The organism is Arachidicoccus sp. BS20, from assembly GCF_001659705.1.
Taxonomy (GTDB): Bacteria; Bacteroidota; Bacteroidia; order Chitinophagales; family Chitinophagaceae; genus Arachidicoccus.
Genome location: NZ_CP015971.1, coordinates 2,246,567 through 2,304,237, shown reverse-complemented (window position 1 = coordinate 2,304,237; position 57,671 = coordinate 2,246,567). Strand labels below are relative to the sequence as shown.

The 57,671-nt window shown below is 40.1% G+C and carries 36 protein-coding genes (1 of these 36 cut by a window edge); 22 read left to right on the top strand and 14 right to left on the bottom strand.

What is annotated here, in order from left to right; genetic code table 11:
- The first annotated feature begins 15 nt into the window (after positions 1-15).
- The 7 genes from A9P82_RS10285 (at position 16) to A9P82_RS10255 (ending at position 12,111) form a co-directional block, all read left to right on the top strand.
- Positions 16-3,066: a SusC/RagA family TonB-linked outer membrane protein gene (locus A9P82_RS10285; RefSeq protein ID WP_066207543.1), complete on the top strand. Its 3,051-nt coding sequence runs from the start codon at positions 16-18 to the stop codon at positions 3,064-3,066.
- A 27-nt stretch (positions 3,067-3,093) separates the two neighbouring features.
- Positions 3,094-4,740 carry an RICIN domain-containing protein gene (locus A9P82_RS10280; protein ID WP_082915315.1) on the top strand — a complete coding sequence of 549 codons (1,647 nt, stop codon included), beginning with the start codon at positions 3,094-3,096 and terminating at the stop codon, positions 4,738-4,740.
- 32 nt (positions 4,741-4,772) lie between these two features.
- Complete coding sequence (locus A9P82_RS10275; protein ID WP_066207539.1) at positions 4,773-5,948, top strand: DUF5005 domain-containing protein; 1,176 nt, start codon at positions 4,773-4,775, stop codon at positions 5,946-5,948.
- 23 nt (positions 5,949-5,971) lie between these two features.
- Positions 5,972-8,128, top strand: a complete 2,157-nt coding sequence (locus A9P82_RS10270; RefSeq protein ID WP_082915314.1) for a GH92 family glycosyl hydrolase — start codon at positions 5,972-5,974, stop codon at positions 8,126-8,128.
- A 21-nt stretch (positions 8,129-8,149) separates the two neighbouring features.
- A complete protein-coding gene (locus A9P82_RS10265) occupies positions 8,150-9,274 on the top strand; it encodes a glycoside hydrolase family 130 protein (protein ID WP_066207536.1) in 1,125 nt (374 codons plus the stop codon).
- A gap of 446 nt (positions 9,275-9,720) precedes the next feature.
- Positions 9,721-11,001, top strand: coding sequence for an L-fucose:H+ symporter permease (gene fucP, locus A9P82_RS10260; protein ID WP_066207534.1), 1,281 nt, complete (start codon positions 9,721-9,723; stop codon positions 10,999-11,001).
- A 105-nt stretch (positions 11,002-11,106) separates the two neighbouring features.
- Positions 11,107-12,111, top strand: coding sequence for a LacI family DNA-binding transcriptional regulator (locus A9P82_RS10255; RefSeq protein ID WP_066207532.1), 1,005 nt, complete (start codon positions 11,107-11,109; stop codon positions 12,109-12,111).
- An 89-nt stretch (positions 12,112-12,200) separates the two neighbouring features.
- Here the strand turns inward: A9P82_RS10255 and A9P82_RS10250 are convergent, their stop codons facing one another.
- Entirely contained in the window at positions 12,201-12,731 is a 531-nt protein-coding gene (locus A9P82_RS10250) for a Crp/Fnr family transcriptional regulator (RefSeq protein ID WP_197492146.1), read from the bottom strand.
- A 126-nt stretch (positions 12,732-12,857) separates the two neighbouring features.
- On the opposite strand from A9P82_RS10250, the gene A9P82_RS10245 reads away from it, so the two are divergent.
- The 5 genes from A9P82_RS10245 (at position 12,858) to A9P82_RS15870 (ending at position 19,926) form a co-directional block, all read left to right on the top strand.
- On the top strand, positions 12,858-14,429 hold the full coding sequence (locus A9P82_RS10245) for a glycoside hydrolase family 28 protein (RefSeq protein WP_066207531.1): 1,572 nt from the start codon (positions 12,858-12,860) through the stop codon (positions 14,427-14,429).
- Positions 14,430-14,514: 85 nt separating this feature from the next.
- Positions 14,515-16,641, top strand: a complete 2,127-nt coding sequence (locus A9P82_RS10240) for a hypothetical protein (protein ID WP_066207530.1) — start codon at positions 14,515-14,517, stop codon at positions 16,639-16,641.
- Positions 16,642-16,682: 41 nt separating this feature from the next.
- Positions 16,683-18,986, top strand: coding sequence for an alpha-L-rhamnosidase-related protein (locus A9P82_RS10235; RefSeq protein ID WP_066207528.1), 2,304 nt, complete (start codon positions 16,683-16,685; stop codon positions 18,984-18,986).
- Between the two features lie 272 nt (positions 18,987-19,258).
- Positions 19,259-19,648 (top strand): helix-turn-helix domain-containing protein, encoded by a 390-nt coding sequence (locus A9P82_RS10230; protein ID WP_082915313.1) that lies wholly within the window; start codon positions 19,259-19,261, stop codon positions 19,646-19,648.
- 77 nt (positions 19,649-19,725) lie between these two features.
- Entirely contained in the window at positions 19,726-19,926 is a 201-nt protein-coding gene (locus A9P82_RS15870) for a transposase (protein ID WP_082915411.1), read from the top strand.
- Positions 19,927-20,264: 338 nt separating this feature from the next.
- Here A9P82_RS15870 and A9P82_RS10225 read toward each other — a convergent pair whose 3' ends face one another.
- Complete coding sequence (locus A9P82_RS10225) at positions 20,265-21,008, bottom strand: response regulator transcription factor (RefSeq protein ID WP_066207523.1); 744 nt, start codon at positions 21,006-21,008, stop codon at positions 20,265-20,267.
- Positions 21,009-21,022: 14 nt separating this feature from the next.
- Positions 21,023-22,330, bottom strand: coding sequence for a sensor histidine kinase (locus A9P82_RS10220; RefSeq protein WP_197492145.1), 1,308 nt, complete (start codon positions 22,328-22,330; stop codon positions 21,023-21,025).
- A gap of 337 nt (positions 22,331-22,667) precedes the next feature.
- Here A9P82_RS10220 and A9P82_RS10215 point away from each other — a divergent pair, with 337 nt between their 5' ends.
- The 8 genes from A9P82_RS10215 (at position 22,668) to A9P82_RS10180 (ending at position 37,269) form a co-directional block, all read left to right on the top strand.
- On the top strand, positions 22,668-25,769 hold the full coding sequence (locus tag A9P82_RS10215; RefSeq protein ID WP_066207519.1) for a SusC/RagA family TonB-linked outer membrane protein: 3,102 nt from the start codon (positions 22,668-22,670) through the stop codon (positions 25,767-25,769).
- Between the two features lie 42 nt (positions 25,770-25,811).
- The gene (locus A9P82_RS10210; RefSeq protein ID WP_066207517.1) at positions 25,812-27,662 is read left to right on the top strand and encodes a RagB/SusD family nutrient uptake outer membrane protein; all 1,851 of its coding nucleotides are present in this window, start codon (positions 25,812-25,814) and stop codon (positions 27,660-27,662) included.
- 27 nt (positions 27,663-27,689) lie between these two features.
- Positions 27,690-28,676 carry a BT_3987 domain-containing protein gene (locus tag A9P82_RS10205; RefSeq protein WP_066207516.1) on the top strand — a complete coding sequence of 329 codons (987 nt, stop codon included), beginning with the start codon at positions 27,690-27,692 and terminating at the stop codon, positions 28,674-28,676.
- A gap of 111 nt (positions 28,677-28,787) precedes the next feature.
- A complete protein-coding gene (locus A9P82_RS10200; protein ID WP_197492144.1) occupies positions 28,788-29,999 on the top strand; it encodes a basic secretory protein-like protein in 1,212 nt (403 codons plus the stop codon).
- Between the two features lie 140 nt (positions 30,000-30,139).
- Positions 30,140-31,945: a glycoside hydrolase family 2 protein gene (locus tag A9P82_RS10195; protein WP_197492143.1), complete on the top strand. Its 1,806-nt coding sequence runs from the start codon at positions 30,140-30,142 to the stop codon at positions 31,943-31,945.
- Positions 31,946-32,214: 269 nt separating this feature from the next.
- Complete coding sequence (locus A9P82_RS10190; protein WP_066207512.1) at positions 32,215-34,446, top strand: GH92 family glycosyl hydrolase; 2,232 nt, start codon at positions 32,215-32,217, stop codon at positions 34,444-34,446.
- Between the two features lie 290 nt (positions 34,447-34,736).
- On the top strand, positions 34,737-35,813 hold the full coding sequence (locus A9P82_RS10185; protein WP_066207511.1) for an AAA family ATPase: 1,077 nt from the start codon (positions 34,737-34,739) through the stop codon (positions 35,811-35,813).
- 10 nt (positions 35,814-35,823) lie between these two features.
- A complete protein-coding gene (locus tag A9P82_RS10180) occupies positions 35,824-37,269 on the top strand; it encodes an RtcB family protein (RefSeq protein WP_066207508.1) in 1,446 nt (481 codons plus the stop codon).
- Between the two features lie 200 nt (positions 37,270-37,469).
- Here A9P82_RS10180 and A9P82_RS10175 read toward each other — a convergent pair whose 3' ends face one another.
- The 11 genes from A9P82_RS10175 to A9P82_RS10125 form a co-directional block, all read right to left on the bottom strand.
- Positions 37,470-37,850, bottom strand: coding sequence for a DUF3037 domain-containing protein (locus A9P82_RS10175; protein ID WP_066207507.1), 381 nt, complete (start codon positions 37,848-37,850; stop codon positions 37,470-37,472).
- A 1-nt stretch (position 37,851) separates the two neighbouring features.
- A complete protein-coding gene (locus A9P82_RS10170) occupies positions 37,852-38,637 on the bottom strand; it encodes a HipA family kinase (RefSeq protein WP_066207505.1) in 786 nt (261 codons plus the stop codon).
- Between the two features lie 231 nt (positions 38,638-38,868).
- Positions 38,869-39,684, bottom strand: a complete 816-nt coding sequence (locus A9P82_RS10165) for a sialate O-acetylesterase (RefSeq protein ID WP_082915311.1) — start codon at positions 39,682-39,684, stop codon at positions 38,869-38,871.
- A gap of 2 nt (positions 39,685-39,686) precedes the next feature.
- Positions 39,687-42,374 carry a glycoside hydrolase family 2 gene (locus A9P82_RS10160; RefSeq protein WP_066207504.1) on the bottom strand — a complete coding sequence of 896 codons (2,688 nt, stop codon included), beginning with the start codon at positions 42,372-42,374 and terminating at the stop codon, positions 39,687-39,689.
- A 36-nt stretch (positions 42,375-42,410) separates the two neighbouring features.
- On the bottom strand, positions 42,411-43,889 hold the full coding sequence (locus tag A9P82_RS10155) for a hypothetical protein (RefSeq protein ID WP_066207503.1): 1,479 nt from the start codon (positions 43,887-43,889) through the stop codon (positions 42,411-42,413).
- 38 nt (positions 43,890-43,927) lie between these two features.
- Positions 43,928-45,868, bottom strand: coding sequence for a sialate O-acetylesterase (locus A9P82_RS10150; protein WP_066207501.1), 1,941 nt, complete (start codon positions 45,866-45,868; stop codon positions 43,928-43,930).
- Positions 45,869-45,891: 23 nt separating this feature from the next.
- A complete protein-coding gene (locus A9P82_RS10145) occupies positions 45,892-47,496 on the bottom strand; it encodes a RagB/SusD family nutrient uptake outer membrane protein (protein WP_066209829.1) in 1,605 nt (534 codons plus the stop codon).
- 22 nt (positions 47,497-47,518) lie between these two features.
- A complete protein-coding gene (locus A9P82_RS10140) occupies positions 47,519-50,701 on the bottom strand; it encodes a TonB-dependent receptor (protein WP_231891137.1) in 3,183 nt (1,060 codons plus the stop codon).
- Between the two features lie 254 nt (positions 50,702-50,955).
- A complete protein-coding gene (locus A9P82_RS10135) occupies positions 50,956-52,134 on the bottom strand; it encodes a FecR family protein (protein ID WP_082915309.1) in 1,179 nt (392 codons plus the stop codon).
- 59 nt (positions 52,135-52,193) lie between these two features.
- Positions 52,194-52,805, bottom strand: a complete 612-nt coding sequence (locus A9P82_RS10130) for an RNA polymerase sigma factor (RefSeq protein ID WP_066207498.1) — start codon at positions 52,803-52,805, stop codon at positions 52,194-52,196.
- 254 nt (positions 52,806-53,059) lie between these two features.
- Positions 53,060-53,620, bottom strand: coding sequence for an RNA polymerase sigma-70 factor (locus A9P82_RS10125; protein ID WP_066207496.1), 561 nt, complete (start codon positions 53,618-53,620; stop codon positions 53,060-53,062).
- Positions 53,621-53,804: 184 nt separating this feature from the next.
- Between A9P82_RS10125 and A9P82_RS10120 the strand changes: the two genes are divergently transcribed.
- Both A9P82_RS10120 and A9P82_RS10115 read left to right on the top strand, forming a co-directional pair.
- Positions 53,805-54,947 (top strand): FecR family protein, encoded by a 1,143-nt coding sequence (locus A9P82_RS10120; protein ID WP_066207495.1) that lies wholly within the window; start codon positions 53,805-53,807, stop codon positions 54,945-54,947.
- A gap of 262 nt (positions 54,948-55,209) precedes the next feature.
- Positions 55,210-57,671 carry the 5' portion of a SusC/RagA family TonB-linked outer membrane protein gene (locus A9P82_RS10115; protein ID WP_197492141.1) on the top strand. The gene runs 949 nt beyond the window's last position, so the window shows 2,462 of its 3,411 coding nt (coding positions 1-2,462); it begins with the start codon at positions 55,210-55,212; its stop codon lies beyond the right edge, outside the window.

Genomic DNA, 57,671 nt, shown 5'->3' with positions numbered 1-57,671 from the left:
TTATCTTTTTTCTCAATGAAGAAACTAATATTTTTTACTCTTTTTTTAGGTAGTTGTTTTGCCGGTTTGGCGCAGCAGACTGTCAGAGGATTTGTGCGGGATTCCGCCGGACCTTTGAGGGATGTAACTGTCATTGAAAAAGCTAATCCGAAGAATGGAGTCAATACCGACAAGAACGGGTTCTTTACAATTACGGTAAACAGCGATACTTTAAGTGTGAGTTTTGTCGGCTACGAGACGAAACAAGTAATAACCAAAGGAACATCGTTGCTGAATATCGTTTTGGATAAAACCAACAGTTCTTTAAACGACGTGATTGTTGTAGGTTTTGGTACAACCAAAAGAGTTACCAATACGGGTTCGGTAGCTTCCATTAATGCAGAAGAAATCAGGAGAATTCCAACATCCAGCGTACAAAATACGTTAGCAGGCAGGTTGCCCGGTTTCTTTGCCCAGCAACGTTCGGGACAGCCGGGAAAAGATGCGTCCGATTATTTTATCAGAGGTGTAAGTTCTTTAAATTCTGCCGGTAACCAACCGTTAATTATTGTGGACGGTATTGAATATACCTATGAACAGCTGGCGCAAATAAATGTAAATGAAATTGAGAGCATATCCATTCTGAAAGATGCATCTACAACTGCGATTTACGGTATTAAAGGTGCGAACGGCGTATTGATTGTAACTACGCGCAGAGGTAAATTGGGGCATCCGAGTTTTAATCTCATTCAGGAAACAGGCGTGCAGACGCCGGTAAGAACGCCTAAGTTTTTAAATGCTTATAATACTGCGAAACTGGTTAACGAAGCATACACAAACGATGGTCTTGTAGCGCCATTTAATCAAAGCGATTTTGATGCTTTTCAAAACGGAGATGACCCCTACGGACATCCGGATATTGATTGGTACAAGGCTATTATGAAACCTTATTCCACACAGTCAAATTCTAACCTGGATATTTCGGGCGGAACGGCTTCTGTTAAGTATTTCGTATCCGGAGGTGTCTTTAGCCAGAACGGTCAGGTCCGGGATTTTTCAACGAATGAAGACGGTGTGAATACCAATTATTTTTACAGAAGATATACGGTAAGGTCAAATCTCGATATACAGGTAACACACAATTTCAGCTTAAGGCTTGACCTTACGGCGCGTTTCGGCGATATCAACCAGCCGTATAATCAGAATGTAACAAGCGACATTTATGATTTTACCAAGTATCATCCTTATTCAGCGCCGTTTTTAAATCCCAATGGAAGCTACGCTTATGCGTATGATACGCAAGACCAGTTACCGACTATTAATGCATTGCTTGCAACAGGCGGTTACAGCAGACAAAGAAGAACCGATTATAATTCGCTCGTACAATTTAATGAAAAATTGGATTTCCTTGTTAAGGGGCTTTCTTTAACAGGAAGAGTTGCCTATGCGGGTATAGAACAGAATACCCTGAACCTTGCACGACCTTATGCTTTCCCACCGTCTTATCATTTCGACCCGAGGGACAGCTCGTACACGCTCAACACCGGCGTAAGCTCCGGCGGATATACACTAATCGGATACAGAACTATCGCCAATACCGATTTGAAAGACCAGCGCGTAAATATGCAGTTGTATCTGAATTATAAAGCAACGTTCGGAAACCATCATATCAATTCATTATTGCTTTGGAACCAGGAAAATTATGAGAATTATGTAATAGCAGCAGCGCCGCAAAAGTTCAGAGGGTTTTCCTATAAAATAGGATATGACTATGACCAGAAATATCTTGTGGATTTTAATGTCGGCTATAATGGTTCGGACAGGTTTGAAGCAAAGAAAAGATATGGCTTTTTTCCTGCAATCGGTTTGGGTTGGAATTTAAAGAAAGAAAATTTTATGAAAAATGTTCTTTCTGGGTTCAGCTTGTTTAAATTAAGAGCTTCTTATGGCGTTGTAGGTTCGGATGTTGCTCCGGGCGACCAGTATTTATATCAGCAGGTATATGTTACAGGCGGGGGTTACAGCTTTGGTCAATCGCCGCAAGGCAGAGGAACTATTTATGAAGGTGCTTTAGGCAATAATGATGTTACGTGGGAAAAGAAAAGAAGTTTAGATATAGGTCTTGATTTCAATGCATTTAATGATAAGATTTCCGTAACGGCAGATTATTTCAGAGACTACAGGTACGACCAATTGGTAACAAGAGGCGATATTCCTGAGATACTCGGAATAGGCGTATCGCCCACAAACGTAGCGAGAACAGTCAATCGCGGTTTCGATGGAACTATCACTTATAAAGATAAAATAGGCGCGATGAATTATAGCGTTGGAGTTGTATGGTCTTATGCGAAAAATAAAATTTTATATGAAGCCGAAGCTTCGCCAAGATATCCCTGGTTGGCTGCAACCGGAAAGCCGATAAACCAGCCGTTCGGCTATGTATTTGAAGGCTTCTATTCCCAAGCTGATGTCGATGATGCTTCTGTGCCGAAACCATCGACGGCAATAGCCATTCAGCCTGGCGATTTGAAATATAAAGATTTGAATGGCGACGGTGTAATTGATGAGAATGACAGGCAGGCAATCGGTCATCCTAATTTACCGACTACAACATTGGGGCTTCCGATTAATTTAAGCTACAAAGGATTTTATATCAATTTCCTTTTTCAGGGTGCGTTTGATTACAGTTTAGCGCTTACGGGCACTGCGATAGAACCGTTCCAAAGCCAGTTTCAGCCAATCCACGAAAAAAGATGGACGCCTGAGACTGCGGCTACTGCTGAATTTCCAAGATTGACGACCAATCCTACAACGGTAAATAGCCCTGCCGTGTATATGTCTGACTTTTGGTTGGTAAACGCATATTACATAAGGTTAAAAACAATCGAGTTAGGCTATCAGTTACCCAATAAAGTATTGCCTTTTAAAATTAATAATGCAAGAATATATTTCAGCTCTTACAACATTGCAACATGGAGTAATGTTTCAAAAAAATATCAGCAAGACCCGGAAGTGCAATCCAATACAGCAGGCGATGCGTATCTTAACCAGCGTGTGGTAACTTTAGGGCTGCAAATCGGATTCTGATTCATTGTTCTTTATTAAGTAAAAAATATGACAAGAATAGCTTTTTTCTTATGCTGTATATCGGTTTTGTGGTTTGGTAATACGGAAAGAGTACAAGCCGCCGTTGCTGTAAAGAATCAGTTACCGGAAGAAGTTACAGACGTAGATACAGCTTATGCGGTTTACTTAATTCAAAACGGCATGCATAAAAATTTTATGCAGGTTGCAGGAAATATTCTTTATAACGAAAAATATAGTGATGGCAGTAAAATAGTTCTGAATAAAACTGAATATTATAAAGATAAAATTGCAGGATGGCAGCAATGGTATGTGATTTACAATAAAACGGAAGATGGTAAAAAATATTATTACATCCGAAATGTTTTTAGTGGTAAGTTGCTGAAAGCACCTGATAACGGAACACAATTGCAACAATATTTCAAGTCAGATTCGTTGGCAGATGAAGAACTCTGGCAAATTAAACGTGTTGGCGCTACCGGTAAATTTTATATCATCAATAAAAAAACAAACCTTGCACTGAGTAGTTCCGATGCTTCGGCTGATAATATTCCTGTGGTTCTCAAAACGATAAAAAATAACGAAAACCAATTATGGTCATTTATGCCCCAATCTGCAGTTACTTATCGTGATGACGAAGTCGTAAAATTTTTCAACCGCAATAATAAAGCGCTCGGTTCAGTCGCATTTGACGAAGGAATGTCTATTCCTTTAAGCTACGGAGCGAACAAGGGAAAAGTGTTGTGGGTAACGCAGGATGCATGGGACGGCGAATCATTGCAGCTTAATAATAAATTTAAGTGTACCGATTATTTTCATTACAGAAACTCCGTGATGATACAACCTTCGGTGGATGATTGGAATCCCAATCACACGTTAAACATAATTCGTGAAGGCAGTCTGCAACATCGCCCCAAACAGATATGCGACGTGATGCCCCATTCGGAATTTGCATGGCCTTCAGCCGGCGTTGAAATAAGAAATCATGTATATCTGCAATGTGGGGAAGGAGACGGGCTGATATTTAAAAGACAGTCTTTGTATGATTTGACCGAGAGCGAAGGTCATTTATGGAAAGTGAAACGAACTGTTCCCGAAGGTTTGAAAAACGACTCTTTGATTAATTATGCAGCAGGAATGGTCAAACAAAATGACGGGTATGTCTATGTCTTCGGCACTATGGGAAAAGATTTTGGATATAAACTGAATGTGTACGTAGCGCGGTTCCCTGTTGGAAAGCCGCAATTATGGACATTTTGGAACGGGTCTTCGTGGACTTCGACACCTGTACCGGAAGATTCGGCAAGAGTAGCTGCCGGGCTGGGAACTGCTTCAATAGCGTATGTGCATCACAAATATGTAATGATAACAATGGATCAGGGGTTTAACTGCGAAGAAGAAAGAAATATTTATGCTGCCGTTTCCGACAGCCCGACAGGACCTTTCGGTGCACGCAAAAAGGTTTATTCTATTTGTGAATATATGTATGGCAGCTATGCAAGATATTATACTGTTGCGGTTCATCCTGAATTTGATAATGGTCACAATGAATTGTTGGTTACCTATTGTTTGAATTTTTCCGGCTGCGGCGTAAAGGATTGTAAAGATGGTTATTTAGACCCGTATTTTTATCGTGTAAAAGGAATACGGATTCCTTACTCTCAAATCGGTTTGTAAAACAATTTTGTAAATTTTAATTGTAAATTCTTATGAAAAGAATAAGTCTGTATATTCTCATATTATCAGCTGCGTCTTGCAGCCTCAAAAATGAATATGGCATTGCACCATATCACAGACCCGTTGATACGGCTTCAAACAACGATTCAACTGTTGATATTCGTAACGATACTACCATATTAAAGCAGATACAAAATACAGGTCAATGGGATGCTTCTGTGCAGGCTTATGAAGATTTGCAATACGATGCATATCTGACACGTTATTCCGGCTGGAACGGCGGCGACGGTAATTATTCCCATGTTATTAATGATACTACTACGCTGTGGACTTTTCAGGACAGCTTTATCGGTACCATAGATAATACGCGTAATCGCGACCCGGCTTTGAACAAGTTTGTAAGAAATGCAGCCGCTTTGCAGTATAACAAATCCCTTCAAAGTTTTGTTCAGTTAAATCAGGGAACGCTCAATAACAGTAAGACTTGGCTCATGTACGACAATCTGGAATCCAACGATACCAAAGAGCTTTACTGGGCGGGAGACGGACACGTCGTGAACGGAAAGTTTCAGCTTTTACTGGGGCATTTGGTATATAATAATTCCGGCGGCTTAGACCATCCGGGTACGGATTTGGCTGTTTTCAGCATTCCCGATATGGCTTTGGAGCAGGTAATAAAAAATAAAGTAAACGGCGATATAAGCTATGATGCAGGTATTTTTGATGACGACGACGGCTATACCTACATTTACGGAAACACTCAGAATTTTTTAGCTTACGATTTACACATTGCTCGTGCGCCTGATCATGACTTAACTGCCAATTGGCAATTTCTTACGGCTAACGGCTGGGCAGATAATCCCGATAATTATACGGTGTTGGAAGATGCGCAAACGCTGCCCAATATCATCAAGAAAAACAATAAATATTATATGATTAGTCAGGGAGCTGTGTACGGACATCAGATTTATCTTTGGGAGTCCAACAGTCCGACAGGTCCGTTTACAAACAGAAGAACCATCTATTACATTCCCGATTTTAGTTGGGGCGTTACCTACAATACTACGCTTCATCAATCACTGTCCACGCAAGGCGAATTAGTGATTGCGTATAATACCAATCCCAACGATTTCGCGGCAAACTTTAATGCGCCCGGCAGCGCCGACCTCTACAGACCGCATTTTGTAAGATTATATAATTGGGAATAATAAAATAAGAAACATAAGAAAGCATGGTAAGTATTTTGAAGAAGAGGAAATTTTTTCTGATATTTTATATATACGGTCTTATAAGTTTTAAAGCAGGCGCGCAAAACACAGATTATGCGAAAAAGGTCAATACGCTTATCGGAACGGAAGCCGGCGGAAATACTTATCCCGGTGCTACTTATCCGTTTGGGATGGTGCAGTTTACGAGACCTTATTTTTCAACATTGCAGGGTTTTGGCATTAATCAGTTGAGCGGCGCGGGCTGCGACCACATGGGTAATTTTCCGGTTCTTCCTTTAAACGGAAGGCTGAATGTTTCGCCCGATGATATTGTTCATCTCAGAACAACTATTTCAAAAGAATCGGGAACAGCGGGTTATTATAAAGCAACCGTCAATGATAACATATTGGCGGAACTGACTGTTACCAAGCGCACGGGCATGGCAAAATTTTCCTATCCTGCAAACAGCGAAAATGGAACGGTCATTATCGGCGGTGGCGTTGCATCTACGCCCACAACAGCTTCTGCCGTTGTTATTACAAGCCCGCATTCATGCGAGGGTTATTCGTACGGCGGTTCTTTCTGCGGTATATCAACGCCGTATAAAGTTTATTTCGCTGCGGAGTTTGATGCAGATGCCATCAACTTCGGTACATGGAAAGATAAAAAAATAACGGATAGCGCTTCTTTTGTCGAAGGCGCACATTCGGGACTTTATTTTGTGTTTAACCTAAACAAGACACACGTTATCAAATACAAAATAGGCGTGTCTTATGTTTCCGTAAGTAATGCAAAGGAAAATCTTCGCAAGGAAAACGCAGGATGGAATTTTGAATCAGTAAAGAACAACGCACAAAGCGAATGGAACAAATATTTATCCGAGATAGAAGTGAAAGATAAAGACAGCATTCACGTACAACAATTTTATACGCACTTATATCACGCATTAATTCATCCGAATATTTGTAACGATGTAAATGGCGAGTACATGGGCGCGGATGATAAAATTCATACAACAGTTCCTGCACATTCACAATATACTTCTTTCAGTAATTGGGACACTTACAGAACACAAATACAATTGCTCAGTATGCTCGAACCGGATATTGCTTCGGATGTAGTTTCTTCTTTAAAAGATTTTGCAGAACAATCGGGCGGCGGCTTCCCGCGTTGGGTGTTGGCAAATGTTGAAACAGGCATTATGCAAGGCGACCCAACTTCCGTTCTCGTTGCAAACGCTTATGCCTTCGGTGCAAGAAACTATGATACAAAATCTTTACTCAATATTATGCGTCATGGCGCGGAAGACAGTACCGCGCATTCGCAAAAAGAATTGACGAGACCGGGACTGAAACAATATCTGGAAAAAGGATTTTATAATGCATCCATTCAATTGGAATATAACAGTGCCGATTTTGCTGTTTCGCGTTTCGCATCCGATGCATGCGACGACCCTTATGTGAGCGCATGGTACGAAAGTCGCGCACAGGGTTGGAAGCATTTGTATAATCCTGAAAGAAAATGGTTGCAATCGCGCAATGCCGACGGCAGTTGGAAACGCTATGATGAAGACTGGCGCGAAGCCACGTATAAAAATTATTTCTGGATGGTTCCTTTTAATTTAAAGGCATTAATCGATACTATTGGCGGACAGAAAGTTGCCGAACAAAGATTGGATGAATTGTTTACAAGACTGGATGCTAATTACGGACAGGATTGGTTTGCCGCAGGTAATGAACCGGATTTTCAAATACCTTGGATATACAATTGGGCAGGCGCGCCGTACAAAACACAACAAGTCGTCAACAGAATAATTAAGGAAGAATATTTCGACAAGCCCGACGGATTACCCGGCAACGACGATTTAGGAACAATGGGCGCTTTTTATGTGTTTAGTTGTTTGGGTATTTATCCTGAAATTCCGGGCGTGGGCGGTTTTTCTATTAACAGTCCGTTCTTTTCGTCGGCGGTTATTCATTTAAAGAGCGGCGATGTAAAAATTACCGGCGGCAACGAAGACAAACCGTTTATCAGAAAAATGAAAATAGACGGCAAAGAATATAATAGCACATGGCTTCCTCTGAATTTGATAAAAAACGGCTGTGACATTAACTTTGAACTTGGCGGCAAGCCCGATAAAGCTTGGGGAACTTCCGTACCTCCGCCGTCTTTTAACTAATATTGCAAAAAAATACGAACCATGCAGAAGAGCGTTCTCAGTCTTATTTCATTGTGCTTGTTTTTTCAATGCGCGTTTGCACAGCAATCATTGCCGTCTTGGTGTCTCGGACCCTTTGTGCGTCCTGATAATGTTAATCCGGTTATTACGCCTGATTCTGCTGAATTTTTCGACCCGATGTCAGAAAGTGTTATCAATTGGGAAGTGAGCGACGTGTTTAATCCCGCAGCAGTAGTTAAAGACGGAAAGATAAACATTTTGTATCGCGCAGAAGATAACAGTGCAGTCGGCATCGGCAGTCGCACATCAAGAATCGGTTTAGCCGAAACAACCGACGGCATACATTTGAAACGCCATAAAAAGCCTGTATTATTCCCCGCTGATGATAATGAAAAAGAGCACGAATGGCGCGGCGGTTGCGAAGACCCGCGAGTTGCTGTTACAGAAGACGGAACTTACCTGATGCTTTATACGCAATGGAACAGAAAAGTGCCGCGCCTTGCTGCAGCTTTATCGAAAGACTTAGTTCATTGGAAAAAATACGGTCCCGTATTTCGTACTGCGCTCAACGGCAAGTATTATAATATGGCTACAAAATCTGCATCGATTCTTACAAAAGCAGTTAACGGAAAATTAGAGATAACAAAAATCAACGGGAAATACCGGATGTATTGGGGCGAACAACACGTTTATGCCGCAACTTCGGATGACTTGGTAAACTGGACTCCTTTGGAAAATGCAGACGGCAGTTTGAAAGAATTGGCTTCCCCGCGAAAAGGTTATTTTGACAGTCAGCTTACGGAGTGCGGTCCGCCGGCGGTTCTAACGGATAAAGGAATTGTACTGCTGTACAACGGAAAAAATGCAGCAGGCGAACAAGGCGATAAGCATTATACGGCAGGCGCATATTGTGCAGGACAAATATTGTTCGACGCAAAAGAGCCGACTAAAATATTAGAACGCCTTGACCAACCGTTTTTCAAGCCTGAAGCTGAATTTGAAAAAAGCGGGCAATATCCAGCAGGAACTGTTTTTGTGGAAGGTCTTGTTTTGTATCATCACAAGTTGTTTTTGTATTATGGCTGCGCCGATTCAAGAGTGGCAGTGGCTGTCTCTTCGGTTAATCAAAGCATATTGGACAGATAATAAGTCAGAGAAAAAATGAACTTGTTGGCAAATAAGTATTGCCTTTCTTAAGTTAAGTATAATAAAGAATTTATTATGAAATGCTCATCAGTCTTCGTCATATCCCGATCGATGAAATGTGGCAAAGTGGAATTCATCTGACAATTAAAAACAATAAACAGATTAAATAATTTTTTATGAGAGGCATACAAAAGTCGGTTAGGCGTTTTCTTTTATGTTGCTTACGCTGTTACATTGATATTGTCTTCTGTAACTGCTCAACAACAGCACAACCGACAAGAACAAAAACTTTTATCCTTTAATGATTTAATACAATTTCAACGATAATTATTTTTCCTTGATGCTTTGTATTTTCGATGCCTTCATAGGACTTCGAATGACAAGCCAAAACTTGGGAAGATTTAAATTTCATATTTTTGGAATGTCTCGCATCAAAATAATTATGTATGGCAAATCAAAACAGAGAAGATATCCGGGAACATAAAATTCCTGTGGTAGAAAAAAAGTATCATCTGTTATTCGGTTTTCTGACTTCTATTTTTTTTATATGGGGTTTTTCATTGACGATGATGGATGTTTTAAATAAGCATTTCCAGACTGTATTGAATATTTCCAAATCCCGCTCGTCAATGATACAATTATCAACGTTTGGAGCTTATGCCATTGCGGCATTACCGGTAGGTTTTTTTATGAAAAAATTCGGGTATAAGCCGGGGATTTTTTTAGGCTTGTTTCTTTTTGCTGCCGGCGCTTTTCTATTTATACCCGCTGCAAACGGGGTGTCTTTCAATCTTTTCAGGATTGCCATTTTTGTGCTGGCTTGCGGCATGGCTACGCTTGAAACGGTTGCTCATCCTTTTATTGCGTCGCTGGGCAACCAGCAAACAAGTGATATCCGCATCAATTTTGCACAATCTTTCAATGGCTTTGGCGGCGTTATCGGTCCGATTATAGGAAGCTATTTTCTGCTCAATTCGGAACGCCAACACCTTAATGATTTAGTCGCTGTACGGCAACTTTACATTATAATAGGATGTTTTATCTGCCTGATTGCTTTTGTTTTCTTTTTAATTGCTGTACCAAAATCAGTGCTTCATCAAAATCCGGAAGCAAGCGTGGATACTCGTTCTTCAGGTTTCGGAACAATAAAAGCATTGTTTCAGAAAAAACATTTTTTATTCTCTATTCTTGCGCAATTTTTTAACGTGGCTGCACAAGCGGGAACCTGGGCATATTTTCTTAACTACGGTCATGAAGTAATGAATTTTACGGATGAAAGAAGTGGTTATTTTTTTTCGTTCAGCATTGTTTTATTGGTGTTGGGGCGTTTTCTGGGTACATTTCTAATGCGCTATATTGCTCCTTATAAGCTGTTGGCGTTTTTTTCATTTTGCAATATTCTCATGTGTATTCTGGTCGCACAGGGATTTGGCTGGGTTTCATTTACGGCGCTTATTTTAATCAATTTCTTTTTCAGCATTATGTATCCTACTATATTCAGTCTCGGGCTGAAAGACTTAGGCAAGCAGACTGAACAGGCATCATCATTTATTGTTTTAGGTTTTATCGGCGGTGCTGTATTTCCGCCATTAATGGGATTCATTGCCAATAAAGATACGGCTATGGCTTATTATCTTCCTATTATATGTTACATTGTTATAATGATATTCGGAATAAAATATCCAAGCTTAAATAAATCTTTCAAGAATACTTTTTCTCAAAAATAATTTTTGCATAAACAGATGAAATGCCCATAAGCGCGCTGCACATCCAAAGCGATGATTATTTCAAGGCATTCCATCTGACAATTAAAAAACAATAAAAATTAACAGATGAAAAAACTCTCTATTGCTGATATCGCAGCCCAATTGAACGTCTCAAAAACTGTGGTATCCTTTATCTTAAATAACCGCGCAGCGGAACAAAGAATCAGCGACGAACTGGTGCAGCGGGTACAAAGCTTTATTAAAGAAGTAGGATATAAACCGAATCCGATCGCAAAGAGTTTGCGGACAGGGAAGACAAATATTATAGCGTTAATGGTCGAGAACATTGCCGACCCTTTCTTCGCATCTGTAGCAAGATTGATAGAGAACAGCGCTTATAAAAGCGGATACAAAATAATTTATTGCAGTACGGATAACGATACTGAAAAAACGAAAGAATTATTGACGATGTTCAGGGAGCGCAGTGTTGACGGATATGTTATTGCTCCGCCCGAAGGGATTCAGGAAGAAATCCAATCTTTGGTTGATGAAGGCACGCCGGTTGTTTTTTTTGACAGGCACCTGCCCAACGTCCATACGGATGTTATAGAAATAGACAATCAGGAAAGCACATATAAGGCAACCAATCATTTGATAAGCAAAGGATATAAAAACATCGCCTTTATTACTTTTTCATCAAAGCTTACCCAAATGAAATCGAGGTTGGCAGGATACAAACAGGCAATCAATGCCGCAGGGTTAAACACATATATCAAGCAAATTGTCTTTGACCAGAATGAAGATAATATCGTAAACCCGATAATTGATTTTTTGAAAAGCAATCAAAATTTGGATGCTGTTCTTTTTGGCGCTTTGCAGGCGGGAACAAACGGGTTGAAAGCTATACGACATTTGGAATACAAAATCCCCGATGACATTGCCGTTATATCTTTTGACGACTGCGATGTATTCAATCTTTATTCTCCTTCCATAACAGCAATCTCTCAGCCGATAGATAAGATTGCGGATTCAACAATTAATTTGCTGTTAAAGCGACTGAACGCCTCAACGCAGAAGCAACAAAAAATAGTCATCAAAACAAATACGGTTTTTAGGAAGTCTGTGAAATAGACTAAGCATATGGCAAGATGCATTATCGGCTCACAGACCTGTTGTTCTTTTTGAATGGTTGTGGAATAGCATAACCAAAAGACGCTCCTTCAAAGGTTCTTATATTTTTTCTTGCGAATCATGCTGAGAAAAACGGGCGTGATACCGAGATAAGAAGCGATATGTTTTTGGGAAATCCGTTGCTCCAAACCGGGATATTGCCTGCGAAAAAGTTCGTAACATTCTTCGGCAGGCATTGATAAATTGGACGTAATGCGATGCTGATACAAATTGAATCCGTTTTGAATTAATATGCGAAAGAAGCGTTCGAGCTTTGGAACTTCGACATATAATTGTTCCAAATCTGTATAGCTGAAATAAAAAACTTCTGTGTTTTCCAACGCGGCAATGGCGTAAAACGCAGGCATTTGTTCCGAGAAACTCACAATATCGGCAAGCCACCAATTTTCGGGGCAGAACAGAATATTGTGTTCTGCATTTTCAGCATCTTTATGAAAAATGCGCAGGCAACCTTGAATGATAAGGATATTATACCAATGATAGATGTTCGCATAATTGATCCGGGTGCGGCAGGAACTGCGGGTACATCGGAACCCTATCAACAGCCAACGCTTTAACATACAAGTTTCGTTCGATTGTTTGCCTAATCGCAAACTTTTGCAAAATGATAAACACATATTTTTTGTGTCATTGTTTTATCTTGCTTGCCCATAATAAGTTCGTAATGATAAATGATATAAATTTTTATGAAAAATCTACGATTCATCTTTAGCATTATTATATTTTCTGTCTGCACATTTTATACATTGTGTGGCAATCTGTTGTTGGCGCAATCCAAGCAATACAACATATCTGATTATGGCGCGGTTGGCGATGGTACCACGCTAAACACGGAAACGATACAAAGTGTAATTGATAAAGCCGGCACTGACGGCGGGGGCACCGTAATAATTCCCGCAGGAAAATTTCTGACCGGTATGCTTGTGATGAAAAGCAACGTAGAATTGCATTTGGAAAAAGATGCGGTTTTATTAGGTAGTACGAATCCGTTTGACTATCATACAATTGATATGAAAGAGCTTCCGGAAAGCCCAAAGAAGGATGACAATTCTCCTTTGGCGCTTTTGATAGCTTACCGTGCCGATAATGTATCCATAACAGGCAGCGGAACGATTGACGGGCAAGGAACTCAATTAGCTTTGAACATAGACAGCTTATATCATCTCGGCCTTATCAAAGACCCGAACTATTCTTCCTGGGGAAATAGGCCGAATGAAAAAGTAAGGCCAAAATTGTTCCTTTTCGCGCTTTGTAAAAATGTAAATATCGAGGATGCAACGTTGAAAAGCCCCGCTTGCTGGGGATTGTCATTTGAATTGTGTAATCATCTTACGTTAAATAAGATTCATATAGTTAATCGTGCATTTTGGAACAATGACGGTACAGATATTACTGATTGTAGGAACGTGCGCATTACCAATTGCAACATTAATTCGGCAGATGACGGTATCTGTTTAAAATCTTATTATCCCGGTTACTGTGATGATTCTTTTTATATCTCGAATTGCACAATTCGCTCAGGTGCGAGTGCTATCAAGTTTGGAACGGCTTCATTCGGCGGATTTAAAAATATTACCATTGATAACATCAAAGTATTTGATACTTACCGATCTGCGCTTGCGATAGAATCCGTTGACGGAGGCGATATTGAAAACATTAAGGCAACAAATATCACGGCAGTAAATACGGGCAATGCCATTTTCATTCGTTTGGGCAACAGAGTGAGAAAAGAACCGGGACAAATAAAGAACGTTTATATCGGAAATGTAAAAGTTCAGATTCCATTTGGCAGACCTGATATTGATTATGACCTTAGGGCAGAAGAACCTGCATATCACAATCCGTTTGCATCTTCCATCACGGGTATTCCGAATCGTGACGTAAAAGACATTACACTTGAAAATATTGAGATTACTTATCCCGGAAGGGCGTCGAAAGCGCAAGCGTATTTTCCTTTATGGAGGTTGAAAGATTTTCCTGAAAAGATAAATAGTTATCCCGAATTTTCCATGTTCGGCGAAATGCCGTCATGGGGGTTTTATGTTCGCCACGCCGAAGGAATTACCTTGAAAAATATTGTGTTGAAATTGGATAATGATGATTTCCGTCCGGCTTTTGTTTTCGATGATGTAAAAGAAATTGATATGGATAAAATCACGCTTCCATCCGATTATCAAAACAATCAGATTGTTGTAAAAGACTGTAAAGAAATTCAACTGAAAGAATCTGGACAAATAAGTGTAAAGGAGATTCAATAGGTGTTCAAAGTTATTTGAGATAATTATAGGAAAGTAGTAAAAAAATAGCTTTTTGATTTTTAATGTATCATAATTCCATTATTACATGAATAAAAGTGTCATCATATTGCCCTGTTTTCTTTTTCTTATAATATTTTGTGATGCGCAAAAAATCAATCGAGAACAGGTCATACACCGCCATGATATTTATTTAAGCAAAGCCGGCACTTTATCTTCCATAACATTAGGCAATGGAGAATTTGCATTTACCGCCGATGTAACGGGCTTACAAACTTTTTATAAATACTATGCGCACGGCGTTCCGCTTGGAACTGAGTCTGAATGGGGATGGCATTCTTTTCCGAACAATAAAAATCTCACAATTAATCAAACATATAAATACTATAATGTAAACGGTAAAAAGAATGTTCCATATTCCGTACAATCGAATGAAACGAAAGATGCTGTTGAATATTTTCGTGTAAATCCGCACAGGCTGCAATTAGGCAATATCGGCTTTGTTTTTTTGATGAAGAATGGCGATACTGCGACATTGGATGATATAAAAAATATAACGCAGCATCTTAATCTCTATTCGGGTATATTGGAAAGCCAATTCACGGTCGATAACGAGCCTGTGAAAGTTACGACCGTTGCAAATCAAAAAACAGACGGTATTTCTTTTTCCGTAGAATCCCCGTTAATAAAGCTTCACAGGCTTTTTATCCGTATTGCATTTCCCTATCCTACAGGCGATTTTTCCGATGCCGGAACTTATTTTTCCGATACAGCTTCACATCAGTCGGTTTATTATGCTAATAATAGTAATAGCGGCTATTTCAAACATATTTTAGATACTACACATTATTATGTAAGCACAAGTTGGAATCAAAAAGTTTTAATTGATTCTTTAAAGAAAAATTTTTTCTATATCAAGCCGATTGGAAATTCAAATCATTTCGAAGCAAGCTTAGTATTTAGTCCGACCGAAAAAGATAATAAAGCAACATTTGAAAGAATAAAAGAGGACAACGTAACTGCCTGGAAAAAGTTTTGGGAATCGGGCGGCGCCATAGATTTTTCGGGAAGTAGGGACAAGCGTGCATTTGAATTGGAGCGCCGGATTATTCTTTCCGAATATTTAACTAAAGCCCAGTGTGCAGGGCATTATCCACCACAGGAAACAGGATTGACTTATAACAGTTGGTACGGCAAACCTCATTTGGAAATGTATTGGTGGCATGCTGCACACTTTGCGTTATGGGGACGCCCCGAATTGTTAGAAAAGAGTTTTGATTGGTACATCAAAGCGGCTGATAAAGCGAGAGCGATTGCGAAACGGCAAGGTTTTGAGGGCGTTCGCTGGCAAAAGATGACCGACCCGCAAGGAGATGAATCTCCCGCATCGGTTGGGAATTTTCTGATATGGCAACAACCGCATTTCATATATCTCGCAGAGTTATTATACAGGACAATGCAGGATAAGCACACAATTCTTGATAAATATAAAAACCTTGTTTACCAAACGGCAGATTTCATGGCATCCTTTGCCGCGTACGATTCCGCAACGCATCATTACAATTTAGGCAAAGGATTAATACCTGCACAGGAATGGTTTAACCCGCTTGAAACATATAATCCGCCTTATGAATTGGCTTACTGGAGCTGGGCTTTAAAGGTAGCGCAGGAATGGAGAGCCAGAAGCGGAATGCCGCGTAATAAAAAATGGGACGATGTTATTAATAAATTATCGCCGTTGCCCCAGAGAGACGGTTTGTATTTAGCCGCAGCAAATGCAACAGACAGCTACAGTCCGCAAAGCCGTTATACCAACGACCATCCTGCTGTGTTAGCCGCATTAGCAACTATTCCTGTTTCTGACGGGTTGGATACTGCTATAATGCATCGTACCTTTGATACAGTAAATAAAACCTGGCATTGGGAAACCACTTGGGGTTGGGATTATCCGATGATGGCAATGACCGCAACTCGCCTGAATTTAAAGAATGAAGCCGTTGATATGTTGATGAGGAATGTTCAAAAAAATACTTATCTGCCGAACGGAAATAATTACCAGAATAATGATTTGACAATTTATCTGCCGGGAAACGGCGGACTTCTTTCCGCAATTGCACTAATGTGCGCAGGTTATGATGGATGCAAGATTATAACTCCCGGATTTAATACAAAAACATGGCACGTGAAATGGGAAGGATTAAATCCGATGCCGTAACTAAAATTATTCAAGTTGCATAAATTTCTTAAAACTTAAGGATGATTTTTTCTCATAAGATATTTGGAAGTTTTTTATCATTATTATTTGCATTGATTACAGCAGTAGATGCAAACGCACAGAGTGCAGCCATTCCGACAGATTTACGTGTAGACCTTTTGCAGAATACAGATAAAGTATGGAAAAACGGCTTTGAAGTCAAAGAAAGTTTAGAACAGGCGAGTAAGATGAATGATTGCCAAACTGCCCGTATCACAAGTTCTGAGCCTTGGTTCTCATGGATGATGAACAGTGATAAACAAGGCGCTTGTCAAACAGCGTATCAAGTATTGGTAGCATCTTCTGCACGGAAACTCAAACATGGTATTGGAAATGTATGGAATTCCGGCAAAATAATTTCTAACCTGCAATCGGGAATTCCATATAACGGAAAGAAGCTATTGCCGAATACGGTTTATTATTGGAAAGTAAAAATATGGGACAATACCGGTTCGTCATCGGAGTTCTCAAAAACATCTTCATTTCTTACAGACAGCATATTAAAGCCTTATCAAACGCCTTATACACCGATAGTAAAATCGGTGCAGCAACCATTCCTCAGGAAACGGCTGAACAGCGGCAACGAGCTTTACGATTTTGGGAAAGATGCGTTCGGTCAATTGAGACTATTGGTAAAGGCAAAGGACGAACAAGACACATTGCGCATTTACGTGGGCGAAGCGGTTGACCAAAGCGGAAGTGTGGATAGAAAACCAAAGGGCGAAATTCGTTACAGACAATTGATTCTTCCCTTAAAAAAAGGGAAACATTACTATTTCCCGGCGTTTGCACCAAACAAACTTAATACAGGACCCAGAGCCATACACATGCCTGAATATATTGGAGAAGTAATGCCTTTTAGATATGTAGAAACAGAAAATAATGCGAACGTTAAAATTATTAAATCACAGCGTTATGCAGTCAACTACATTTTTAATGATACTGCCACTGAATTTGAAAGCTCGGATACAATACTGAATAAAGTGTGGGATTTGTGTAAATACACGATGAAAGCCACAAGTTTTACAGGTTTGTATATTGACGGCGACAGAGAACGTACGCCTTATGAAGCCGATGCGCTCATTAACCAGCTATCATATTACGCATCGGATGCGGAATATAACATAGCCAAGCGCTCTATGGAATATCTTGTTTATCATGCCACATGGCCCACAGAATGGTCATTACAAAATTTGTTGATTGCATGGAATGATTATATGTATTCAGGCGATATACGTGCGGTAGAAAATATTTATGAAGAATTAAAACCTAAAACATTGCTGGCATTGGCGCGTTCTGACGGGTTAATCAGCACACGAACAGGTAAACAGGACAGCAGTTTTGCCAGATCCCTTCACTTGATAAATTTTGACGGTAAAACAGCAATAAGAGATATTGTGGATTGGCCTCAAAAAGGCGGTGTAGGGTTAGCTCCGTCTGCACAAGGCGAAACCGATGGTTTTGTGTTTACTGATTACAATTCCGTGGTTAATGCGTTTCATTATCGGGCATTAGTCTGCATGCAGAATCTGGCAGCCGCCATAGGAAAAAAAGGAGATGCAGAATTTTATAAGAAAGAAGCAGAGAAAGTAAAACGAGCATTTCAGCACAGTTTTATTGATTCTGTTGCCGGAACTATAAAAGACGGAGAAGGAACAATGCACAGTTCTTTACATGCCAATATGATGGCACTTGCTTTTGGTTTGGTTCCCGATAAAAACAAGTCAAAAGTGCTTTCTTTCATTCAGTCAAGAGGAATGGCTTGCAGCGTGTACGGCGCACAGTTTTTGTTAGATGCTTTATACAGCGCTGATGATCCTGATTACGCATTGAAACTTTTAACCTCAATGGAGAAACGCAGCTGGTATAACATGATTCGCACAGGCGCAACTATGACAACCGAAGCCTGGGATATGGAGTTTAAAGGAAATGAAGATTGGGGACATGCTTGGGGCAGTGCACCGGCAAACATTATCGTCAGAAAACTCATGGGCGTAACGCCTTTGACACCCGCATTCGGTACCGTGCAGATAAAGCCACAACCCGGAACATTGAATCGTGCGACACTAAAGGTTGCGACTTTAAGAGGACGTGTTGAAGTTTCTTTTAGTCAAAATGTAAAATCTTTTCATCTGGAGACTCGCTTACCGGCTAATACTCACGGTATAGTTTATTTGCCCCGCCACAGAACTTCTGATGAGCTTCTCCGAAACGGGAAAAGAATTGTTGCTATACCTGCCGGTAATTTTTGGCTAATCAAAAATGTAACACCCGGAAGAAATATTTGGCAGGTCAATTATAGATGATTTAATTTCAACTGATTTTCCAATAGCAAATAATCCCATGAAGGATTGAGCTATATTTTATTACATCATGAATCAATCATCTGACTTATTCATTCCCCTTGCTAAATGTCAATTAATTGGTAATAAGTATATCAGCAAAATAAAGTTAAATTTTATGTTAAAGAATATGTGTCAAGACCAGTAAAGAAAATATTCGGTATCATCGGATACAAAAGGCGCTTTAGAGCAGGGATACAAAAAGGCAAATCGCATAGTATCGGAAGCGCTGTCAAATAGTTCTTTTAAAATTGGAGGGATATACATCAAAAGAAATTGATCTTATTGTTGGCAGTTGCGAAATGAGTGTCAATAATTGGATTAACCATTTTGAAGCAGCCGGTATCGCTGGTCTGCAAACCCGTTCGGGACAAGGTCGGAAGCGGATTTTACAAGAAGAAGACATATCCATTGTCCGTTCAGCGATTGTCGCAAGCCCAAAAGATTATCGAAGAAAATATCGGCAGGACAATGAACTTGGTAACGTTGACGCGTTTTTTAAAACTCATCACTGCCGTTACAAACGAATAAGGAAGTGTTCAAAGGGTAAGTGCGACCTCGTTTATTATGAAGCCAAAGTAAAACAGTTACAACTGTTGGAACACAGAAGTACGAAGGCGAAATAGACTTGTATTATGGAGATGAGATACAAATATCCAAAGAGGGATATGTGCCTTTCGGATAGCAGTTTAAAGAAGAGAATATTGCCATTAAATCTTCCAAAAGCAGCCATATCAACTGTTTTGGAATATTATCGAGGGACAATCGCTTTGTTTATCAAACAACAAGTGAAAATATCAACTCCGATTTTGTAATAGAACAATTAGACCTTTTGTCATTGACCGTTCAAAAGCACACTGTAATTGTGTTGGACAATGCAAAAACCCATCAGTCAAAGAAATGAAAGCGATGCAAACTATTTGGGCAAAAGGGAATTTATTTATCTTCTTTCTTCCACCGTATCTACCACATCTGAATATTATTGAATGACTGTGGAAAGAAGTAAAAGCAAGATGGATTGCCCCCGAGGATTACGAGACACTGAACAACGCTTGTTCTACTCCGTTAAACTCATATTGAACGCCGTAGGCAAAGATTTACTCATCAACTTTAAACCTTTCCTAATTAATCTAATATAATTTTGAAAAAATACTTAAGTGTATTTTATTGCTACCAAATAGCCGGTCAATATACATTGCGAGATAACAACATAAAAATCCAGCGACACTGTAATCATCTAAATTATCCGTACTGTTCCGTTGAGGCTTTTGAGGTTGCTTGTATTGAATTTTTTACATTTAGGACAAAACCTACTCCATACACACTTTCGATGCTTAGGTAATTCGACACTTTTAATAGTTTACGCAATCTGCAAATAAATACATTCAAACTGCGCCCGAGAAAATAATCGTTCTCTCCCCAAAGGTGTACGAGAATATCTTCTCTTTTTAGTACCTGTCCCGGATGGTTGCACAGATACTCAAGAAGCTCAACCTCACGTACAGTAAGCATAGACTCGTGTTTGTCTCCAACATAAAGCTTAAACGAATTTTTTAGCAGCCTGATATCTCCGATAGAGATTTCAGAAGCTACTTCCACATTTTTGACCGGAAGGATATTTCGTTTCATAATATTTTTAATCCTTAATATCACTTCGTCTATATCAAAAGGCTTGCTGATATAATCGGCGGCTCCGATTTGTAGCCCCTGAATACGATCTGCTTTGTCGTTGCGTGCCGTTACAAAAAGAAATGGAATATTGCTGTCGATGTTTATTATTTTTTCAGCCAAATCAAATCCATCCATTCCTGGAAGTTGAACGTCTATGACCAATATATCAAAAGCATCGCTCTCTGTTTTGAAGAGTTCAAATGCACTTTCGCCATCCGTACACCAGGATACTTCAAATTTTGTACGCTCCAGATAACGTTTAACCACGTTGCCAAGGTCCAGCTGGTCTTCTACAAAAAGTATTTTCTGTTTCATTTTTGTTTATTTTATCAGTTTTTATTTTTAGTGTTTGGTATATAAATGATAAATCTGCTTCCGATTTTATCCTCGCTTTCTACTTTTATTTCCCATCCGTGCGCCCGTATTCCCTGCATGGTATAAAATAATCCCAGACCGAGTCCGCTTACTATTTTAAAATCTTTGTTTTTGTTTTGGTAAAACTTATTGAAAATGTGGTTTATTACTTTTTTGGGCATTCCTATGCCGTTGTCACTAATGGCTATTTCAATGTATTTTTCTAATACAGAAAGGCTTATATTTACCTTCTTGATAATGCTTTTATTGTATTTGATTGCATTCTCGATAATATTTACGAGCATGGTTGTAAACCGGAATTTATCGATTACTACTTTGGGATTTACTTCGCTTTTATTTAATGTAATCGAAACATTGTCATCCATGATGACTAATTGATAATCCTGGATTATTTCTTCAATTACATTGATGAGCAGATATTCTTTTTTGTTTAATGCGGCTTCATCTATAATGGCGATATCAATCACTTTGTCGAAAAGCGTTTTCAGCCTTTGTGATTGCCGGCTGATGATTTTGGTCAGGGAAAATATTTCTTCATTATTTATGATAATCTCTTCGTTTTCGAGATTCCTGTTTGCAACAATTATGGTGGACAGTGGCGTATTGAACTCATGCCTTATACTATTGACAAAATCGGTTTTCATTTCAGACAGCTTTTTCTGTTTGAGCCAATTGCGAAAAGTATAGAAATAGATAATGAACATTAATATAATCGAGAAGGTGGATAACAGGAAAACCGGAAGCATCCGGTAAATAATTACCATGTTCCTGTTTGGCGAGTCCACGAATAAACTAAAAGATAGTTCGTAAGTGTAATTTTCGGGGGCGCTTACGTCTAATGCGGAAATTAAATTTTGCTTATTTGGGGTATTCAGTTCGCCGGCAATAGCTATTCCTTCCGGCAGTTGAGCCGTATTATATTGAAAGTTCTCCTTTTCTCCGGCTATGTAAAGAGGCACATAATGACCTTTAGTAAATTGAACGCTGAATTTCGAAATGACCAAAAGATATCGAAGGTCCGTATCCAAATGGTTTTGGGTAACAATTATCTTAAAAAGACTGTCCATCGTGCTATGCAGCCTAAGGCTTCTGAAAATACTGTCGCACAATTTGTACTTCAAAGCATTAAATGCCGCTGTATCATTATTGTGTAAATATTCAAGGGTATGCATTCTTGGGTAAATGATACTGTCTATTACTTTTTGCGCTCCGGGATAGAGCTTGTCCTCGTGTATGCTGTTATAATATTGTTTATATATCAATTTTGATTCAGTGATGAAATACTGGTCGTTCTTCAATCTGTAGGTATTATATACCAGAAAAAATTGTACTGAGAATAGTATTAAAAAACTAACTATTGCAATGACTTTATATAAATGGATTGACCTTGGAGACATATTAATCTAAGTTGATTGAATAAAGATATTACTTGCATTTTTTTTAACAAAAAGATTAATCTTTTATTAATCTTCCGTTAATCTCTTGTTATCAACTTGCTATGTACTTGCTGAATAAATTTGCCTCTGTTATGAGTAAATCTTAATGACAGGTTAATTAACTGTCGCTAAATAATCCTAAATACTAAAAAAAAGTACAATTATGAATCAAAGGCTTCGATTCTTAACAAGAATTATTTTCATTTTTGCTATTGTGCTTATCGCCTCCAAATTGATTGCACAAAATAAACAGGCTAACAATTCGCGACAGCAAACGGTTATTACCGGAACTATTAAAGATGAACTGAACAATGTATTAAAAGGTGTTGAAGTCAGCAACCTGAATACAAATGAACACGTTTTGTCGGACAGTCTTGGCAAATTCCAGATAAATGCTGTAAAAGGAGATTCACTATCGGCTTCATATGTTGGTTATAATTCCTACAAATGGCAATTCTCCAATATAATAGATTATGCAATTGTTTTAACTCCTTCTGTAGGGAGTCTGAACGATGTCGCCATCGTAGGATATGGAAAGCAAAAAAAGATAACACTCGTAGGTGCGCAATCTTCAGTAAATGTCGAAGAGCTTAAGCAACCGGTGGCAAATCTAAACACGATGTTGGCTGGTCGCATCTCAGGTGTGGTCGGGGTCCAGCGTTCCGGACTACCCGGCAGTAACGCAGCGGATATATGGATTCGGGGCATCTCTACATTTGGCGATAACAGTGCAAGTCCGCTGGTAATTATTGATGGTGTGCAGGGACGAAGCGTTAATGACTTTGACCCTGAAGACGTTGAATCGTTTACCGTATTAAAAGATGCTTCTGCAACGGCTGTGTACGGAGCTTTGGGCGCGAATGGCGTCATCATTATTAATACCAAACGAGGTAAAGTGCAAAAAGTCAACCTGATGACCAATTACATGGAGGGTATAACTGCGTTTACCAAAAAGCAGAAGATGGCGGATGCCAAGACATATATGGAACTTAAAAATGAAGCGATGACGGCTTCAGGCGAAGATCCTTATTATTCTCAAGCTTATATCGACAGTACTTTATCGCCGACAGCCAATCATTACGTATATCCTGATGTAGATTGGCTTAATTTGTTGTTTAATAAAATTTCGCATAACCGCCGCCTCAACTTTAGCGCAACCGGCGGCTCTGAAAATACACAATACTATGCATCCGTTTCCTATTATGAAGAATCTTCATTGCTAAAAACCGATGGGTTGCAAAACTATGACGCAGGTACACGTTTTCAGCGATACAATTTTGTATCGAATGTAGATATGAAATGGTCAAAGACGACTAAATTTTCTTTAGGTATTACCGGCTATATAACGCAATCCAACCAGCCGGGAAATGGTGCTGCCAGTGCATTTGCCAGTGCAATGGATGCCAGCCCGGTTCGCATTCCTGCCATGTATCCCGGTAATTTGGTTGCAGGAGCGCCGGAGAATGGCGGAGCATCGCCTAATCCCTGGGCTAACATTACGCAAACCGGTTACCAGGAATCTTTCGGGTCTAAGATTGCCAGTACGGTTAAGCTGGAGCAGGATTTAAGTTTTTTGTTCAAAGGACTCTCAATAAACGGTCAATACACATTTGATACTTACAGTGCCAATAATGAAAGCCGTACCAAGCAAAGAAGCGTTTATTATCTCAATCAGGCTCAGCCATATAATGATGATGGTTCCTTGAACTTAGAACAGATAGTTTCAGGTTCTGAAATATTGGGCTATAGTTCCGGAAGTTCACAGGACAGGCAATTTTCCTTACAAGGGCAACTTTCCTGGCAAAGAAATTTTGGACTACACAGTATTAATTCAATGATTGTTTACAGCCAGTTAAGCCAGCCAAATCCGGCAGCCGGTAATTATCAAGATGCGATACCAACCCGTCAGCAAAATTATGCGGGCAGGGTAACTTATTCTTACAATGATAAATATTTAGCAGAATTTGATGCAGGATATACCGGTTCACAGGTATTCGCACCAGAAAACAGATATGGTTTTTTCCCCTCGGTAGGTATTGGCTGGGTGCTGTCCAATGAAAAGTTTTGGAAACCGCTTTCCAACGTGTTCCAGTTTTTCAAATTACGCTATTCAAATGGTTATTCCGGAGCTATCGGCGGAACACGGTTTGACTATATTTCTACTATAGATGCAGCATTGGGTATTCAGTTTGGAACACCGGCATATAATGTAAATTACGATGGACTGAATGTACGTCATTATGGAACAAATGTAAAATGGGCAAAATCGCATGACCAGGATGTGGGATTGGAGTTTAAAACATTTAATAATAATCTCTCATTCGTTATAGATTGGTTTCAAAAATACCGTACAGGAATTTTCTTAACAAGAGACAATTTCCCGGGCTTTGCCGGATTGCAATACCAGCCTGATGGTAATTATGGGATTACACTAAACAGAGGATTTGACGGGACTGTGGAATTATCGCCCATTTCACTCGGAAGCAAATCATCCATATCATTCAGAGGAACGTTTACTTATAACAGAGACAAATTATTGGAAAATGGCGCAGCGCCGTATGAAGAACCATATATGGACCCCCGCGGACAGGATATTAATAATGATTACGGGTACATAGCGGAAGGATTGTTTCAAAGCCAGGCTCAGATTGATAACCATGCCGACCAGACACCATTGGGTGGTAACCCTCGCCCCGGCGATATTAAGTATAAAGATTTGAACGGAGATGGGGTTATTAATGAATACGATGCTACATATATCGGACACGGAAGTACGCCCCCGTTAACCTTTGGCTTTGGCTTTAACTTCAATTACGGACACTTTTATTTAAGTGCTTTCTTTGAAGGAACACATGGAGCGGATATTATACTGGATGGCATTGGCAGAAGCCCATTCTTTGGTGCAGAAGACAACAATATATATGCTAACACTGTTGATAGGTGGACAGAAGAAAATCATGCGGTACATCCATTTTATCCGCGTCTTGGTTACGGCAATGTTGCTAATGCCAATAACAATATTAGCAGTACCTGGTGGAAGAGAGATGTTTCTTTTATACGGTTTAAAACATTGGATTTTGGCTATAACCTTCCAAATAAACTGTTTAAGCATAGCGGGTTTAAAGATGCCCGGATTTATTTTGACGGAGTAAATCTGCTGTATTGGAGTCCGTTTAAATTGTGGGATCCGGAAATGGGCACCGGAAGCGGAAATGCCTATCCAAATACACGCAATCTGGCTATAGGGTTACAATTACATTTTTAAAAAATGAATTATTCGAAATAATACTATTAAAATTTCTTAATTATGAAATATAAAATATATGGGTTAGCAACCTTTTTTTCAATTGTGTTTCTGTTATCTTCCTGTAAAAAGTTTTTGAATCAGGTTCCGGAAACGAACTTATCGGTTGATTCTCTGTTCTCAAGTCTTGAAAATACCAAGAGCTATTTGGCACAAGTCTATGCGAACATTCCCAATCCGTATGAAAATGATGGAAATAATTGGTATGGAGAAGACGGATACTATAATGTTATCTCTGACGAGGCAAATTGGTTTGCTCAAAATGGTTTTGCATCAAACAATTTTAATTTTAATACACTCTCTGCTTCTTATATAGGATTTGAGTTCCTATGGCCGGAATGGTATAAATGTATCAGGAACGCGACCGATTTTATTAACCGAATCGATGGTGCCAATCCTAATGAGGTTAACAAGTATCTGAAAACGCGGTTTAAGGCAGAGGCTCGTGCACTGCGGGCTATTTATTACTTCTGGTTGATACGGTTGTATGGTCCTGTTATTATTATTCCTGAACCATTATCTGTGAATGCTACAAACAGTGAATTGGCTTTACAAAGAACACCGTTCGACAGTTGCGTAAACTACATTGTTACACAATTGGACAGTGCATACGGAGAGTTACAATCGATAGCTTCTGTCCAGGATGTGACACAGCCGCTGGATGATGAGTATGGAAGAATTACCACGGGGATTTGTAAGGCATATAAAGAGCAAACATTGATGTTGGCAGCAAGCCCTTTGTTTAATGGGAATCCTGCATATACCTCTGTGTCCAATCTTGACGGTACTAAACTGTTTCCGCAGACTTACGACAAAAATAAATGGAAACAGGCAGCTGATGCTGCCAAAGAATTTATCGTGGATTTTGTACCCAATACTTATGACTTATTTACAGAGCAAGATACAAGTGCTTTTATGACAGCTTATAAGTCTTGCAGGGATGTAATCTCCACCGATTGGAATAAAGAGTGGATTTTCGGCAGGTCATACAGCAGTTTTGTAGGTACGTATCTGAATCATGCTACACCCATGCTGGTTGGATATGGTTCCAGTGTAACCAAAGGTGGTGGTTATCTGGCAGTAAATCAATCAATGGTAGATGCTTATTCTATGAGAAACGGACTACCGATAACGAACAGTAAATCCGGCTATCTTCCATCAGGCTTCTCTATGTTTAAAAGTCCTTTCGACATAAAGGAACGTAATACATTTAATCAATGGGTCAATCGTGAACCCAGGTTCTATGTGGGTGTTACTTATAATAACAGTTATTGGTTAAATCAGGGAGTGAGTGAAGATGAAGTAGTGGTTAATATGGAATACAGCGGTAATTCAGGTAAAGGGCAAAGCGAGCATAATTATTCATCTACAGGATATCTGGTGCGCAAGAATATAACTAAGGGCGACGCTAACAGAGGTTGGTGTTATCTGCGCCTTGCAGAGATATATTTAGACTACGCCGAAGCACTAAATGAATATGACCCCGGCAATCCGGACATCCTTAAATATGTCAATCTTATCAGGGCAAGAGCGGGTATTCCGCAATATGGCAGCGGTAGCGACATGATAACCGCACCGGTAGGACAAAGCGCTGTGAGAGATGCTATAAGGCATGAACGCCAGGTAGAATTGGCATTTGAAGAAGTAAGATACTTTGACCAACGCAGATGGCTGACCGCTGCTACAGACCTGAACCAGCCTGTGTATGGTATGAATGTAAACGGGAATGGAGATGATTTTTATAACAAAACATTGGTCAAGAATGTTTCTTTCGGGCAAAGGTGCTATTTATGGGCGATTCCAAGTTCGGAAATAAGAAAAGATTCCAAGCTGGTGCAAAACCCCGGATGGTAAAAAAATATTCAAATTAAAATATTCATCATGCAACATTTTTTTAAAGGAAGTAAGCTTACAAAAATAACTTCCGTATGCCTGGCGCTCATTACCGGAATATCTTTTACAGGATGTGTAAAATGGGATTCACTTACATCTCCCCGCGAAGGTATTATTTATATGTCTCAGGCAACTCCTGAAAAATCAGTATTGACAATTTATAAAGTTGATACAAGCAAAACAGTAACCTTCGGCGCATCGCTAAGCGGCTTTCAAACCGCATCCAGCGATATTAATGTAACTTTTGAAATAGATACAGACCTCATAAGCAAGTATAATGCAGATCATTCTTATCTCGATTATGATTTTGTGCCGTTGCCGCCGGATGCCTATACAGTTTCCGGTCTTACTTCAACTATTAAAAAAGGGCAGTCAGATACCGACCCCCTGTCGTTTACTATTGATACCAAGAAGTTGAACGGAAGCCTTGACTATTGTCTGCCGGTAAAAATAAAAAGTGTAAGTGAGGGTACAATAGATTCATCTATGCAGATTACTTATTTTTCAATAGATACCCTATATGTTCGCACGCGCGACGTTACTTCCATGGGGCAGTTGTTTGTCAGCAATGAAAATGATGATGGTCCGGATGCCACCGAAGGTTCTTCAAAACTGGTTGATAATGATATTACGACAAAATTTTTATCCTTCAATTTCAATCCTGATTTCTGGATGATGCTTGCCATGTCATCTCCTGTTAAAGTAGATGAATATACGCTTACATCCGGTAACGATTCGCCGGACAGAGACCCAATGAACTGGGAGTTGCAGGGGTCTGATGATGCCGGTCATTGGGTTACGCTGGATGTTCGCAACGGATATACTTTTTCAGACAGGCAGCAAACGGTTTCGTTCCCGCTGAACCATCCTGACGGTAATACTTATTTATTTTATCGGCTGTATGTAACTTCTACGGAAGGCGGCGATTCAGGGTTATTCCAAATGTCGGAATGGAGGCTGCTGCAATATTATTAGTGCTTAATTTATTATAAAAAACGGTAATTACTTTATAAATGAAGCCGTACAAGCAATGCGATAATGTTACCGCTCATTTTATTTAATAGTAAAAAAACAAAAAGTAAACGGATGAAAAATTGTAGAATTTTAAATATTATTTTTTTTACGGCATTTATTATTATGTCCTGTAAAAAAAGCGTTGCCGTAGTTGATAACAGCGGCGGTAATAAGAAAGATAGCACGGTTGCCGATACACCGCCTATTGATACAACTTCTGTAACCGGCATCCACACATACATACAAGGCGGCGATACATTAATCTTCCTTAATAATGACCCTGATTTTGACACATCAATGCGCACAAAGTATGTAAATGTATTTTTTATCGTTTATCCGGAAGAGGCTGCAAGATTTAATCCGGGTACGATAAAAAAGGTAACCTTCAGTGTAGATACTGCATATCACGACATTGCAGGTACGGCAAATGGTAAAGTAACATTTAATCCGGAATATTGTCGAAATAATCCCAATGATGTAGATGTAGTAACGCACGAAGTAATGCATATTGTACAAGCATATTCAGGAGATGGTCCCGGATGGCTTACCGAGGGTATTGCAGACTATGCCCGTTATACTTACGGTGTACACAACGCCGATATAGGCTGGACAGTGCAGCCTTATTCACTCACTAAGGATTATACAGCCGGCTACGGCGAGGCGGCACATTTTCTTCTGTGGCTGGAACAAAACAAGAATAAGCAAATCGTTGATATTTTAAACAACGCTATGTACCACTCCATCTATGCGCCGAGTGTGTGGCTTACCGCTACGGGCGAAACACTGGAGGAATTGTGGGCTGATTACGGTAAGAACCCTGCGCTTACGGAAGAAAAAACGCCTATCGGGGATGCGACTGATTTAACTGTAGGCAGTCAGATTTCCGTTACCCAGGAAAACCCGGATGGTTATGGAAGTCCCGAAAGTTCCTTTGAGCTTAATGATAATGATATAAAATCTAAATTCCTGCTTTACGGGTTTCAGCCGGGTTTGTCCATACGATTGAAACTAAAAACACCTGCTGTTGCCAATGCGTATGTAATGACGTCAGGTAATGATAATCCCGACAGAGACCCAAGTAACTGGTTGATATTGGCTTCTAAAGACAGTGCTAACTGGACGCTGCTTGACGGTCGTCCTAATGAAAGCTTTGCAGGAAGAAATACTACTAATAAATATACTTTTACTAACCAGGAAAGTTATCAATATTACATGCTGGTCATTAACAGCACAGCGGGAAGCGGCGATTTCCAATTAAGCGAATGGAGGATACTTCAGCAATAATTCAGGTACCGGTTGAAGATTATATGTATTTTTAACCACAGGTAATTCTGTGGTTAATTGTCTTCGTTCTTTATCTGTAACTCACGAACCATGGTGCAGCCCATTTTTATCTTCCATTGATTAAAGAAAAATTTTAAACAATGAGACCTTTTATATCATTTTTTGCTATAGGCATCGGATGTGTTTTACATTCGTTTGCACAGCCCAAAGTAATCATGAAAACGCCGTTTACCGATGCGGCTAAAGAAGCCGTTGTTCCTTTCCCTGAATATCCGCGTCCGCAACTGGAACGTAATGATTGGATGAACCTGAACGGTAAATGGGAATACATCGGTGGAAAAAATGCGCCCGATGCAACAAAGGCAACAGCCGTTCCCATATTTGATAAGCCGGAAACCATCACAGTTCCATATCCGCCCGAATCTTATTTGTCAGGCATTCAAAGAAACCTCGAAATAAACATGTGGTACAGGCGCACGTTTACCTTGCCATCTTCCTACGAGGGCAGGCATGTGCTGGTAAATTTCGGCGCTTCGGATTACCGAACGGTTGTATTTATCAATAATAAAAAAGCGGGTATGCATATTGGTGGTTATGATGCTTTCAGTTTTGATATTACACAGTATTTGCAAAAAGGGAATAACACGATTGCCGTAGGCGTGCAGGATAAAAATGACGGTCATTCCGTATCGGGTAAGAACAGTCCGCGTGGCGGCGATTATACCTATACTTCCGGTATTTGGCAAACCGTATGGTTAGAACCTGTTTCGGAAAATTATATCCAAAGTATTCGTTTAACGCCTGATGTTGCAAACAAAAAACTTTTGGTAAAAGTTATCACGAACATTGATGCTTCCGTTGTAGCTGTTGCCTCTGCCCACGGTAAAGAAATTGCCTCGGCTGACAGAAAAACCAACCATGAATTTTCAATCAATATAAAAGATCCGATTCTTTGGTCGCCGGAAAATCCTTTTTTATACGATTTAAAAATCCGGTTAAAAGATAAGTCAGGAAAAACAACGGACGAAGTCGGCAGCTATTTTGGTATGCGTTCAGTTACATTAGGAACCGTGAACGGCGTAAAAAGACCGTTGTTAAACGGAAAGTTCGTTTTGCAATTAGGATTGCTCGACCAAGGCTATTGGCCGGACGGAATTTATACCGCGCCTACCGATGAGGCTTTAAAATTTGATATTGAAGAAAGTAAGAAAGCAGGTTTTAATCTCATTCGTAAACACATGAAAACCGAGCCGCAGCGCTGGTATTACTGGTGCGATAAATTAGGCATCATGGTTTGGCAGGATATGCCTGCCATCTGGTTCCAGGATGAAGACACGGCTGTTACACGTTCGCGTTTCCGTCACGAATGGAAAGAAATAATTGATGAACATTACAACGCGCCGTCTATCGTAACATGGATTCCGTTCAACGAAAACTGGGGTGCTTTTGATGTGAAGGAAATTACAGATTGGACAAAACGTTACGACCCGTCAAGGCTGGTAAATGGCAACACAGGTTTTAATAATAACCCTTCTTATCAAAAAGCATATGGAGACCCGGGCAATGGTGATTTTGTGGACACGCATATTTATGTCGGTCCTTATGGCGCATCGGAGCCGGATGGTAAACGTGCGGCTTCGCTTGGGGAGTTTGGCGGCGTTGGCTTGTTTGTCCGCGGGCATTTGTACCCTGTTCCCAATAATGCGTATGATATGATGGCAACAAAAGAAGACCTTACCAACCGGTATATTTTATTGCTGAATCAGTTGGAACAATTAGTTAAGTATAATGGTTTGAGCGCTGCCATTTATACACAGACGACCGATGTTGAGCATGAAATAAACGGTATTCTTACTTACGACAGAGCTGTGGAAAAAATGGATTTCCGGAAAGTGAAAGAGATAAATGAAGCTGTTATCGGCTCAAGTAAACTGTTGAATAATTAAACATTTAAAAGCGCAGGCATTTATTATAAAAACAAAAAGATTTATGTATAAAATTTCAATTAATGGTTTGGCTTTAGCAATATGTTTATTTATTTCAGTAAAACTTATATACGCGTGGCAGATTAAATAAAAATTGGGAGGCGAATATTAATAGCTCTTTGCAATTTAAATAACCCTACTTCTCTTTTTCTCATTAACAATCTGTTGTTTTTTCAATCCCGCCCCATTCATTATTTTTAAAAAAATTTCCAAGATACCAAATTTTATTTATGAATTATCGGATTAAAACAGTTCTAAGCGGCGCAGGCATTTTACTGGCAGGCTGCCTAAGCGCACAAGTTATAAAAAGTAAAACAGCATTTGTTAAACCCGTCATCGGTTCAGCGGGTCACGGGCACGTATTCATTGGTGCGGATGTTCCTTTTGGTGCTGTCCAATTGGGTCCAACACAGATTGATAAAGGTTGGGACTGGTGTTCCGGCTATAACTATGCAGGCACAGAGATACTCGGTTTTTCGCATACGCACCTCAGCGGTACGGGTTGTGGGGATTTGAATGATGTTCTTATCGTTCCTGCCGACGGAGAGACACAACTTAATCCTATGGAAGAAAACAAACCGGAAAGCGGTTACGGTTCTTCTTTTTCCCATGCATCTGAGGAAGTCCGTCCGGGATATTATCAGGTATATCTTGATAAATACAAGGTCAAGGCGGAACTAACAGCCTCGGAGCGTGTAGGGCTGCACAAATATCATTATGACCGTACAGACAGTGCGCATATATTCCTCGATTTGGGATTCCATCAATACGACAATCCACACAAGACGGAATTCAAAAAAATAAATGATTCTACTTTTGTGGGGTATCGTTATGCATCCGGCTGGGCGAATGATAAGCGAATCTTCTTTGCAATAAAATTATCCGAACCTGTTACAAATATTGCATTGTACGATGCAGACAAGGCTGTTCAGGGAAATAATGCAGAAGGGAAAGCTGTAAAAGCAGCGCTTTATTTTGATGCGGCAAAGCATCCGGATATTGAAGTAAAGGTTGCTATTTCCCCGGTAAGTGAGGAGAATGCATTACTTAATATGTCCACGGAAATGCCGGGATGGAATTTTGGACATTATAGAAAACTTGCCGACGAAAAATGGAATAAAGCATTATCCAGAGTCGATTTCGAAGGTCCTAAAAAAGAAAAGACCATTTTCTATACGGCTATGTACCATATGTTTATTGCGCCCTCTCTTTTTAACGACGTCAATCATGATTACAGAGGGACTGATAAAAAAGTATATAAAAATGCAGATTTCAACAACGTTACCACGCTCTCATTGTGGGATTCTTACCGGGCGTGGGCGCCTTTTATGACGATCGCAGAACCGGAAAAAGTAAAAGATATGGTGTCGTCCATGCTCGCCATATATCAACAGCAGGGACGTTTACCCGTGTGGCCTCTGATGGGATGTGAAACAGATTGTATGGTGGGTAACCCGGCTATTCCCGTGATTACAGATGCCTATCTTAAAGGACTGATTCCGAAAAACAAAATAGCGCTTGCATACGAAGCGGTACGTTCAACGGCGATGCGCCAAACGTCAGGATTGCAGTTTGTACAAAAGTTGCAATTTATCCCGATGGATTCCGTTGGGCAATCTGTTTCATGGGCACTGGAATTTGCCATTGCCGATGCGGGAATTGCACGTATGGCAGCCGCAATGGGTAAGAAAGATGATGCGGCTTATTTTGAAAAACGCAGCAAACTGTATAAGAAATATTGGGATGCTTCCCGCGGATTTTTTATCGGCAGAAAAGAGGATGGTTCTTTCCGTACTCCGTTCAACCCTATTTCTCCTAAATACGATTATACCGAAGGAGACGCATGGCAATACATTTGGTCTGTACCGCAGGATGTACATGGGCTTGTTGCTTTACTTGGCGGCGATAAAATATTTGAAGAGAGGCTGGATACATTCTTTCATATGTCTTCCCAATTGGGAGACGGCGCACCGCCCGATATTTCAGGCATGATAGGTCAATATGCGCAAGGTAATGAACCAAGCCACCATATTATTTATCTGTACAATTATGTTGGTCGGCCTGATAAAGCGGCGGATTTGATTCGTATGTCTGTCGATAGTTTTTATACCGACAAAGCAGACGGATTGTGCGGCAATGAAGATGTAGGGCAAATGAGCGCATGGTACGCGTTTACTGCAATGGGAATGTATCCTGTTGACCCTACTTCGGGACGGTATGTATTTGGTTCGCCTTTGGCTGACCGCATTAAAATACGATTGGAGAATAATAAATCATTTACCGTGATTGTAAAGAATAACAGCCCGGAAAACAAGTATATCCAAAAGGTATTGTGGAACGGCAAAGACTATCCGTATATGTATATAGACCACAAAGACATTATAAAAGGCGGCGTACTGACTTTTGAAATGGGCAATACGCCTTCCAAAACGTATGGAGCAGATATTAAAAGCAGACCATAGCAAATAGCCTGAACTTATAATTTAAAAGAAAAATTTTTTTACAGGTTACCTTTTTAAATTTTTGGTATTAACCTTTTGTCAGTACATTTTAAATTCATAAAAATGCTAAGTCAGAATTACATACAAATTGCGCAAGTTCGCGGAGAAGGTTTTTCTCCGTTGGGCAAGCTGTATCTGTATTTCCGACCGAAAGATATACTTATATAGATTCATAAGAATCTTTGTAAACCAACCCGGTCGTAAATACTGCGACCGGGTTTTTTATTGATATTATTCAAAGCATTTAAACAATGGACAATTTATATACACAAAAAATACTGAACGCCAATAACGTGTTCAGTGATTATTTTATAGACGGGAAGGCATTTTATTTACACACCTTCAACACGCTGCCAAACATCAACTTCATGAATTCAGTAAACGGCGAAAAGGTGTTAAATGCGCTTAAAGAAAATTTCCCTTCCGAAATAAAAAATATTTACCAGCGACGCTGGTATAAAAGGAAGAAAAAGCGTTTCGAGTTCGATAAAACTTTGGTAGTCTTTACCGACAATATCGTGTTGGATATTTCAGAAAAATATCTTTACATATTGCACGATAGTTTGCACGGCGAAACATTTGATAAAATTTTTTCTCTCGTAGTAAAATTCAAAAAGCAGGAGCGTAAAGAACCTTTGGAAATTAATCTTATTGTTAGGTACAATAGCGGGCTCGATTTAAAACCGATGGAAATAAAACGTACCAAACTTGATTTGGATTTGTTTTACGAAGATGATTTTAAAGAAACGGATGCAATTATTCAGCAACGTCTGAAAAAGAAAAACGATAAAGGCATTGTGCTGTTGCACGGCTTGCCGGGAACAGGCAAAACAACGTATCTGCGTTATCTCGTAGGAAAGATTAAAAAACGTGTTTTGTTTTTGTCGCCGTCCGTTGCAGGCAATTTGATGAATCCCGATTTCATTGAACTGTTGGCGGATAATCCGAATACAATATTGGTAATTGAAGATGCAGAAAACATCATCATGGACAGAAAATTCAATAGTAGCTCATCAGTGTCGAACCTGTTGAATATTTCTGACGGATTGTTGGCTGACTTTTTGAATGTGCAGCTGATTTGCACCTTTAACAGCGCACTTACCATGATAGACAGTGCATTGCTACGTAAAGGCAGATTGATAGCACGATATGAGTTCGGCAAATTGAGTATTGCCAAAGCGCAACGCCTGAGCAATCATTTCGGTTTTGAGACCGTCATTACAGAACCGATGAGCATAGCGGAAGTTGCAAATCCGCATGAGAAGAATGAGCCTGTACAAAGACCGGAAGTAATCGGTTTCAGAAGAAATGAAGCATTGGTAAACTAAAAAATTAGAAATGAAATTAAAAATAACAGGAAAAGAATTGCGGGCAATCGGTTATCCCGAAAATCCCGTCATCAGTATTGCCATGAATGTGATGCAAAAGCATTACAAGTTTATAGATAAAGGAGATGCAATGGTATTGCTGAAAAATATTTTAGCAACGCCGAATGAATACAAAGACGATAAAATATTAGGCATCATCGCGGAACAATTAATCCCGAAAGAAAAAGCGGAAGGCGAAGAAATATCATTGAATCAATACGGTATTCAGTTCTCCGTATTCGGACAGGAGCATATCGATGAAAAAGCCATGCACCAAATGTACCAGGCGGCAAAACTTCCCGTAAGTGTTGCAGGAGCTTTGATGCCCGATGCACACAGCGGTTACGGCTTGCCAATCGGCGGCGTGCTGGCAACAGACAATGCGGTAATTCCTTATGGCGTTGGTGTGGACATTGGCTGCAGGATGTGTTTAAGCATCTTTGATATTCATCCGCAGGAATTGAAAAGTAAAGAAGCATTTTTTGTACGTGAATTGGGTGCGGCAACTTTATTTGGCAGCAGCGCTCAGTTTAGGCAGGCAGAAGATCATGCAATAATGGACAATGAATTGTTTTATCAATTGCCATTGTTGAAAACCTTACACGGCAGGGCGTGGAAGCAATTAGGCTCTTCAGGTTCAGGGAATCATTTTGCGGAGTTCGGCATTATTGAAATTGTAGAAAAGGATGAAACGTTGAATGTGGAAACGGGATTGTATGTAGGTTTTCTTACACATTCCGGAAGCCGTGCACTGGGTGCTAATATTGCCAATTATTATACAAAACTCGCTATCAGTAAAAGGCGGTTACCGCAGGAAGCCAAGAATCTTGCGTGGCTTTCGCTGGACGAAGAAGCGGGCATGGAATATTGGCTGTCAATGAACCTTGCAGGCGATTATGCTTCCGCTTGTCATCATGTGATTCATGATAAAATTGCAAAGCAACTAGGACGCAAGCCCGTCAAAATGGTGGAAAACCATCACAACTTTGCATGGAAAGAAATGCTCGACGGGAAAGAAATGGTTGTGCACAGAAAAGGCGCTACGCCGGCGGGCAAAAATGTTTTGGGCATTATTCCCGGCTCTATGACAGCCGACGGATTTATCGTGAAAGGCAGAGGAGAAACAGCTTCCATTAATTCCGCTTCGCATGGTGCAGGCAGAAAGATGAGCCGTTCACGTGCCATTGAATCTGTTACGGACAAACAGTTCAAAGACGAACTACAAAAATTTGGCGTAAAACTTTTGGGCGGCGGCTTGGACGAATCTCCTTTCGCTTACAAAGACATTCATACCGTAATGCAATCACAGAAGGCGTTAGTCGATGTTGTGGGAAAATTCACACCGAAGATTGTGAAAATGGACGGTGCGAAGCATAAAATATGGAAAAAGAAAAATGATGAAATACCGGGGGAATAATTTCTCCGGTATTTCTATTTAAAGGTTCAATTTTAACGGGCAATAGACTGAGTAATGAAATAATTAAACACGATTATTGACATTTGTAATTATCTTTCAGATTCCATGATAGGACTATGGAAAAAAACGTGATGGACGGAGCGTACCATTAGAAAAGATGTAGGATTAGTATTGTCAATCCAATGTTCGTATTCTCAATATCATCCTCTCTCCACCTGTTCTCTGAATATCTTTTGCAGCGCAACTTCGGGATTGTCGGTCAAGCCTGTATGTACTCTCGAAGTTTGTAAAATGGTGCTCCTTACTGCTGTAAGCCAGCGAAACCTGGAAGCGATGTCCAGCGAAGCTATGGGACTTTTTTTATTACTTCCGTTGGCGACGCTTACAAAACCATTTAAATAATTTTTGATTAAAATTATATCGGCTTTAGAGCATAAGCTTTGCAGCAATTCTTTATTCAAAAAAACTTCAATGCCAAGATATCGTTTGCTTTTGCAAAATAATACTACACCCGCGTTGATGAATTCTTCACGCTCTACAGAAGGCACAATTCTTATAACCGCATATTCAAATGATTCCATATTAAACGTTGATAGTTTGGTTATAAAATATAGATGCATTGTCTCGCCGGCTTTTTAAAAACGAAAAGTAAACATCTCTGAGCTGCTGAATGTTTTCATTGTCGTTGACAGATTCTGACAGCCATTCTTCGGGAACCATATTGATAATTGCTTTCAAAATATCGTCGGTCAGCAATGAAGGGAATTCTTCATTTACTTTTTCCAAATCTTTTGCATAAGGCAATAGCACATGGTCTTTGATATTTGTAAACGGACTTAATGCCATCTTTTCCCAATTCTGCCATTGATGATGAAAATACAAACTTGCGCCATGGTCTATCAGCCAAAGCGCATGACGCCAATACAACAGATTGGTATTTTTTGCGGTGCGGTCCACATTGGTCAGGTAAGCATCGAGCCACACAATTTTTGAAGCGGTAAGACTGTCAATATCTTCAACCGCAGGATCAAAAGTAACAGCGCCTTCCAAAAAATGTACGCCCAGATTTAATCCTGTGCTGGCTTTTAATAAATCCTGTATTTCTTCGTCCGGCTCGGTACGACCGAAAGATTCGTCTAAGTTTGCAGCGACCAGTTCAGGAACATTCAATCCTAAATATTTAGCCATGATGCCGCCGATAAAATCGGCAATCAATGCTTTCGAGCCTTGTCCCGCGCCTCTGAATTTGATAACATATTTGAAGCTGTCATCTGCTTCTGCCAATGCCGGTAATGAACCGCCTTCGCGAAAAGGCTGTAGATATCTTACAAGATTGACTCGTCTTAATTCGGGAATTTTATGTTCCATAATTTGTAAAATTAGCGGAAACGGATAAATTACCGAAGTTAGCTTCTGTTGTTTTCTTGCATAATAGAGATTCGTACTAAAAAGAGAGGGAATATGTTTAGCATCATCCGAAAAAGCGGTTGTAATTTTTTGACCAAAGCTAGCAAACCAAGTGAAAGCAAATTACAATTGTTGCAAACTTGCTGCACACGTATCTAACATTAGGTCTGAAAATGTACTAAAAGGCTATTTTTAATATAGTAGTTTCTTCATTGCATTTGCATAGCGTTTGCCAAGCTCCCTTGCCGAGGATGCATCAAAGTGGATTTTGTCGCCCTTATCTTTCAATCCTTTTGCAGAAACGACTTTTGAATATGCTATAGTTGAGGGAATACTGTCAATTACCTTATTGATATAATTATGCTGTTGGAAATAACCTATTTCTCCGGCGACAAAAGGCAATCGGGGCAGTTGAAATTCATTTCTTAAACGGGTAACAAGCGTTGTTATTTCAGCAAGATAATTTGCCGCTTTTGCAGGGCTGTTGTCAGATTCTCCCTGGTGCCACAGAATACCATTTAGCACACCACTTTTCATGGCAATCTTTGTTCTTTCAATTGCTTCATTGTATGGCTTGTGGTGCAGATAAATACTATCGGGCTGCCATACACTGATAGGCGAACCGCCCCATGCGCAGGGAATCAATCCTATCCGTGCGCCTTTGGGTAAATGCTTTAATAGCACTTGTGCAAAGCTAAGCCCGGGACCAACACCAACAATGTCGGGCTTATCAAAATGCAAAGGGTCTTTAGCAACTACCCATTGATTATTTTTATTCAGCATCAGAATATCCGGGTTTGTTTTTTCATCCGAAGGAAGCGGCGCCCTGCCCGACATATTGGACTGACCGATGAGTAGGAAAAGATGTAAATTGGTATCCTCTTTAGCTGTATCATTCTTCACAAATAATTTTTCATGCAAATAATTGTTGGCGGGTGTTGCTGCCTTCGCGTTGGGAAAATAAACGACAAAAATCAGCAGCACTACGAATCTGAATGGAGTTTGCATATTTAATAAATTTTATTTACCTGTAATCCGTTTAAAATTGTTTTGCCTTTTATCGGTTTAAAATCAATCAGAATGCCGTCGCTTCCTGTCACATCTACGAATATTTTCGTACTATATGCTCTTCCGGGAATAAGATAATTATCGTTGCCCAGGCCGTCGATTATTTTTTTACCGTTAACTAATACGTCAAATTTTCTTAGTTCTGTTTTCGCCGAATGTGTATTGTGCTTTGCATCCAAATTATAAATATTAGCATCTTGCCGCGTATTGGACAATAATTCTGCAAAATGAAAAGTAACGGCGTATTTACCTTCCGGCACATCTAATTTAAACTGTTGTATGTCTGTGCGCTGCGTTTCATAAATGGCATCGTAACTTGTTCCCAGTATATCTTTATCCGATCCATAAGGCTGTCTGCCGGAGTTTTTCATCTTAAATACATCTCCGCCAATATAGCCCCAGCTTCCCGGCGTATATGGTTTTTCCGGAATCCACACCTGTTGCAAAGTGTCATCATTAAAATATCTCTGGTCGCCGAGACTGATATTTATTTCGCTAAACGGAATATTTGAATCTTTCAGATGAAACGGGATAAGCCTAAAGTCGATATCTGCAAAATCTCCAACCGTCGTATCGCCAACGGCTACGCTTGTCTCCAAATGATTGATGCCATTGAGAAAGGGAACCCGAAATACAGCTACGCCTTGTCGGGGCAATTCTTTTTTCAATAAATGCCCGTTTTGGAAAAGAGACACTTCGGAGTTCTGATTGGTATATATTTCTACGGATTGAGTGGCAAAAGCGTGTCCGGAATCTGCCACCGCGCTTCTCAGCTTCCAACTGCGCGAACCGATAGCAATAAACGGCGTACTTAATAGTTTTGACTGATAGTAAAGATAGACATCTTTAGGCTCGCGCGTTCCTGTAACCAATCCTTTGTTATTGACGTGCGGCATGGTTTCTTTTCTTGATTCCGCATTAAAATCGTGCAGTGTCCATACCATTGCACCGCTGATGAAAGGTCTGTCTGCAATTACTTTCTGATATATTTTATGAAAATAAGTTTCATATTCCATAGACTTATCGAACCTCACAGGATGGGTACTGTGTACGCGCGGGTCGCCGTCTGCACCATATTCCGTAACAATCATCGGCTTATTGCCAAGCTCTCTGTGGTGGCGTTCCATATTTTTTTCAAAGTCATTGATGTCTGCTCCATACCAGCCGGGATACTGATTCCAGCCAATGACTTGCGGCACTTCAGTTAGTCCCGAACGAATGTACAATGATAAATCTCCATGAAATGGAATCATGGTATAGCGTGAAGGGTCTTCTTTTCGGCTGAAACTATCGATGGACTGCGCCAGTTCTTTTACATGGCGAATATATATCCTCTGTCTGGCTGTATCGCCCGAATAACGTGGTGCAAGCAGCACTTCGTTCATATATGCCCATATTACAACGGATGGATGATTATAGTTTTGCCTTATCATTTCTTCCATCATTTTAAGACAGTTGTTTCTGAACGTATCGTTTTCCGTAATCCTGTTTACGATAGGTATTTCCACCGAAGTAATGATACCCAGTCTGTCACAGGCTTCCATTAAAGAAGGGTCTTGCGGATAATGCGCTACTCGCAGCAGGTTGGCACCCATATTTTTCAGCAACTGCACATCATTGACGTGCATGGCATCGGGCAACGCATTTGCTTTGCCCGGATAATCCTGATGCCGGCTTGCACCCCAAAGCTTATAATGTTTTCCGTTCAGGAAGAAACCCTTGTCTGCTGTAAATCTAAACCACCGGAAGCCAATCGGATTGCTGACGACGTCCAGCGTATCGCCGCTTTTCGTATTGATAATACAGGAAATTGCCCGGTACAAATAAGGATGTTCGGGACTCCAGAGTTGCGGATTTTCTATATTACTAATGTGTTGCTCAAAGGCTGTGTTTTCGTCCGCATTCAACCCAACTGTATTATTTGCCTGAGCAATTAATTTTCCTTCCTCGTTAAAAACAGAAGTGATAATCTTTACCCTGCTTTGTTTTGTTTCTTTATTGGTAATTTCCCCTTTGATTAACACATCGGCTTTTTGACTGTCCACTTTTGGTGTTGAAATAAACACGCCATCAGATGCATCATTGTCAGCATCAAAATGTACTTTGTTGAAAGCAGCAAGATATACATCCCGATAGATGCCGCCGTAAAAAGTAAAGTCTGCCGATAACGGCGGAATGTTTTCATTGTGGCTGTTGTCCAATTTCACTTCAATTTCATTTTTATTGCCGTTGCCGTTGAAGTTAATAAAGTCGTTGATGCGGAAAGAGAACGCTGTATAACTTCCTATATGCTTACCCACAAAATGCTTATTGACATACACTTCCGCCACCTGTGCTGCGCCTTCAAAGTACAGATACACTTCTTTATTACGATAAGCATCGGGTATATAAATCGTTTTACGATACACGCCAATACCTTGGTAGTAGCCCGGCGCATCGTCCGAAACATCGTCCGTGTTCCAACTGTGCGGAATAGAAACCGTTTGCCAGTCCGCATCTTTATAAGTGCCGCTCAATTCAATATCGCCTTTGTGAAACTGCCAGTCGGTATTAATGGATTGCTTTATTCTTTGCCCAAAAAGATGGGTAATATTTATGAGTAAGAAAAATGCTGTAAAATAATTTTTCATTTTTATTTATCAAGTTTATAAAACAATTTATATTACCTATTGCCCAGGCGTTAACCTTATTAAGCTCACTACATTCGGCGCTAAGGTTATTGAGTATTTTGAAATATTAAAATCTGCCGAAGAATCTACCGTTTGTAGGTTTGCATGGGATGCATCATACAAAAAATTGCTGTGTGTTGAATCGATAACGCTTCGCGTCATCTTTACTTTTTTTCCTGAAAAAGCGGAAGGCAGATTGCTGAAAGAAACATCAACCGTATGTGTTGCTGAATTCCTGTGTTGCCAATTCCACACCAACGCGGTAACACTGTTTGCATCTTTCGTTGCCAGACAATATACACCGAATCCTGTTGTATTATCTATCGGGGCAGAAGTCGATTTTATCCGTATGGAATCCATTTGAGATAAAGCAAGAATAGTATTGCCGAAAGTGGTCGGCACATTAACGCCGTATTTGGTATTATCCGCAAAAAAACTTTTTTCGTTATGGTCGGTAAGACGTGTGTCCCAAAAAAACGGAAACATTTTATTATTGCCTGTTGTAACATAATAATAATTGTAAGTAGCCGCAGATGCAGCCGCCATCAGCATTCCGCCGGCTTCGGTGTAAGGATTTCCTGATTCGTATAATTTATTGCCGGGAAAAATTCCATGTTCTGTTATGAATGCAGGAATATCGGCACTTAAACCTTTTGCCGTCAGCCAATTTTCAATATTACTTCTTCTTGTCCCTAATTGAATTAAATGGTCTGTATTGGTTTCTCCCTTTGTATTCCACGAACAATATTCATGATAAGAAATAAAATCCAACCGTTTATTATGGTCGGTATCCGCTGCATAGTTATTGATAAAATTTTGCATCTTGGTTGAATTCCATTGCGAGATGCAAGGTCCGCCAACTTGCAACGGCATTTGTCCCTCAGGCAATGATGCGTTGTAACGGTTTACTTCCTGATAAATTATTTTATAATAAATGTTGTAATAATCCTCATCGCTGATAGCGGGGCTAAACAAATCATATTCATTGGTCGCTTCTATGTAAACAATGTTTGAGGCTATGGCTTTGAAGTGCGTTAATAACTGTCTTACCAATGTTCTGTATTGCGCAGTATCTGTGATGCTGCCTGTTACAGAGCCTGAAACGTTTACCAATAATTTTTCGGGAACACGCTTTGCATCGGCTACATAGTTATCATAGTTGCTGATGCCCAGATCGTTAATTGTATTTACCGAGATAAAAAGCCTTGCTGCTTTTTGTGCAATTCCTTTTTCGATAAGATAATCATTGTCTATTGCTTTCAGCGGATTGCTGCCTACATTGCCGCCTGTGAATGTGATGTTCGCACGACGGTACAAACTGTTGTCGAATGTTCCGTAAACATCGCCGCAATCAACTTGTATCGATGCAGTTGATGTGGAATCGGGTTTGGAAGGCTGACTGTTGAGTTTATCTTTTTTACAAGCGGGAGTTATCAGTAATATTTGCACAAGGCAAAACAGAAATATATTTTTCATAACTAAGAATTTTATGATTACTTAATAGAATTATCGGCTTATTTATTCCAATCGTCCGTTCTGAACGGCGATGCGGGCAACCCTTCTTTGTTGTATAAATTACAGCCCATCGGATTATTTGCCCAAGCGTATCTTACTGCAACAGGATTGCTTATTGTATCATTCCATACAATTACTTTATTGTTCTCGATTTTTGCTTTTGCCCAAACAAATTTTTTGTCTGCGCCCGCAACAGCAAAGCGTTTCAGCTCTCCGTCTTTGGCAATTAATCCGCTGCCGACATTGGTAAATGATACAATGATTTTATTACCTTCTACTTTCATGGATTTATAAATTGGTCCGCTGTATACAACAGTATTTTCGTGATAGGCAATTTTTTCGGCGGCTAATGCGAGTCTTTTTCCGACCTCTTTTTTATTCAACGGATGCACGGTGTTTGTTTCGCCGATATCAACAGCAACCGCCAACGCAGTATTCGGAACGGTTTGTGAAACCTTCAACTGCGATTCTCTTATCCATGCCCAACCGCCTTCGGACGGCTGCGTTTGCACTGCCATATAATTTGCCAGCTGCACAATTAAAAAAGGAAGATTGCCTTGCTGCCAACGATTACGCCAATCGTTAATCAAAGCAGGCAACAACTTGGCATACTCTGCTGCTTTACCTGAATTAGCTTCGCCCTGATACCAAGCGAAACCTTTGATGGTGTAAGGAATTAAAGGAGCAATCATTCCGTTGAACAATACCGCAGGCTGATAAGGCATTACCGTAAATGTTTCCGACGGCAAAGGAGCAACAGAATCGCCGATGGCATATTTCCACGCGCCTTCCAACGAAATATCTTTGCCGCCAACTGTAAGACGATAAGGATTGTCCTTTATAAAACCGCCATAGCCGTTTCTGTCTATAATGCGTACGACAATTACATTTTTACCTGTGCGCAACAGCGATGCAGGAACGGTATATCTTCTTGGTACATATTTGTTTGGCGAACTGCCTACTTTTACTCCGTTGAAATAAGTTGTATCTTCATCATCTATCATGCCCACATCGAGAACAGCCTTGTGCTGCGTTTGCTCTCTGCTTAAGAAAACGTCTTTTCTTGCCCAAACAACTCCGTCCACATTCGCAAGCCCCTGCGTTTCCCAAAAGCTCGGAACCTGCAATGTTTTCCATTTATCTGCATCGTAAGCAGGATTTGCATACGTTGTTCCATTACTCAAAAAACCGCTGTCATTATCACGAACTTTTTTATACCAATTGTCTTTTATCTCTTTATCTTTTTTTACAGCCGCATTGAAATTCGCCGTGTCTTTAAAATAGTTATATCTCTTTATGTAATAAGAAAACTCTTTCAATCCTTCAACGCTTGTCCATGCTTCGGCAGGCGTACCGCCCCAACTTGAGTGAATAATACCGATTGGTATTTTATATTTTTCATAAAGGTTCTTTGCCATGTAATATGCGGCAGCGCTGAACCGAAGAATGTTTGCTGGATTGGCTTGTTTCCATTTTCCCGTAACATTATTTTTTACCGTAAAACTGTATTGCCGGTTTACATGAAACTCGCGGATGTTTGTATTGGCTGAAGCGGCAATATCTTTCGCTTCTTTCTCTATCAATCTGCTCATTGCAAATTCCATATTGCTTTGCCCTGAACAAAGCCATACATCACCAAACAGAATGTTTTTTATTTCAACAGTATCATTTGCCGTGCTTATTTTCATGGTGTACGGTCCGCCGGCTTTTGTTGCAGCCAGCGTTACAAGCCATTTTTTATTGCTGTCAGGTTTTGCTTTATATACTTTGTTGTTAAACGAAACTGTTACTTCTTTTCCGTTTAAATTCCATCCCCAGATTTTTACAGGTTGGTCTCTTTGCAAAATCATACTGTCGCTTACCAATGCAGGCAACTTTAATTGAGCAAAAGAAATGAATACTGTAAAAAGCAGTAGCAAAACCAGAAGTGCTTTTTTCATTATTTCAATAATTTTTATCCCAATTAATATCCCGGATTTTGGTCCATAACTTTACCTGTATTTGCATCTATTACATTCTGAGGAATAGGGAGCAGCACATTATAATCCTGTATGCCCGCAGCTGCAGTAGGATTATGCGCTTTTACTCTCTGCACAAGTGTTCCCGTTCTTACAAGCGTTTCGCGCCTTTCTTCTTCCGTAACCAATTCACGCGACCTTTCATCCAGAATAAAATCAAGCGTTACCTGCGATGCCGTAACAGGCGATGCGTGCGACCTTTCCCTTACTTTGTTTATCCAATCTGCCGCTTCATCCAATTTCCCCAATTTCATTTCTGCTTCCGCCAATAACAAATAAGTGTCTGACAGCCGCAGGTATGTTTGGTCGGAGTACGAATAAGAAGCGTTCCAAAGCGAAGGATCAGCATACGTCCAATCCCATTTACAGGTGCTTTCCCATTTTTTATTGTTGGCAACCATGTGTGCCACATCTGACTGAGTATAAGTTGTATCGCCATTGGTATTTACATAATATTTTCTGAGCGCATATTGGCTTCCTCTGTCGTCCTGCGGTTCATAAATGGATAATGCCCAAGGCGTAACAGAAAGCCTGTTAATTCCTCTGCCGCCGTATTCAGGAGAGTATGGGGCATAGCTGCTGTAATCCACAAGCCATGTATAGCGCATGGCATTGCCGCTTGCTCCTTTATAGTCAATCACATCAGAATTGGGAAATACCCAAAGCCCTTCCGTATTTCCCTGAGAAGGAAGAATATTGCCGCTGTAAAACTGGTCCATAAAGGCACAACCGGGCTGATCCTTCTTCACACCATAGCGTTCTGTAACCAATTTGTAATGAGAATTATTAACCACTTTTAAGGCTTCTTCTTCCGCCTTATCATTTTCGCCTTTCCACAAATACATATCGGCCAGGTAATGCTGTGCAATGGCGCGGGAAAGCACCAATACGTCATTTGAATTATCCGGCAGATATTGTTCGGCAAAGGTTAAATCGCTGATGATAAGATTTTGAACATCACTTACAGGGTCACGGTTCCAATCGTTCCGGTAAGTCAATCCGTTGATTTCAGTTGTGTCAATAGGCACTGCTCCGTAAGTATAAACCAAATGACGATATGCCCACGCGCGAATTAAATGGGCGTGTGCAAGTATGAGATTTTTAAGAGAATCGTCGCCTGCCGGCGAACCGCCCTGCCAGTCAACACCTGAATTTTGTGCACGGCTGATAATCATATTTGAGGCAGTAATTACTTTGTAAAGCCAGTTGAATACGCCCGTAATGAGCGCTGCCTGCGGATTCAGGTCCACATTATACCTGTTCAATCCTCTGGAAAATGACAGTTCTGAATTTGCCCATCCAATGTCTGTACCATCTTTCCAGATTGCACCGGCTTCAAGCGAAACCGTTGACGCGTTAACAACTTCTCTTTCTTGTCTTGGAAAATCAAGTAACGCATTTACCGCAAGCCGGAAACCGTCATAGTTTACATAAAGATTATCTGCATAGATTGCGTCTTTCGGATGTTCAGTCAAAAAATCTTTGGAACATCCAGCAAATGATGCGCATAATACCAGGACAAATAATATCAGTATTGATAAATTTTTCATAATCAGAAATAATTTAAAAGTTTTAAAATCCAAAGCGAAGACCTAAAAGATAGGTGCGGGATAAAGGAATGCCCGTCTGGCTGCTTAATTCCGGATCCATACCTTTCCACTTAGTAAAAGTGGCTAAGTTTTTAGCATCGAAATATATCTCGACATTATTAAGCCCGGCTTTCTTTAAAAGATGTTTGGAAAAGGTATAACCAAATGACACATCGCTTATTTTTACAAAACTGCTGTTGTCTGAACTTCCGAAATAACCTACGCCGAACGGATTTGAATCATCCCGGTTCTGCGGATAAGTATTGATAGGGTTTTCGGGTGTCCACCATGTTCTGTTCATTGCCGCATTGCGACCATCAAAATATGTGTTCATCAAACTGTTGTAGGATGTTGTTCCCTGAAGAATACGTACTAAAAAGCTGAGATAGAAACCTTTATACCGGAAAGTATTGGTAATGCCTGCAATATAAGACGGCTGTGTGGAACCGATAATAGCCCTGTCGGATGCATCTATTTTACCGTCGCCATTGACATCTTTTACCCTTACATCTCCTGGCTTGGCTGTCGGTTGTGCCGAGTTGGCAATATCATCTCCTTCCTGCCATATACCGTCAAATACATAGCTGTAATTTACGCTTATCGGTTTGCCGATGAACCATTTGTTGCTTATGTCATCAGCCGGATTGCCGCTGCTGTCCGTCAATCCTACATTTACGATTTTGTTCCGGTTAAATGATATATTGAAATCGGTATTCCAACTAAAACTTCCACTTTGAATATTCACAGAGTTAATCATGAACTCCATTCCCCAATTTTTTACTTCGCCCACATTTTGCAAAATGCTGGTAGTGCCGTTGATGGGCGATATTAATTTGTTCAATAAAAGGTCGTGTGTGCGGGAATAATAATAATCTATACTACCCTTCAATCGGTTATTAACAACGGAATAATCAATGCCTGCATTCAGTTTGTTTGTAGTTTCCCATCCTAAATTTGGGTCGCCTAACCTTGATGGATAGAAGCCTATGGCTGTTTCTCCGTTATTGTCCAGATAAAATTGTTCCGTTAGTTGCGGTAGTGTTGCATAAGAGCTGATAGCCTGATTACCGTTTTTACCGTAGGACACTCTCAGCTTTAACATATCTATCCATTTCTGTGCATGGAGAAACGGTTCTTCGCTTATGTTCCAGCCCAATGCAATGGAAGGAAATGTACCATATTTTTTATCGGAGCCAAAAGCTGAATATCCGTCTCTGCGAACAGTAGCAGTTAAGAGATACCTGTTTTTATAGGAATAATTTAACCGCCCCATTTCAGAAATATAGTTTTGCTTCACATATGAATCTGTTGGCGACCAAACCGTTGCCAAAGCATTTTGATAATAAGTCATAATATCTTCCGGGAAGCCGTTGGCATTCAGGTTGTGTTGTTTACTTATATTTTCCTGTGCGCTGTACAATCCGGTAAAATCTATAGAATGCTCGCCAAATCTGCGTGTGTAAGTAACTATATTTTCCACCAGCCAGTTTTCGTAATTCCAATTGTCTGTAACGGCATTTCCCTTTTCCTGCAAACCGGCTCGTGTATCTGAACCATAATAATCTTCAATGCTTCTGTTTCTGTACTCGTAACCGGTATTGATTCGATAGGACAATCCTTTTATAAAAGGAAAATCTATTTGCAGATAATTATTTGAAAATACGGAATGGGTAACGTCTTCGTCAATTACATTTAAGCCTTCCAGCGGATTTGCCCAATAAGGGTCTTCCGGCCAGGGCGTTAAATTCAGTGTGCCGTCCGGATTATAAGGCAATGCTAAAGGGTTCATGGTAAAAGCATTGCTAAAGCTGGCAGATAATCCATTTCTTCCATATCGACCAAATTGCGTGTTTGTACCGAGTTTCAACCAGGTAGCTATCTTCGCTTCCAGGTTTATACGAACATTTATTCTGTCAAAGTCATCATTTTTTGCTATGCCTTTAATGCCATTGTATGTTCCGGAGATATAATAATGTATTTGTTCCGAACCGCCGGAAACCGCGAGGTTTTGCTGGTTTCTTTGCCCGGTACGGGTGGCTAGTTTTACCCAGTCTGTATTCACACCATTGGCATGATTTTCTATTTCACTGGCTGTAAGAATATTTTCTCCGAACCTATCTACTTTTGTTTGATAAAATTCATCGGCATCCATCATATCAGGAAGATATCCCAGTTTATCTATGCCAAAATAGCCGTTATAGGCAATTTGGGCTTTTCCCGTCGTTCCTTTTTTTGTAGTAATTAGAATGACACCATTAGCGGCACGGGAACCGTAAATAGCTGCCGAAGAAGCATCTTTCAAAACATCTACAGAAGCAATATCGTTAGGGTTGATTTCCGAAAGATTATCGCCAAAAGGCACTCCGTCCACGACTATTAAGGGAGAATTTCCTGCCGAAATGGAGTTTCTTCCCCTTACCTGTATCGTATGACTGTTGCCCTCGGCACCGGCACCGTTGGTGGTAACGGTAACTCCGGGAATGCGCCCCTGCAACGATTGTGTAATCGTTGTTTGAGGCATCGTGTTGAGCTGTAAATCTTCTGCGCTGAGTGAAGAAATAGCGCCTGTTACATCTCTTTTTTTCTGTGTTCCGTAACCGACTACGATTATTTGGTCAAGGTCGTGAGTAGCTTGTGTTAAAACGATTGAGATGGTGTGGCGACCATTAACGGGAATTTCGAGCGTTTTGTATCCTATCATTGAAACAACCAGCGTTTCGCTGCCGCCTAAACCGTTGAGGAAAAAGCTTCCATTGTTCGTTGTTATTACGGAATGATTGGAGCCTTTTACGGTAATGACAGCCCCGGCTAAAGGCTCTCCTTTTTCATTTACAACTGTTCCTGTAACGTCAACAGGTGGTGTTTCATTTATTGGAGCAACGGTTTTCTTTTCTCTGATGATAACCATTTTGTCAAAAATGGTATAGGTTAAAGGCTGCTCTTGAAAACAAATATCAAGTACATCACGAAGTGAGGCATTCCTTACATCTAAGGTAATTTTTTTTGCCTTTTGCAACAAACCGTCTGTGTAGATAAACGTATAACCTGTTTGTACTTTTATGGCATTGAATACCTTAACCAGAGATACATCTTTCTCCTTAATGGCAATCTTTTGTCCATTAACCTTGGCGCTCGTCTGTATGCACGCGATAAGTATAAAAAACATTATTAGCTTCATAGTCAGCACCATTTGGGCAAGCTTCCGTTTTCGCATTTTCAGAACTTGCCGAATAGCAATCATTAACATAACTTTGCTTTGTTTGAGTTTAAATAATAAAAACATTCTATCCTGATTGTTCTATTTGGATTAGCTTAAACATTGTGGCCGGGAGCGTTCCAGCGCTTCCGGTTTTGTTTGCATCCAATCTTTTTCTATTATCCTGAAGGCATAGTTGTATTGATTTTTTTGTTAATAAATTTTTATTGCGTTACGATTATTTTCTTGTTCTCAATAGTAAATTTTACCTTACCGGTCAGTTCCAGCGTTTTCAAAAAATCTGAAATATTGATAGATGCCGGTATTTCGGCATTAAAACGGTCATTTATATTTGCGCGGTATTCTACATCTGCATCGTACCACCTCGACGCCTGCCGCATAATGGTTTTTATGTCGGTACTTACAAAGTAAAACTGGTTGTCTTTCCAGGCAGTTACTTCATTCAAATTCACATTTTCGACAATTTTTATTTGTCCTTTGTTGACCAACTGTGCCTGCTGACCTGGTTGTAATAGCTTACTGCCCGATTGGTTGCTTATTTTTACTTTGCCTTCCAGCAATGTGGTTGTTATTTGGTCTTCATCCGGGTAAGCATTGATATTGAAATGTGTGCCTAATACTTCTACCTGTGTAGCGCCGTCATTGATTTTTACAATAAAGGGCTGTTCCGGATTTTTAGCAACCTCAAAATAAGCCTGTCCGGTAATATTTACTACACGCTGCTTTTCATTAAAGGCTAGCGGATATCGAATGGAGGATGCTGCATCTAACCATACCTGAGTTCCATCGGGAAGTAAGACGCGGTAGCGTCTTCCTTTATCGGTTGAAGCAGTATTATAAGCGGTTTGCATCCCTGCGCCCACATAACTGATAATGCCGTTCTTTTTTATTATTTTCACATGGTTTTGCGTAGCTACTATACCGTCCTTAACTGTGTCCAGAATAATTTTTTTACCGTCATTAAGCGTTAATACTAATCCCTGATGCCCCGGCTGAATTTTTGTTTTGGGTCTTACATTGGACACTGTTTTCTCTGCATCCGGGTTAACCTTGCGAGAGGATAAATAATAAAATCCGCTGATAAATGCCAGCACAAAGACAGCTGCCGCTGCTAACCGCACCCAAGATACATGCCGCGTGTGATTGTCGATAGTTGCATTCTCATCGCTTCCCTGTAAAATTGCTTTTAATATTTCTTTTGCTTTATCATCGGGCAATTCGGTAAATAATCGGTCGGGTATATTGTATTTTTCGCCATAGTCGCGAAGCAGCTTCATAGAACCGGGTTGATTAAGTAAGCGGAAGAACTCCTGCTTTTCAGAAGGGGATATTGATTTGTCAATATATTTTTGAAATAACGATTCTAAGCTCTGTTCGTACATACAAATATTTGTTTGCTATTTGTATATAGACTTTCATAACCGGAGAAGTTATTAGTCGTTTAAAAAAAATATTTTCCGGCAAATAGAAAAAGTGCAAACAGGCAAGTAACAATCTTGTTGCTGCTGTTATATAAAAACGTGCGGACGGTACGTAAGGCAATTGTAAGATGAGCACTTACTGTAGCCTGGGACAATCCAAGATTTTTGGCAATCGTTTTTCTGTCTTGTCCCTGGATTCTCGATAATTCAAATATTTTTCTTTGTTGAGGACTAAGGCGATTAAGCATATCTTCAAACAAAATTTGTAATTCCTTATCTTCTATATATTGTTCTGTGCTGTTAGTCTCTTTATGAAAATAGCTTGATAAATAATCTTCCTTTCTTTGGTATTCAATTGCTCTTTTTTTCAAGATGGTTAAAGAACGGTTACGGGTAACGGTATTAATCCATGCTGAAAAATTTTTAATTGCTCCCAGATTGTGGCGGTAATTCCATATACGGGAAAAAACATCCTGTACAATTTCTTCAGCATCGGCTTGGCTTTCGGTATAAGCCAATGCAATGGAGTACACCAGGTTTTTATACATAAAAAACAATTTTTCGAAAGCTGATTCATCACTGTTCGATATTAATGCCAACAAACGATTGTTTTCTACATAATGCTCATCCATACCTAAAAAGTTAGAGAGATTCACAGAGGAGTTGTCTTAACAAAGGTTGAAAAAAATAGAACATGAACAAAATATTTTTGCGTTTCCATTTATTATTGAACATCAAAAACAAGTATGAATTTATGGTTGTTTAAATTTTCCGAAATGAGCTATAAGGGCTTTTGTCTGTTCCTTGCGGACTGACAGGGCGATGCGACAAGTTCATTGGGCGGCGAAAAATAAACGGATGAAAAAGGGCTTATCGGATACAAGTCCTATGGAAGTATAGAACTCTTTGTTATATAACAAAATACCAGAACGCAAAGCGCCTGAAAGTCTTTATGGTTTCTCAAGGTGCGTAATGCTTTTGTAATATGCTGCTCTACCGTTTTCATGGATATGCCTAATTCGTTTGCTATTTCACGATTGCTGAACGAATGTTCCCGGCTGAGTACAAATACTTTTCTGCATTGTTCCGGTAAGCCGGCAATAGCTGTTTGCAACTTTTCTTCAACTTCTTTGTGGTTCAGATAGTCGCTTACATTATTTCCCGGAATTTCGGGTATCGCAATCTCCTCTATGGACTGGAGCTGCATTTTCAACATCTCTCTTTTATAGTTGAAGAATCTGTTGCGCAGTGCGGTCAATAAGTAACCCTTCAAAGTAGTATGAATATGAAGTTGGTCCCGGCGGAGATATAGCTGCATCATTACATCCTGTACCAGGTCTTTTGCGATTTCTTTGTCCTTTACTTTGGCTATAACACGATTTACCAAATAAACAACATAGCGTTTATACAGCGCTTCAAAAGCGCGCTCATCTCCGTTTTGCCACAACTCTATCAGCGCTGGATCTGTATGTTTAGAATAATTGATAATATGTATATTTTTATTTGGTTATTACTTCTTTTGGTTTGGTTACAGCAACAAATTTATAAGTAAATTAATTATTTCTTAAAAAAATATTAACCCGAATAAGGGTGGGATTACATTTTTGTGTACATGTAAAAGAAGGACGATTATGGACGAAAGGCAGTTATTGTATTTATTGGATAAATTTTATCTCGGTACTTGTACCGAGGAGGAAGAGGCGTTGTTGAACGAGTGGTTTCGGCAGAATGAGCCGGAAGAGCAAAAATGGCTTTTGTCTGAATCGGGAGAAGATGGTGTTGCAAACGAAATGTATTCGGTATTCCTGCGAGGGCTTAAGAATAATAAATCCAATACTCTTTTTAAAAGAAAAAGGTTGTACATTATTTCTTCCGTTGCGGCGGCAGTGCTATTGTTTTTATGCGCCGGATTGTACGTGTATCTGCATCGCACCTCGAATGTGCAAGTGGCTCAAACAAATATCGTACACGACGTGCAGCCGGGGCGGGATGGTGCTATACTCACTTTGGCAAACGGCAGGCAAATAGTATTGGACAGCGCCGGAAATAGCAGTACAGTCATGTCTTTAGGAAATGCAGATATAGTAAACCGGAACGGAGAAATTTCTTATTACAACAAAAAAGAAGTTGCAACCAAACAGATTACATATAACACGCTGAGCACACCCAAAGCAAGGCAGTATAAAATTGTATTGCCGGACGGTACAAAAGTATGGTTGAATGCAGCAAGCGAATTGCGTTATCCTACTGCATTTACCGGAGCGGAGCGTGTAGTTGAGCTAACGGGAGAAGCTTATTTTAATGTAGTGCACAATGCGGAGCAGCCGTTTAAAGTAAAAGCCGGCAATAAGGTAATAGAGGACATCGGCACTGTGTTCGACATTAATTCTTATGAAGACGAGCCGGAAGTAAAAACTACTTTGTTGGAAGGAGCAGTAAAAGTGGATGGAGTGCTGCTGCATCCGGGTGAGCAGGCGTTGGCTGACGATAAAGGCGAGGTGCGCATAGAAAAACATATAGATATTCGACAGGTAACTGCCTGGCAGAAAGGAATGTTTGAGTTTGACAACACCGGGTTGGAAGCAATTATGCGCCAAATCAGTCGGTGGTACGACGTGGATATTGTTTATCAAAAACCGCCTGGTAGCGATGCTTTTGGCGGCGGCATCAATAAAAATCAGCCTTTGTCAAATGTCCTGAAACTACTGGAAGCAAATGGCGTGCATTTTAAGTTAGAGGGGAAAACATTAATCGTAAATCCATCTAAAAACTGAGCGGATAAAAATTATAAAGTATGCTAATCAAATATTTTTTAATTAAAACAAATTTTTCTATGACATAAAAAAGTGGAAACCAATTAAAAAGCCGGTAAATGCTGGGAACATTTGCCGGCGGCATTTTGGCAAAAATTTAAACAAAGATGGTAAGTATCATTTATTCATTCACCAAAAACATTGCGAAACTATGCAATTATCTGCAATCTTTTTGTCGTGCAGCAAAATCGGCAAAAAACGAACCCCAAATATTGTACGGGTTATGAAACTGACAGCCATATTTCTCTTGGCAGCGTGTATGACGGTGTCGGCGAAAGTAAAATCTCAAACGGTTACACTTGACGTAAAGAATGCGCCTGTTCAAAGCGTATTCAGAGAAATCATTCGCCAGACCGGCGCTTCAATTATTTATAACGAATCGCTCTTTAGTAAAGAAGCTCCGGTTACGATTAAGATAACCGATGCGTCGATTAAAGAAGCATTAACGGAGTGCCTTAAAAGCTCGTCGCTGACTTTTGATATTGAAAACAATACAATCATCATTAAGCGGAAACGTGATACTCCGTCGCCTTCCGCTCCCGCGGCATTTTACAATGGTCCGCTGCCTGTGGAAATAGTGCATGGGCGTGTTGCCGATACGACCGGAAATCCTTTGGATGGTGCTTCTGTTGAGGTGCATGGTTCTATGACCGGAAGGTTTGTTACAAATGCCAATGGAGAATTTGAAATCAGCGGGTTACAACAAGGCGATACATTGATTGCTTCCTATATAGGTTATATTGACAAAACGGTTATTTACAGAGGCAACAATTACATTTACATTCCGTTGCGGATAAGTCAGAATGTGTTGGATGAGGCAGTTGTACAGGCTTATGGCACCACATCAAGGCGTTACAGCGTAGGCTCAATTTCCACAATTAGCGCTGAGGATATTGAAAAACAACCGGTAACAAATGTTGCACTTGCTTTGCAAGGGCGCGTTCCGGGATTGTATGTAACTCCAAGAGGCGGAGGTATTCCGGGAGCGATTGTTGGCTTGCAGGTACGTGGTCAAAACACGCTAATCTCCAACCCAAGCGATAACTCCACTTCTACTAATTTGTTGAGGCACGAAGACCAGCCATTGATTATTGTGGATGGTATTCCTACTGCATCACAAAACGTAAATCCTACGCAATTTCTTAACAGCTTTATCGCCGGTAGCGGAGGTCTGAGCCCTATTAACGGATTAAATCCTGCAGATGTTGAAAGTATCAGTGTTTTAAAAGATGCAGATGCGACTTCTATTTACGGTTCGCAGGGAGCCAATGGTGTTATCGTAATTACGACCAAAAGAGGAAAAGCTGGGAAGACTCAGCTCAATCTCAATGTAAATACGGGTCCTAATTCTCCTACGGAAAATATGAAGATGTTGAATACACAACAATATTTGCAATTGCGGCACGATGCTATTAATTTGGACGACCTTGACCTTACAACTATTCCGAGCTACCAGGCGGCTTCTTTCGCTGATATTCTAAATTTTGATACAACGAAATATACTGATTGGGTAAAGAAGTTTTTTAATAAAACACCTTTAAATACAGATGTTCACGCAAGTGTTTCCGGCGGCACGAACAATGATACTTATATTCTTTCAGGTGGATATACAAGGGCCGGTTATAACTTACCCGGCGACTTTGCCGACAATAGGTTTACTTTCCATAGCGGAGCACATCACACCTCGCTCAATCATAAATTTACATTGGACTTTGGTACGGATTTGTCTTATGACAAAAATAATTCTTCTGTACCGGCATCAGCGGGACAGGCAATGACGCTCGTTCCTGATTATCCTGATTTTTTCACACCATCCGGGGACTTGGTGTGGAACTACAATGGTATTGGTCTGAATCAAATATTTGCAGGTTTGAAAGAGCCGTACAATATTCAGCAATTTCAGTTAAGTGCTAATCTGAAAGCCGATTATGAAATTATTTCCGGATTGAGAGTTGGCGTGCTTGCAGGTTATAGCCGTTCTGATAATAAAGAATATAGTGCCTCTCCTATATCGGCGCAAGACCCAAGTAACCAATATGCAATATCATCTGCAAGTTTTGGACAGAGTGTCAGTCAAACAATTGATATAGAACCGCAACTGAATTTCAGAAGATATATTGGCAAAGGTATTTTAACGGTGCTTGCAGGAGGTACGTGGAAAAAAGCATTTGGATATAGTAACACCCAATACGGAACCGATTATCCGGACGATGCCTTGCTGAACTCTATTCAAGGTGCAAAAACAGTTACTTATTCCGATAATAGTACGATATACAAATATACGGGCGCATTTGCTCGCTTAAATTACGTATATGCAAATAAATATATCATAAACCTTACAGGCAGGCGCGATGGGTCCAGCAATTTTGGACCAAGTCATCAGTTTGGTAATTTTGGTTCTGCGGGTATGGCATGGATATTTTCGGAAGAAGGTTGGTTTAAAAGAGCGTTGCCGTTTATTAGTTTTGGTAAATTATCCGGCGACTATGGTACAAACGGAACAGATGGTGTACAGTCTTATATGTATCAGGCGTATTACAAAATATACAATTCCAGCCCATCACAATTCCAAAATACAGTTCCTCTGATTCCCAATAACCTGTACAATCCTGATTACACATGGGCATCTAAACACGCCTTGAATCTACATATAGACTTGGGCTTGTTTAAAGACAGGGTTTTGCT

What these genes read in the sequence shown, in the direction of transcription:
- A9P82_RS10285 (WP_066207543.1), top strand. Translation starts at nt 16, where the DNA reads ATGAAGAAACTAATATTTTTTACTCTTTTTTTAGGTAGTTGTTTTGCC.
- A9P82_RS10280 (WP_082915315.1), top strand. Translation starts at nt 3,094, where the DNA reads ATGACAAGAATAGCTTTTTTCTTATGCTGTATATCGGTTTTGTGGTTT.
- A9P82_RS10275 (WP_066207539.1), top strand. Translation starts at nt 4,773, where the DNA reads ATGAAAAGAATAAGTCTGTATATTCTCATATTATCAGCTGCGTCTTGC.
- A9P82_RS10270 (WP_082915314.1), top strand. Translation starts at nt 5,972, where the DNA reads ATGGTAAGTATTTTGAAGAAGAGGAAATTTTTTCTGATATTTTATATA.
- A9P82_RS10265 (WP_066207536.1), top strand. Translation starts at nt 8,150, where the DNA reads ATGCAGAAGAGCGTTCTCAGTCTTATTTCATTGTGCTTGTTTTTTCAA.
- fucP (WP_066207534.1), top strand. Translation starts at nt 9,721, where the DNA reads ATGGCAAATCAAAACAGAGAAGATATCCGGGAACATAAAATTCCTGTG.
- A9P82_RS10255 (WP_066207532.1), top strand. Translation starts at nt 11,107, where the DNA reads ATGAAAAAACTCTCTATTGCTGATATCGCAGCCCAATTGAACGTCTCA.
- A9P82_RS10250 (WP_197492146.1), bottom strand. Translation starts at nt 12,731, where the DNA reads ATGTTAAAGCGTTGGCTGTTGATAGGGTTCCGATGTACCCGCAGTTCC.
- A9P82_RS10245 (WP_066207531.1), top strand. Translation starts at nt 12,858, where the DNA reads ATGAAAAATCTACGATTCATCTTTAGCATTATTATATTTTCTGTCTGC.
- A9P82_RS10240 (WP_066207530.1), top strand. Translation starts at nt 14,515, where the DNA reads ATGAATAAAAGTGTCATCATATTGCCCTGTTTTCTTTTTCTTATAATA.
- A9P82_RS10235 (WP_066207528.1), top strand. Translation starts at nt 16,683, where the DNA reads ATGATTTTTTCTCATAAGATATTTGGAAGTTTTTTATCATTATTATTT.
- A9P82_RS10225 (WP_066207523.1), bottom strand. Translation starts at nt 21,008, where the DNA reads ATGAAACAGAAAATACTTTTTGTAGAAGACCAGCTGGACCTTGGCAAC.
- A9P82_RS10215 (WP_066207519.1), top strand. Translation starts at nt 22,668, where the DNA reads ATGAATCAAAGGCTTCGATTCTTAACAAGAATTATTTTCATTTTTGCT.
- A9P82_RS10210 (WP_066207517.1), top strand. Translation starts at nt 25,812, where the DNA reads ATGAAATATAAAATATATGGGTTAGCAACCTTTTTTTCAATTGTGTTT.
- A9P82_RS10205 (WP_066207516.1), top strand. Translation starts at nt 27,690, where the DNA reads ATGCAACATTTTTTTAAAGGAAGTAAGCTTACAAAAATAACTTCCGTA.
- A9P82_RS10200 (WP_197492144.1), top strand. Translation starts at nt 28,788, where the DNA reads ATGAAAAATTGTAGAATTTTAAATATTATTTTTTTTACGGCATTTATT.
- A9P82_RS10195 (WP_197492143.1), top strand. Translation starts at nt 30,140, where the DNA reads ATGAGACCTTTTATATCATTTTTTGCTATAGGCATCGGATGTGTTTTA.
- A9P82_RS10190 (WP_066207512.1), top strand. Translation starts at nt 32,215, where the DNA reads ATGAATTATCGGATTAAAACAGTTCTAAGCGGCGCAGGCATTTTACTG.
- A9P82_RS10185 (WP_066207511.1), top strand. Translation starts at nt 34,737, where the DNA reads ATGGACAATTTATATACACAAAAAATACTGAACGCCAATAACGTGTTC.
- A9P82_RS10180 (WP_066207508.1), top strand. Translation starts at nt 35,824, where the DNA reads ATGAAATTAAAAATAACAGGAAAAGAATTGCGGGCAATCGGTTATCCC.
- A9P82_RS10175 (WP_066207507.1), bottom strand. Translation starts at nt 37,850, where the DNA reads ATGGAATCATTTGAATATGCGGTTATAAGAATTGTGCCTTCTGTAGAG.
- A9P82_RS10170 (WP_066207505.1), bottom strand. Translation starts at nt 38,637, where the DNA reads ATGGAACATAAAATTCCCGAATTAAGACGAGTCAATCTTGTAAGATAT.
- A9P82_RS10165 (WP_082915311.1), bottom strand. Translation starts at nt 39,684, where the DNA reads ATGCAAACTCCATTCAGATTCGTAGTGCTGCTGATTTTTGTCGTTTAT.
- A9P82_RS10160 (WP_066207504.1), bottom strand. Translation starts at nt 42,374, where the DNA reads ATGAAAAATTATTTTACAGCATTTTTCTTACTCATAAATATTACCCAT.
- A9P82_RS10155 (WP_066207503.1), bottom strand. Translation starts at nt 43,889, where the DNA reads ATGAAAAATATATTTCTGTTTTGCCTTGTGCAAATATTACTGATAACT.
- A9P82_RS10150 (WP_066207501.1), bottom strand. Translation starts at nt 45,868, where the DNA reads ATGAAAAAAGCACTTCTGGTTTTGCTACTGCTTTTTACAGTATTCATT.
- A9P82_RS10145 (WP_066209829.1), bottom strand. Translation starts at nt 47,496, where the DNA reads ATGAAAAATTTATCAATACTGATATTATTTGTCCTGGTATTATGCGCA.
- A9P82_RS10140 (WP_231891137.1), bottom strand. Translation starts at nt 50,701, where the DNA reads ATGTTTTTTATACTTATCGCGTGCATACAGACGAGCGCCAAGGTTAAT.
- A9P82_RS10135 (WP_082915309.1), bottom strand. Translation starts at nt 52,134, where the DNA reads ATGTACGAACAGAGCTTAGAATCGTTATTTCAAAAATATATTGACAAA.
- A9P82_RS10130 (WP_066207498.1), bottom strand. Translation starts at nt 52,805, where the DNA reads ATGGATGAGCATTATGTAGAAAACAATCGTTTGTTGGCATTAATATCG.
- A9P82_RS10120 (WP_066207495.1), top strand. Translation starts at nt 53,805, where the DNA reads ATGGACGAAAGGCAGTTATTGTATTTATTGGATAAATTTTATCTCGGT.